This window comes from Desmonostoc vinosum, from assembly GCF_059505385.1.
Window position 1 is genome coordinate 1 of the sequence record NZ_JCACKM010000205.1, and the last position, 50,212, is coordinate 50,212.

The window sequence follows — 50,212 nt, forward strand, 5'->3', positions numbered from 1 at the left end:
GGGACTGGGGATTGGGGACTGGGGACTGGGGATTGGGGATTGGGGATTGGGGATTGGGGATTGGGGACTGGGGATTGGGGATTGGGGACTGGGGATTGGGGACTGGGGATTGGGGAATTGTCATTTGTCATTTGTAATTGATTATTCTCCGCGTCCCCGCGTCCCCACGTCCCCGCCTCTCCCTCATCTCCCTCATCTCCCTCATCCCCCTCATCCCCCGATTAGTGAGCGAAGTCGAACCACATCCCCCAACCCCCAACCCAACGCGACGTGCTAACAATAGGAATTAGATGCCCTCAACTCTACGAGCTATGACAACAAATTACAATCTGCCTGATGGGCCTAAGATGCCATATTATCTACGGCTGATTAAGTTTATTGCTCAGCCAGTGAAATATGTAGAAGATTTTGCCAAAGTTTACGGTGATACTTTCACGATTTGGGGACGCGGTGACACGCATATGGTGTATTTTAGTCGGCCCCAAGCGCTTGAGCAGATTTTTACTGCTGATTCTAGCCACTTTGAGTCTGGTAGAGGAAATACAGGTCTAAAATTTTTGCTGGGCGATCGCTCTTTTATGTTAGCGGATGGTGAGCGTCATCAGCGTCAACGTCAACTTTTAGCTCCTCCTTTTCATGGCGAAAGGATGCGGGCTTATGGTGAGGATATCCGAGAAATTGCTAGACAGGTGAGTAGTGAATGGGCTATTGGTAAGCCTTTTAATATCCGGGCGTCGATGCAAGAGATTACTTTGCGTGTTATCTTACGGGTTGTGTTTGGTTTAGATGAAGGGCCGCTGTTTGAAGAATTGAGGCGATCGCTAACTTCTCTACTAGACTTTATCAGCTCACCCATAATGTCCAGCGCTTTCTTCTTACGGTTCATGCAACGCAGCTTGGGTGAATGGAGTCCTTGGGCTAGGCTTTTGCGACAACGCCAAGTAGTGGAGAAATTAATTTATACTTTAATTCGAGAACGTCGGGCTGAATCTTACCAAAATCGTCAAGATATCCTCAGTTTGATGATGGCTGCTCGTTATGATGATGGGCAACCAATGTCAGATGCAGAATTACACGATGAATTAATGACACTGCTCGTTGCAGGACATGAAACTACTGCTTCAGCATTGACATGGGCTTTTTATTGGATTGATTATTTACCTGAAGTGCGTGAGCAGTTACTACAAGAACTTGCTACCCTTGATGTCAATCCAGATTTGAGTAGCATTGCTAAATTGCCCTACTTAACAGCAGTTTGTCAAGAAACTTTGCGGATTTATCCAATTGCCATGACTGCTTTCGTGCGAGTTGTCAAAACTCCTATTGAAATTGGGGGTTATCAATTACCAGAAGGAACGTTAATTATTCCCAGTATTTATTTAGCCCACCATCGAGAAGAAGTTTACCCACAGCCCAAACAATTCAAACCAGAACGCTTTTTAGCAAGACAATTTTCCCCATACGAATATTTGCCTTTTGGTGGCGGTAGTCGTCGCTGTATTGGCATGGCATTTGCTCAATATGAAATGAAAGTTGTTTTGGCGACTATTCTGGCAGATTTTCAAATATCGTTAACTAACAAGCGTCCTGTGCGTCCTGTACGTCGGGGTTTAACTCTAGCCACACCAACAGGGATGCGGATGATTGCAACGCCTCAAGTAAAGCGTGCTAATACGCCTGTGCTAGTCTAAGCAATACTAGTAGACTGTTTCAGCTAAAATAATGCGTTTGTAGTAAGGACTTTAGTCCTTTAATAGGAAAGCACTAAAGTCCTTACTACGAACCCTACAAAATTAATAAGACAGACCACTATAGTAAGCTGGAATCCTAATTTAGGTATTGAAGGAAACAGCATTATGTTTCAACCTTTAGTAGAACCGATAAAATTTGAAGAATTCATCGAATGGAAACCAGAAAATGGTCGATATGAATTACACAAAGGAGTCATAATAAAAACGCAGCCAACAGGAGAACATGAGTTAGTCAGAGCATTTTTGATTAGAGAACTGAATTTTGAGATTCGCAGATTGAAGAGAGCTTATGCGATTCTTGGTCAAGCATTAGTCAAATCAGTTGATCAGAAATCTGGGTATATTCCAGATGTATTGGTGTTGAATCTCCCTAACTTGGTTAACGAACCATTTTGGAAAAAATCATCAACAGTTACTCAAGCAGAATCAATTCCATTAGTAGTGGAAGTTATCAGCACGAATTGGCGGGATGATTATTTCCTGAAATTTGGTGAGTATGAGGAAGTTGGCATTTTAGAATATTGGATTGTTGATTATGCTGCTTTTGGTGGGAGGCGGTTTATTGGAAATCCTAAACAGCCTACAATATCAGTCTATGTTTTAGTTGAAGGTGAGTATCAAATTACTCAGTTTCGGGGAAATGACCGCATTCAATCAGCTACTTTTCCAGAACTAAACTTGACTGTTGAACAAATTTCTCAGGCTGCTTTAGGAGAGTATTAAATAATTCGTAATTCGTAATTCGTAATTAAGTTTTGTAATGGGGATTTCACTCCAACATAAAACTTGCCGATTAGAGAATCGGGGGACTTAAATCTACGGAACTTGTTAATTATTCTTGTTTTTGAGCTAGCTGTTGATAATGTTCGCGATCGCGGTATTTAATTATTCTCATTGGTTGATTACCAACAATTGCTAAAGCTTCAATATTAGCAGTTACAACCGTACCTGCTGCCACAATTGCCCCGTCTCCAATAGTTACTCCTGGGACAATTAAAACATTGCCACCAATCCAAACATTGCGACCAATATTCACAGGTTTATGAATGTAAACGTTATGTTCGTAGGGCAAATCGTTACTTTGATAGTCATGGTTTGCAGAGAGGACGACAACATTAAATCCAATTGTAGTATTGTCACCAATTGTGATACCACCACGACCATCTAATAAAACATCTGTTCCAATATAAACTTTATTGCCAAGAGATATATTTTGTGGATGTTCAATTTTAATATCTCTTTTAAACCGAACACCTGAACCGCAAAACTTTAATTTCTCTTTAATTTCTAAATGCTTGTATCGTCTAATTTTCGATTCTAAATATTCTATCCAAAATACTAAGCGAGGTATAATCTTTTGCTCTAAGAATTGCTCTAATTTATGATTAATTTTAAGTTTTATTTGTTTCATAACAAGCTTTCACCCTATGAGAAAGAAAAATATAAGTAACAAGGCATCTAATCTTATCCATTAGGGTTCCCAAATTAGATCAATTTTTCATCAGCATTAGTAACACCTACTTTTTACTTTTCTTACCACGCTGCCAAGTTTGGCTGTTGGGTTGTTTGTTAAATTCTCCTTTGGGGAAAAGTCGCTGTTCTATCTCTTCATAACTACCCTCAAAATCACAATGACCATAAAGACGACATTGCTGACAATAAATATTTTTGGTGTAGCGTTCTAAATTCTCGCGATTGAAAAAATAAGGTTTATGGCTGAAGGTACTAGCAACCCACTGCCATGACATATTATTACTAGCTGGGTCGCCATCTAGAAGATGTTCAAGAAACCATTTAGCTCCAGCTTGCCAACGAATGCGTCGCCAATGAATAATGTATGCTGCTAACCACATGCGTGCATGGTTATGTAGATAGCCAGTTTCTCGCAAGTCACGGCTGAAACTGTCGATGCAAACTCTGCCTGTAGTTCCTTGGCGGATATCTGCTGACAATTCGGGTGCATATTCACTCCCGCTGTAACCAGTTTTGTATTCTTCTTGGTCTTTCCAGATATCATTCCCTAGCTTCAAATACAACCGCTGCCAATAATCGCGCCAGCTTAACTCATTAATTAGTTTTGTTGCTTCGTCTTGATGTTGTACACGGTCAAGCACAAATTCTCGGATTTCTCGCAAGCTTAAAACGCCATAACGGATGTAAGGCGAAAGTCGCGTCACAGCACCTGTGAAAAAGTTACGTGATTGTGCATAGCGCACTGGGTCAATTTGTTGCAGTGCTTTGTGTGCAGCTTTGCGTCCTCCGACAGTTTCGCTAATGTGGTCATCTCGTTTCACCGCATTTGGAAATTGTTCGCGGAGGTAAGTGATTAACTCATCACGGTTAGTAAATTCGCGTCGCATATCTTTAGTCATCAAAATCCTCAGTTAAATTAGCTACACATTCTCAACTTACTTTTTGATCGCTTTAACTAAATCTTGGATCGCTTATTCATTTCACTGTTGATAAATGCCATCCGCCTATATGTATCTCTTTCCCTTCACCAATGTTGACGTTGTATTTGCCTAGTTGCGATACAATTTGGCGATCGCCTGCCAGAAGTAGCTGACGTAAAAATTTTATATCCTCATCAGTTTGCTGTCCAATTTCAACTCGATGCAGAGTTTCTTGGATCTGCTGCGTATGTGTCATTGAATACCTGTAACCAATAGAATTGTAATTAAAGTAAAGCAGCTATATCATTTTACTGTTGTAGCACTTTTGCCCAGTCAGAATAAGTAAATTTTGGATTTTACGCGCACATAGCTACTTTACAGTTTCCAGTCAAAATACAACATGACTAAAATTTATCTCGATGTTTGTTGTCTGAATCAAACTTTAGACAATTTAGAACAATTTCGGATGCGTATGGAGGCTGAAGCAGTAACAGAAATTATTCAAAATTGCGAAGATGGCAAGTGGATATTGATGAATAGCGATATTATTGAATTTGAGGTTAGTCTACATTCAGACTCATTTAAACAACAACAGGTCAAATTGATACTAAATTTAGCCAATATTTATATTCAATCAACTGAAAATATTGATTTGAGAGCAGAAGAGTTAATGAAGTTGAGTTTTAAATTTCACGATGCGTTACATTTGGCTTTTGCAGAAGCTGGAGATGCTGATGTATTTTTAACGACTGACGACCGACTGCTTCGGAAAGCAAAAAAGTTTCCAAGTATTTTGAACATAGAAGTCGAAAACCCTACCATTTGGTTAATGAATGTTTTGCAAACAGAGGAAGAAAACAATGAAACTGAAGGAAATTAGGCAACAAGGATATCAAGCTCTTATTGATGCGTTAGGAGTAGCAGGAACGCTAAGGTTTTTACAGCAGTTAGAAGTAGGTTATGGTGACTATACTAAAGAACGTCATCAATGGCTCAATCAACTCACAATAGATGACTTCCGTAATTATGTTAAACAGAAAAAAGTTGAATAACAAGCACTCATCTTGATGAAATCGAATTGGCAATTAAGCGTAATGAGGTAGCCTAGTCGATAGCACGATTTTACGCAGACGAGCAATTTCCGTTTCCAGTTGTGGAATTATTACGTAGTTTGGGACATGATGTTTTGACAGATCAAGAAGCAGGAAAGGTGGAACAAAGTATTTTAAACATCGAAACCATACTTTTCTTTTAGCAAGTTTTTTATATTTTCATTAGGTTCCTCTCCATAGTTAGAAGCGATAACCCTTCCATAATCTTCTAAATCAATACTTTCAGTTGATTTTAGTGCTTCCATAAAAGCTGGTTCGACATCATCTCTTATGAGAACAAAGTAATATGCCCATCTTCCTGTGCTATCTTTAGCTTTGAGCTTATGAATTAAGTGACCTCTACTTGAAATTACTTGATCTACATAATAAGTAGAGTCATTTTTACTAGAGGTACTTTTCTTATCTGGTTGCGCTTTTGGCGAATCCCATTGGATTGATTTTGACAAGGCATTAGCTACAGCATTCTGAACCTGCTCTTTTTCATGATTCTTTATGGACTCTAAAACTTTTCGTCCCTCTGAACTTGCAATCCCGGCTAATGTATAAGCGTATGCACTAATCTCTGTCTGCTCGCCCATACCGAGACTAATCTGGTTTTTTAGTGTATCTATATCGCTCATACTGATAAGTGCTAGAAAGCAACGCATAGCAAAATTATATTGATCAGCGTCATCCCTTGGACGGTTTACTCCCAACATGAGTGCGGAGGTAACTTGATGTCCACCTGTTAATGCTAAATATACTAGTGCCTCATCGCGTGCTTCCTTATACAATGTATCATCTTGGAAAATTTGTAAAAGTGGTTCTATCATTTCAGGAACGAAACACCCTAATCGACCCAGAGCGATAGCTACGTTACGTTTAGCCTGTGTTGGCAAAGGTGAAGAGATTAGATCTTGCAGAACATCAATATCTAGCGGACGATCAATAGTTTCTACTACAGGTAACTGTTTGTGAGACTTGGCTCCATCTGCCACAAGTGCCCATTCATCAAGCCAGTCTGCTTGGGCAAATACAGTTTTTTCAGGGGCGCAGATACTCAGAACAAGAGCAGCCCTGCTTCGGGCAAAAGCATCCCGCTTCTTGTTCATGGCTATTTGCTGTAAGCGTTTGAGTTCGGCTTCAGTCAAAGTGTAAGTTGTGGAATAACTGCCAGTCATTGCGTTAGTCAACCATGCGAGCGCCCATGTAGCTGCGGTTGATACTGCGTAGTTATTCATCTCTTCTTCCGCAGCCGTGAACAATGCACTAACCGTTTCACGCAGAAATGAGTCAGATAAACAATTTATTTTTGCGTCAGCTTTATTAGTCTGTAAACGAAAGAAGGCTTCGATCAAATGAATTGCTGCGTCAACACGTTCTTCAACAGAAATACTAGCAGTTAGCTTTTCAACGAGAGGGTTTAATATCTGAACAGCGTTTTCTGAAGTAATATTAGTCTCCTCTGTTGTTAAACTTAGGAGAAGACCAATTCTATTTCGATGGGAATTACTAGCTTGAACGTAATTTTGCAGCAATCGATTTCGACATAGCTGTCCAAAACGAGATTGCATTACTGCACAAAATGCCTCATCCATCGGTGTTTTTGGCTTAGAACCAGTGGCATCAAGGTCATTTAAGTTATTTATAGCTGTATCGATAATTTGGTAAACTGTCTCATCTTTTAAATCAGGTTCTTCTGCCAAGTATTGCAGAGCAGAAATAGCTAGAGTACGGGCTTCCTTTGCTGACGTTTTATCAGATGGCAGTTGCATGAGAATAGCATCATCAGCACTTCTATCGCTTGTCGTTACATTACATTTTTCTAAATTTTCAGCAACTTTTGCATACTTCCCACCTAAGCATCTTAATATATTAGCCGTAACCGTTGCAAAATATTGTATTTCTTCAACAATTTCACTATCCCTAACTTGTGGCGGATTCTTTAAAACAGCAGCAAAGTCCTCTAGCGATAAACCTGCTTTTTTCGCTATATAGTTTGATACCTTATCTACTATATTCAAAACATACTGGGAAGGAACAGAATCAACTAATAACTCCCGTACTCCCTCTAGAAATTCGTACTGAACATAATCAGGATTGATATCTGTATTAATTTCAGATAATGGTTTTAATAATCCACCTAAAAATACCTCAGCCACATGAACTTGTTGAGATTTGTCTAACAGTGTTTCCCGAATCAATCGCACAATTGGCAAACTAATCACAGGTGCAGAAGCTAATAATCCTGCCAATTTTCGTGCCATTGGTGAAGCTGTCACCCGAAAAGCCTGTACACGCTGTTCTGCACTCAAATCACTATGAGTAAGATTAAATAAACTACTTTCCTTATCAACAGGAGTTGCATTTAACTTAAACACATATCCCAGTGTCCAAATATTGCCCTTACCCGACAACATTTGCGCCCAAGTAGCGACCTTATCTTGTTCTAAGGTAAATACAGGAACTTTAACCCCCGTTTCCTCATCAAGTTCATCCCAGAATGACACTTCCTTGGCAATTAATTTCTGGTTACACACTCCCGGAGTCAACCCCTGCAACCGTACTTCTGAGGCTCTACCTAAAGCAGTTCTTTTCCACAGCCACTTAGGAAGCATTTGGACAATTGCCATTGACCCTTGTTTTGCCCAGAGTTCTAATACAGGTGTAACCCCTCCATTGCGCCAGAGAGATGATACACAATCACTGACTACCAACACCAAACGCCGACCATTAGGGTCAATTAATTCCTTGGGACTACGGAGAGTTTGATTTTTAGCTGCTGTACCAATACCCCGACGAATCTGCACTTGTTCATTTCCATCTGTAATTAGTCCCCAAACCCTCACATCTCGGAAAATTCCATAGTTTTTCAGCAGTCGTTCTAATTCCCTAATGGTATGTCTCCAAATTTGCATGGAGATGGCTTCATCAACCACTAACTCTAAATCTAACCAAGGTTCTACTATGGGTCTAAGTACAGGTATCCAAAGCCCTTCATCCGCAATTCTTTGAATGGTAGCGGCTTCATCTAAGACTAATTCCCTCCCAGAAGGAACACGACGCATTAAGGGCTTTAACGCTCGTGCTAAGGTTAAAGGCTCACGCAAAGAAGGAGCATCAGGGACTTTAAAGGATAAATCTGAGGATGATGATTTGGAATTTGCTTGCTCATTTCGAGGATAAATACCTGCTTTTTGTTCTTCTAGTGACTGATTTGGTGTTTCTTTTAACTTGGAAATTTCTGGCTTGGGTTCTGGCAATATTTCCTGATTTGGCTGACCTCCCTCTTTGTTAATTTCCTTCTCGTCTTCTGTTGGCAGGAGTAAGACTAATTCAGCTTGAAATTCCTGCATTTGTAGTGCTAGCCAAATCGTATCAGCAATTTCTTTGGCTGACATTTCTACTTCTTTACTCAATGCAGTAATTAACTGGTCAATCATCTGTCCTCCGCACTGGTTAAGTATTTCAGCAATACTTCAATCAGGTCTTTTTCTTCTGCTGGTTGCGGTTTAAACTCACGAGTGACTATATAAATGGCATTCAGCAGTTGATCTGTTGCTATATCCCCACTTTCTCGCAATGTTCTGAATTTTTCAATTAATTGATTTATTTTTACCTCATCTTTCGTTATCACATCACTGCCTAAATGTGCCTTTACAATTTCCTTCAAAGCGGTTGCATCAGGTTCATAAGGCATATTTAACCTTAAACAACGCCTCAGAAATGCTGGTGGAAAATCTCGCTCACCGTTGTTGGTTAACAGAATAAAAGGGAAATTTTGACAGCGCACTCGACCTGCTTTAATGGGAACATCTATCCCATCATAGGTGCGAACTTCTACCTGATTCGCTTCTTTAGAAATCCGCGCTAATTCTGGAATTTCAAATTCTCCTTCTTCAAACAAATTGAGTAAATCATTAGGTAAATTAATATCACTTTTGTCTATTTCATCAATCAGCAACACACGAGGACGACGGGAAGGAAGAAGGGCTGTACCTAGTGGGCCAAGTTGAATGTAACGACCAATATCTTTACTTTTATCACCCATCTGTACATCTTGCAGACGGGCGATCGCATCATAACGATATAATCCTTCCTGTAAGGTGGAACGAGCAGTAATATACCAAGGTAACACCGCCCCTAATTTTAGTTCATAAGCCACAGCATAAGCTAAAGAAGTTTTACCTGTTCCCGGTTTTCCTGTTACTAACAAAGGTCGTCTTAAATACAAAGCTGCATTGACCATATTAATAACAGTATTTTTATCATTACTTTTATCGGTGTGGATGCGGAAACTTTTACCCCTTTGCTTATTCCTTGTATCCTCCTCTAAAACCTCAGAAAATTTTTGCCATCGTTGCTCAATTTCATTTACTAATTCATCATCTACACCCAGAAATTTACGCCAACTAGGGGGCGGAGGAAGTTGATTAATATTATCGTGTGGTTCACTATTACCTTGAAAGATTTTCCAATCTGTCATTTTTTTAATTTAAACTCCCTGTTATTGTCCCGGTGTTGTTAATTGCAGCATGACATTAGGTGTAAGACGATGAGGATTTTCCCAAAGTAGGGCTAAATGAAAACCTAAATGCTCTTCCGTCTGAGCATCAGCTTCTTTTCTAGCTTGTCTAACTGATTCACACAAATCACATAATGGTTTAAAGCTTAAAATTTTATCTATTTCCCTCACCTGATCGCAATTATGAATATCACGTCTTGTCCAAATTGCAATCGGTGTTGTTGCGGTTAAGATGGCATTAAATAAATCCTTGGTTTTGGCTTTGGGAGGAGCGCAAGTTACCTTCAGTCCTATTTTGTCTTGTAAACTATTTCTTAATAATTTCCAATTAAAATTCTCCATTTCTTCTAGATGTGCAAATGATTCTTGAACCACTTCATTGTGTAAAACATCTTTAACTCTGTCCCAATACTTATACCAATCAGATAAATAAGAATCTAAATAATTAAGATTCAAACGTTCTAGCGATCGCAGTCGAATTGGATACTTAATCCCCAAAGTTATCTCCTCTATTATCGGGTCAGAAATTTTCCAGCGATCTACCTCTGTACCAATTAAATCACTGGGTAAAAATACCTCAATAATTAGCTGATATTGTTTACCTCTAAGATGTCTGAGGCTTGTCTTCAGAAATTTGTTCAGTTGTTTTTCTATGTCATCAAATTTACATAATGTTTCTAGTTGTTGTTCGTCTCTATCAAGTAATGATATAAATTTAGATATGTCGTTTCCTGGTACTGAGTCATCAATAATTAACCAAGCATTCAGTAAAAATTGCTGATTATCATCACAGCGCTCAATGGTAGCGATTAAATAGGATTCATGCTGTCCTTCTTTGTTAGAAAAAAAATCTGTTGAGTATTTATCTTTATTTTCCTCTGGATGCTTTTTTGATGCTATTTCTTCAGCAACGATACTCAGTTTATTACGAATTGCTTGAGGAACTTTTTCATCTTGACTTAACCGATTAAAAAATTCAAATAATCTTCTGAATCCCTCAAGTTCCTGTAATATTTGTGTAATATTATTTGCCTCTAAATTCCACACACCAGCATCGGGAGGCAAAGCATCTTGATATGCTTGTTGAATACTTTCTTGAGGAATACTAGAAAAATCTAAATCTTTAAAGGATTCTTGAGAACGATTGCCAAAATTACTGTCTTTAGCCAGTAGTTGAATAAGTGTACAATTATCGCCTATATGTATATCTTTCCCTTCGCCAATATTGACGTTATCCTTACCCACTTGGGATGTAGTACCTGTTGCAGCAGTCTGTTGGCTAGAACTTGAAACCTTATTACCTTGCGACTCATCTTTCACAACTTTACGTTTAAATAAATACCCATCATGCACGCGCATGAAGATAACAGGGGTAGCAAAATCGCGCTTGCCATGCTGCGTATCGAGTGCAATTGTACGGCGTGCATTTTGCGCGGCAATATCTACCGGGTTATCTTGGGCTAATCTCTTGTAGAATTCGTAAGCAAATTGACTTGCCGTTAAATTAGATACTTCGTACTGCATCGCCACGACTACAGGTATATTCTGCTGCACAATTTTCGAGGCTACACTTACAAAAGCTTGTGATGCAGAAGACATTCCACTTTCACAAGCTTGCAACAATACAATACCTGGGCGATGTCGATTTAGTAACTCAGCAAAACCTCCAGCATCTATCCATGATGCTGTGTTAAATACTTTTTTTACTAAAGCAATTTGTCCAACTTCTTCACCATCCTCATCTTGCAAACGACCATGACCGATAAAGTGGAAAATATGGGGCTGTTTTTCTAACAAAGCATCAATAGCGTTAGGAGTGGCTGGATTGACAATTGGCAATAACTCAATACGTTCAGATTGCTCCTGAGCTAAGTCTTCCAGTACTGATTTTACTGTTTCATACTCAACTGTACCTAAATCCTTTGGGGCTGCGATCGCCAATGCAATCCTTAACTTTTCTCCCTGTTCTAGCTGAATTGGTGGAGCTGGATGCCATTGGGCGCGTCGGCGAGAAAAGACCAAGTTTGGATGTGTACTTATCCAAATTTCACCCAAGTTTGCACTCCCAGGTAAGCACATGAATTCCCAAGGCAGTGCGGCGATTTCTGCCATCCTTTGCTCATCAATGTCTAGTTCGACTCGCAACAGTTGGCTTTCTTGCTGTACAACCTGGAAATGAAAATTTACAAAGTCTTGACGCAACGTATCGTCAAATAAAGTATTAAATAGCACTTCTCCAACCAGACGCGCTTGCTTGGAGTTTTTGATTTCGCCATTTCGTGCTGTATTAATCAGGGAGTTAATTTCTTCTAAGTTATCTTTGTAACGAAAGACACCAGAAGGTTCTCCCAAAAGCTTGTGTTGAGCGTCCCACTTTTCTACCTGCACGCGCTCAACATTAGCTACACGGATGCGATAAGTATAATAACTTTTATTCATATCAGAACTAGCTTCTGCCTTTGCCGTAGCAATACATACATTTTAATGATGTGAATTAGGTTTATTTCGGAAGTGTTAAAGTCCAGAATTCGGCATCACCACGGGCGAATTGGCTTGCAGCACCATCCCCTTGTCCCAATAATCTCTGAAAACGCTCCGACAAGGCAGCAGCTACATCTTCTAAAGTAGAAGTTAACCAGTTCATCTTCGGTTCAGCCCATACCGTACCCCGCACAGTTATCGAATCATTCCCCTTGGGCACTTTAAAGACAATTGCAAATTTTGCTGTCCCAATTCGTTGTAAATTGTCATCATTAATACGCCAGTAACACAGAGAGTTACCTTCGCCGTTAGTGATAATTTCTGAATAACCAAGTTGATAACTGTAAGCTGGGACGGCTAGAAAAGCCTTGAAATTATCCTTAGTTGACAAGCTTGCTTTCAGATTATCAGGAATCGATGGTAACAATTGAGCCAACTGGGAGCTATCGATTCCTAAACTCCATTCCAAGTCACCACCCAAGCCCACATCCATCCCTACACCAAAACTCATTACTGAGCGCCATTTATCGGATGGGAATAGGCTTTGAATAATTGGCTCTTTGCTTCCTTTCGGCCCAAAATCTAGCTCGCAGGTTAACCGCCGAAACTGAGCGCCTCGCTCAGGTCGTAAATCTACGGTATGAGTCATGTAATAAAAGTCTAACTGGTCGCGCATCTGCTGCTTGTAAATGTCAATCAGTTCTATGCCGCTATTTTTAAATGTCTCCTCTGTGAGGCGAATTAACTTATCTTGAGGATTGCCAAAACTGACTTTTGTTTTAAACAGACTGTCAACAGCTTCCGCCCCAATACTTAGTTTTGTACCACCAGCGAGAGTTCCCTCCCATTTCTGAACCTCTTGTAGTAAGTCAGATAATAAGGCATCCGTCTGTTCTGGGTTTGAAGGGGTTAGCTCATCGTTCATCTGCACCGTCTCCTTTGTTAAAACTTCCGTTTTGAATAAATAGGCATTTGGACATATCAACAGAATCTACAAAAGTAGATTCTGCGGTTCCTAAATATTTTTTGGTTCATAAGTATTATTTTTACAATACAAGAGTATTTTGCTAGCAAGCGAAAGTTAATAGAAAGATATTTCTAATATCTTTCAGAATATGAAGTAAAATCCATTCACATCAGCTTTTAAAAAAACTTCGGATTGGCGATCAAGAGGTGAACGATGAGACCATGAAGGCAGTGACTCGCGCTCTTCCTGCCCTGCCCTCAACCAATTAGTTGCTGATTGAAGACAAGACGAAAGCTTTTGTTTACGGATCAGCTCTGAGCTTTTTGCTGTAAGTATGCAACTAACTGTTCTCCTGCGGTGTCAATATGTCGTTTGAGTAACCTAATAGCAGTTTTGGTATCTCGCTTTTGACAGGCATCCAAAATTTGATAGTGTTCTTTTTGCGATCGCTCTTGATAATCCATCTGCGTCATTTGCACCCTAACATAACGGTCTATATTAACGTGCAAATTTTTAATCATCGTCAGCAGTCGTGGACGGTCGGCGCTTGTGTAGAGTGTGGCATGAAATTCCCAGTTGAGGTTGGCCAACTGACCTGCATCGGTTGCTTGGTCTGTTGCTTCCAGAATTACTGCCGCTTTTTCTAAGTTTGATTGGCTGAAGTTGAGAATTGCCAACTCCATCGCTTTTACTTCCAAAGCGCTGCGAATCTCACAGATTTCTTGCGCCTCTTTAGCTGTCAGCACCGATACCATCGCACCGCGATTGAGATGCAGTGTAACTAATCCTTCTGCTTCTAGCTGCTTGAGTGCCTCGCGTACAGGAATGCGACTGACTCCAAACTGCGTAGCGATTTCATCCTGTCTTAGGGATTGTCCCTCCTGGAATATACCCCGCAGAATCGCCTCCCGCAAAGCATCGGCAATTAAATCTGGGGTACTGCGTTGTTGTTGCAGTACGTTAGCTGCTAAATCATTTAAATTCATATTTTATATTGTATACAATTTTGTGGATATTGTATACAATATCCAAAGTAATCTAGTTAAACAATCCCATTCATACAACGTGAGATAGTTATGAGCATCGCATCTCAACCAGACCGAGTTATTATCTTCGACACCACCCTACGTGATGGCGAACAGTCACCAGGCGCAACTCTCAATGTACAAGAGAAACTAGCGATCGCTCATCAACTTTCTCTACTTGGGGTTGATGTGATTGAAGCTGGATTTGCCGTTGCTAGTCCTGGAGATTTTCAAGCTGTTCAAAGCATTGCAGAGCAAGTTGGGATTCTGGGCGGGCCGATTATTTGCAGTTTAGCAAGAGCTGTTCGCCAAGACATTCAAGTTGCCGCCGAAGCCTTGAAACCTGCGGCTCGTCCGAGAATCCATACAATGATTTCTACCTCTGATATTCACCTCCAGTATCAGTTGAAAAAATCCCGTAGAGAAGTCCTGGCGATCGCTCAAGAAATGGTTGCCTATGCTAAATCCTTTGTAGATGATGTTGAATTCTCACCGATGGATGCTAGTCGCACTGATCGGGAGTTTCTCTATCAAGTACTCGAAGGTGCGATCAGAGCCGGTGCAACCACCATCAATATTCCCGACACTGTTGGTTATTGCACACCCAAAGAAATGGGAAATTTAATTCAGGGAATTCAGCAACATGTTCCGAATATTCATCAAGTCATCCTTTCAATTCACACCCAAAACGATTTGGGTTTGGCAACAGCTAACGCCCTCGCAGCCATAGAAAACGGGGTGCGTCAGGTGGAGTGTACGATTAATGGCATTGGTGAACGAGCCGGGAATGCAGCCTTAGAAGAGATTGTCATGGCTTTGCAGGTGCGTCAACCCTATTTCAATCCTTACTTTGGTCGTGCGGTTGATTCTGATGCACCTCTAACCAACATCAAAACTCCAGAGATTTACAAAACTTCATCCTTAGTTTCTCAACTCACAGGGATACTGATTCAACCCAACAAAGCCATTGTCGGGGCAAACGCTTTCGCCCATGAATCGGGAATCCATCAAGACGGTATTATTAAGCACCGTCAAACCTACGAAATCATGGAAGCGGCGGCGATCGGTTTGCCAGAAAATCGGATTGTTTTAGGTAAGCACTCTGGGCGTAACGCTTTCCGTACCAGGCTTAAAGAACTGGGGTTTGAGTTGAATGAAACAGACTTGAATAAAGCCTTTAACCGATTCAAGGAAGTCGCCGATAAGAAAAAAGAAATATCCGACTGGGATTTAGAGGCGATCGTCCGGGATGAAACACAAATTCAAGTAGAAAGCGGCTTTCAACTAGAACATGTACAGGTAATTTGTGGTGACTGCACTTGTCCAACTGCAACCATCACAATTGTCACACCTGATGGCAGAATTCTTACGGATGCAACTGTGGGTACAGGGCCAGTGGATGCAGTGTATCAAGCAATCAATCGTCTAGTGCAGATTCCCAATCAACTGATAGAGTTTTCTGTACAATCTGTGACTGGCGGCATTGATGCGCTGGGAACCGTGACAATTCGCTTAGGACATCAAGAACACACATTTTCCGGTCAAGCATCCGACACTGATATTGTAGTAGCCGCAGCTTATGCCCATATCAACGCCCTCAATCGTCTCTATCGTTACTTGCAAACCCATCAGTTAGATTCGGTTCTTGTGTCTGGGTAGTGGGGACTGGGGACTGCACTTCGACTTCGCTCAGTACAAGTTCCCAATCCCTGCTATAATATCCTCACCATTTTTAAATAATTCGTAATTCGTAATTCGTAATTAACAGAAAATTGCAGCCTAGCAGGGTAAGTGGGAGTCTCCTGGGAGGTTTGGATGAAATCAGAACTGCCAATAATCGCCAGCGATCGCCTGTTATTAAGAGTAGCGATCCAAGAAGATATACCCCAAATTCTCAAATACTTCACTGATAACAAAGCATATCTGACTCCGTTTTATCCTACTTGGTCTGATGGTTTTTTCACTGAAGAGTATTGGCAGTATCAACTGGAAAACAATTTTCTTGAATTTATTCACGATCAATCCTTAAAATTATTTATTTTTACCAAAAGAAAACCAATTGAAATTATCGGAGTTGTCAACTTTAACAACATTGTCCGAGGCGCGGCTCATTTTTGTTATTTAGGATATAGCCTTGCCGAAGCGAAACAAGGTAAAGGTTATATGACAGAAGCCCTAAATGTAGCAACTGAGTATTTATTTCAAGAATTAAATATGCATCGCATCATGGCAAATTATATGCCTCATAACCGACGCAGCGGTAATGTACTTAAAAGGCTCGGTTTTGTCGTCGATGGATATGCTAGAGACTATTTATTGATTAATGGAAAATGGGAAGATCATGTTTTGACAAGCCTGATCAATCCCAACTGGCAAGCCCCACAGGATTAAGGAACGCGATCGCTTTTATTGAAACTGAGTATTCTTTCCTTCACAAAAAGACATGATTAGGTAAAATTAGGTAAAGCAATCTTTGCGTTTGTTAAACAAAGGCATCAGCAAACTCATGCAGCTGAAATTTAGTGAATCTCGACTTCCCTTCGCTCCTCTACTATTAATCGCTCCCTTTTTCTTATGGGGTACAGCGATGGTAGCTATGAAAGGAGTGATACCCCATACCACGCCACTATTCATGGCGGGAGTACGTCTTATACCGGCTGGGGTATTGATTCTGATTGCAGCAGTATTCATGGGCAAACCCCAGCCAAGAGGCTGGGGTGCATGGTTGTGGATTGTCTTATTTGCCCTAGTTGATGGGACACTATTTCAAGGCTTTTTGGCAGAGGGGTTAGTGAGAACTAGCGCCGGATTGGGATCTGTAATGATTGATTCTCAACCTTTGGCTGTGGCTTTGCTATCGTTGTGGCTATTTCAGGAACGCATTGGTCTTTGGGGATGGCTGGGGTTAGGATTGGGAGTCACAGGCATTAGTCTAATTGGTTTACCGGATGAGTGGATTTTTCATATTCTTGACTCAGGCGCGAATATTACCCTTGGTAATTGGCAACAGCTATTTAGTAGTGGTGAATGGTTGATGTTGCTAGCAGCCTTGTCGATGGCTGTAGGAACTGTATTGATTCGATTTGTCTGTCGGTATGCTGATCCGATAACAGCTACTGGATGGCACATGATTATCGGTGGACTACCATTATGGGGAATTTCATCGGTTGTAGAATCTCAGCAGTGGCAGAATCTTGGAGTATATGATTGGACAGCTTTAGCTTACGCTACAGTATTTGGCAGTGCGATCGCCTACGGATTATTTTTCTATTTTGCCTCTAGTGGCAGTTTGACTAGCTTAAGTTCCCTCACCTTTCTCACACCAGTATTTGCTCTGTTATTTGGCAACCTCTTACTCTCAGAAGTTCTCAGTCATATCCAGTGGGTGGGAGTATGCCTAACTTTAGTTAGTATCTATCTAATTAATCAACGCGATCGCCTTGCTGGGCAAAATAAGATTAATATTGTGGATGAAAAAATCAACACACAGCAACCAGTCTTAGAGGCATCCACCAAGAAGCTAAACACCATGACCTTATCTGTGAGAGAATCTGAACCAGAAGTAGGGGTGAGGGATTAGAGGCTAGGTGAAGATGAGGGAGATGAGGGGGATGAGGGAGATGAGGAGCAGGGGAAGCAGGGGAGGCAGGGGGAGCAGGGAAGGAATAAATAATAACCAATTCCCCATGCTCCTAATCCCCACTGGGCTTCGCCCCGCTTCGCTAACGTGGGGGCCCCGAGTTCCCCATTTCCAATTACGAATTACGAATTACGTACAGCCCTTCGGGCATGAAAACAGCGTAGCGTTAGCGAGTTTTTTTCTGTCGAAGACGCTACGCGAACGAGCGTTATTACGAATTCCCCTTATGAGGCTATGCAATTCTTCAATTCTCATATTTACCTGCTTGTCTTGCTTGAGTTTTTATCCAAATCGTGTAACTGCAACCACACCAAACTCTACACCTACACAACTTGCACAAGCTAGGGCTGTGAGTCCTGTTAAGCGTACTGTTCTGAAACTCGGTAACAGAGGTTCGGGTGTGCGAATGCTGCAAACTCGATTAAAAAAATTGAAATACTATAGTGGTGCAGTGGATGGAAGGTACGGTCTGAGTACGCAAACTGCTGTGATTAAATTTCAAAAAGCACAGGGTTTAAAAAGAGTCGATGGTATCGCTGATTTAGCAACTGTCAGAAGTTTGCAGGCAGTTTCAGAGATAAAAAATCAGTTTGTACCTGCTCCTATTTTCACCCCTACTAGTACACCTCTGACTACACCTCAATCAAACGTCCAGCCTAAGTCAACCAGGCGGGGTTTCGTCTGGTGGTCATTACTTAGTATTGGGATTTTAGGAAGTACTGGCGCACTCATTTATCTAATGAGATGGTTGGGCCAAGTTAAAAAGGTGCAAAAAACCAAAACCGTCGATTCAGAAGCTTTCAGTGATGCTCACCAAAACTCGTTGACGCCGTTGTCGCAGCAGTCAGACACTACACCAAATTTGCGTGAAAATAAAATATCTCCAGCTAGCTTACCACCTGCGCCATCACCGAATTTACATGAAAATACAATATCTCCAGCTAGCTTACCACCTGTCTCTACACAACTACTATCACCAGAAAAAACTTCTCGTCTAACTAAACTTAATATTGTTGATGAATTGATTAAAGACTTACGCAGTTCTGACTCCATCAAGCGACGTAAAGCTATTTGGGATTTGGGTCAGCAAGGAGACTCACGAGCAATTCAACCATTGGTTGACCTGATGATTGATGCAGATTCTCAACAAGTTAGCTTGATTTTGGCAGCTTTGGCAGAGATTGGTGTCCGCACACTCAAGCCAATGAATCGGGCGTTAGCAATTTCCATGCAAGATGAGAGTCCACAAGTACGGCAAAATGCGATCCGTGACCTGACTCGTGTTTATGACATGATGGGACAAATGAGTCAGATGTTACGCCATGCATTGGAAGACCCCGATGCTGATGTGCAAGCAACAGCACGATATGCTCTAACTCAGATGAATCGATTACGTAGCTTACCGCCAAGTGAAGAAACACAAGACAAGCAATGAAGGTAAGTATAAGTACCGTCTAGATAAATTTTGGAGAAAATGTAAATAATTGTTAACTTTATTCACATAGCTTACCTTGTTTTTCGTCCCCAGTGATTATTCCTTGGTGGGGAATGGGGAATGGGGAATGGGGAATGGGGAATGGGGAATGGGGACACGGGGACACGGGGACACGGGGACGCGGGGACGCGGGGACGCGGAGAAAATTTCTCCCACATCCCCCGGTTACTGAGCGAAGTCGAAGTGCCCGGTTACTGAGCGAAGTCGAAGTGCATCCCCCCAACCGTTTGGTAGGATTAGATTCTAGGGAAATATCCGCAAACGGGGATATCCTCGTTGTAGCCACTCATAAAACCTAATTCATCCTTCAGCATTATGCATGTCTATTGCAGTAAACAACACGCAAATAATGGTAGCAATCGTTTTTGCACCCACTGTGGTGAACCATTGTCTCTTGCTGTTGGACAGGTTGTGGATAATCGCTATCAAATTGTGCGTCAACTGGGGCAAGGTGGCTTTGGACGCACTTACTTAGCAAAAGATATAAATAATTCTGATCAAATATGCGTACTGAAGGAATTTGCACCCCAAGTACAAGAACAGCAGGATTTAAAAAAAGCTAAAGAGTTGTTTGAGCGAGAAGCAAGTGTTTTAAAAAGACTACAGCATTTGCAAATTCCTCGTTTTCACGCTTCGCTGCAATCGAAAATAGGTAATAAAGATTTTTTCTTTCTAATACAAGACTATATAGAAGGTGATAATTTTTACCAATTATTGGAACAGCGTCACGAACAAGGTAAGACTTTTACCGAAGAGGAAATTATCACCCTATTCAAACAGATTTTACCCGTGTTGTCCTACATTCATTCGTTGGGTGTTGTTCACCGGGATATCTCGCCAGATAACATAATTTGGCGGCGTTCTGATAATTTGCCAGTGCTGATTGATTTTGGTGGTGTTAAGCAATTGCCAGCTTCTCAAGGTTTCTGGTTTACCAAGTTGGCAATTAATCATACTTTGTTAGGTAAAAAAGGTTACGCTCCAGAAGAACAACTGAGGCAAGGTGTAGTATATTTTAATAGCGATTTCTACTCTCTGGCTGTGACAGCATTGGTATTATTCACAGGTAGAGAACCGCAAAAATTATACGATAGCTATCAAGGGGTTTGGTATTGGGGAAAGGAAATTAATGTTAGCCCCAGACTAGAATCTGTATTAAAAAAGATGTTGGCTTATAAACCGAACGATCGCTACCAAGGAGCTGAGCAAATCCTTAAAGATTTACCACCTTTAGGTTCCACCATACCCCCCGTTTATATTACCAAACTAAAAACGATGGTAGCTGCCCCAAAACAAAAAAGTGGTAATAACTTCATCAGTAGATTCCACAGCCAAACACAAGCACTTGTTCAAAAAGTACATCTACCTACTTGGTTTCGCCCTTTCGCTGTCAGTTTTGGGGGAACAGCTTTGGTGATTTTAACTGGTGTTGGTACTTGGGCGATCGTCAATTCTGTGATTCGCAGCGTATCATCAATTTCAGTACCATCGATTTCGTTACCAAAACTCCCATCCTTACCAAAATCCACCAATAAACCAGATAGCAACGAAGGAACAGGTAATAGTCCTCGACAAATTTTAAGCCGTCGCCAACAATTAGAGATTCCTGAAGGATTTTTTACCCGTGTGATAGATAGCTTGTTTTATGCTAAAAAGCCAGAACTCCAGGGACGCAGCCTTACATCCAGCTCAGAAGATGAAGCTTTACGCAATGAATGGTATGGTATTGCTGGAGATTTTTTAAATAAAATAGAACAAGCTAATATCAGTACAGAAGCTCGTCAGAAATTAGGAACTTTTCGTCAACAAGATTACAATACTTGGCGAAAGCAAGCAAGAGCAGGACAGTTGGGGAACTATACAATTAGTCAACTCAACAAAGACACCAATGAAAAATTTGCTAGCTTGTTCCCCGATCAACAACGTGAGAAACTAAACCAGCAGACTTTCGGACAAATTTGGTACGCTTTAGCTGCTGATCAAGTCAGTAAAGCGCAGAGTAGATGAGGGAGATGTGGTTCGACTCCGCTCACCAACCAGGAGATGAGGGGGACGCGGGGACGCGGAGAATAATCAATGACTAATGACCAATAACAAATGACCAATGACTAATGACCAATAACAAATGACCAATGACCAACGACCAATAACAAATGACCAAATTATATTGCTCTAAAGGACACGAAAATTCTCCTGGTAGTCGATTTTGTTTCCAGTGTGGTGAAAACTTATTAGAGATGTCTATGAAACATGGTATCCAACCAGGGCAAACTTTAGGCGATCGCTATGCAATTATACGTCAACTTGGTCAAGGAGGATTCGGACGAACTTATCTAGCAGAAGATATTAATCGTTTCCGCGAACTTTGCGTTTTAAAGGAGTTTTCTCCTCAAGTGCAAACTCCTTATGTTGTGCAAAAAGCAGAGGAATTGTTTCAGCGGGAAGCGAGTGTATTATATAAGCTACAACATCCCCAAATTCCCCGGTTTCGCGAACTGTTACGCATCAATATAGAAGGTAAAGAATATTTATTTTTAGTACAAGATTATGTAGAAGGGCAAACTTATAATTCTTTATTAAATACTCGCCTACAGCAGGGTTTACGGTTTACAGAAGCAGAAGCACGCCAACTCTTACAGCAAATTTTACCAGTTCTTGATTATATTCACTCTCTGGGCGTAATTCATCGAGATATCTCTCCAGATAACTTAATTCTTCGCAATGTCGATCAACTACCAGTGTTAATTGACTTTGGTGGTGTTAAACAAGTAGTCGCTACTGTTGCCTCTCAGTATTATCAACCGGGTGAAGTTGCACATACTCCACCAGCAACTCTCTTAGGTAAAGTGGGATTTGCCCCTCCAGAACAGATGCAAACGGGGGTGGTGTCTCCTCATAGCGATTTGTATGCTTTGGCAGTCACTATAGTAGTTTTACTGACAGGAAAACAACCTCATGAGTTGATTGATACTCGCACTCTAACTTGGCAATGGCGGCGGGAAGTCAACTTGAGTTCGACTTTGGGGCAGGTATTAGATAAAATGCTCTCTGCGAGGCCAGGCGATCGCTATCAATCAGTCCGTCAAGTCCAAGCAGCCCTCAACCCCTCCCCCGTCAGCTATCCCGCAACTCAACACCCCCCCCAAAATCCCACATCTAACACCGTCGCCCTCTCCCCCACCCCAGTTGGTGAGCGAAGTCGTACCACACCCCCGGTTGGTGAGCGAAGTCGTACCACACCCCCGGTTGGTGAGCAAAGTCGAACCACACCCCCCTTTTGGACACCAGCCAAAACTTTCTTAATAGCACTAGTACTAACGAGTACTGCTGGATTAGCTTTGTGGGGAGTCAATAACAGCCGCCACTCAGGAGAAATCAACCCCACCCCCACAGCCACCCCTACCCCGACTAGTAGCCAGCCAACCGATCCCTTAGCGAAATATTCACCACAAGAACGGCAACGTAAAGAAAGATTAAGCGATCGCCGTCAACAGTTGGGCGTTGACTCTAACTTCTACATCAGTTTAGTCAATCAAGTTTTCTGGGAGAGAAATCCGAGTTTGCGAGGGCGTACACTCAGCGATGGTACAGAGGACGAGAGTTTGCGGGCGGAGTGGGATAAAACAGCAGCCCAATTGTTAGAGAAACTTTCAATACTGAGTGCTAAAGCGCGTAGGCAACTAGGAACTTACACAGCAGCCGAACGCGATCGCTGGAAAGTGGAAGTCAACAAGATTAACGTTGGTAGCCGTTCTTTATTTGATTTAGGTGATGCTGCTTTTTTAAGTGTATTTCCTGAGCAGCGCGGTAAAGATTTTGCAAATCAGCCTATAGGGCAAGTTTGGTATGGATTTGTCAGCGACAAACTCAGCGCCATCCTTGCTGGTAGTGCTTTCCAGAAACTTGTTTTTGATCCTGATGCGACGAATGAAACAGTTAGTGGTACTCTCAAACCAGGTGGTGGTAAAGTTTTCATTGCCGAACTCACCAAAGAGCAATCTTTAGATTTGCAGCTAGAAGCAAATTCTCAAGTTTTATTATCAGTTTATTCGCCTTCCGGCAAAGTTACATTTTTAGAAGATTCTAAGCAACGTAGTTTATCAACAAAATTACCAGAAAACGGTTTTTATGAGTTTGTTGTTGTGTCTACAGCACCAAAAACACTAGATTATCAACTCAGCATGACAGTCGAAACTCCTACCCCACCATCACCAACACCAACACCAACAGAGACTAGTACACCATCACCAACACCAACGGAAACTACTAGTACACCCACGCCAACAGCAACTCCTACGCCTACTGTTGAAACAACACCTGAGAATAATTCGTAATGACGCGACGCTCCTGTGTCGCTCTAAGCGAAGCTATGCCGCAGGCTTTACGCTGACGCTCGTACCTCGCTACCGCTAACGCTAACGCTATCGAGGACTCGCTACAGCTTCGCTAACGCTAACGTAATTCGTAATTCGTAATTAAGTTTTGTAATGCGGAAGAAGACGAGAACGATTTAAAAGCGTATTATGCTGCTAAAGCTGAAAATCTGGATAATTTTTAGGAATTAGGCATAAATTGTATGAAGTTAACTGGCGTTGCGATCGCAACTTCAAGCCAGTCAAAATAGTTATTTGTAGAAATGTCATCTAAATCAGGCAACACAGCTAAACTATTAGTGGGAGTTACTGCCTTTATCACGGCCGTAGCAGGCATTTTAACTGCCACTTTGGGGACAGGTGGAATACCTGCATTAATCGAAGCTATTAACGGTTCTTCAAAGACAAATCCGCAGCCAACAACTTCACCAAGTCCCTCTACAACAGAAATTTCTAAACCAAATCCCTCTGCAACAGAAACAGTAAAACCCAGTAATCCAGGTGATAACGATCAGCCTGGTTCTGGTATTATTCAAAGATCAGGAAATGGCGACTGTAACCCTAATGTAGCTACGGGTCAAGGAGCTACAATTACAATTATTTGTACTCCCAAGTCTAATAACTCCTTCGGAAATATACCCTCTTTTGGAAATGTACCTTCTTTAGAAAGATCTACCTCAAATGTTCAGTTGCAAACAACAGTAACAGGATTACAGCGTGGCAGTAATAAGTTTACGCTATTACTGACTAATAGTACGCCAGATCAATCTGTTGATATTTCTACTCGTAGACTTGATATTTCTGATGACTCTGACAACACTTATGAGTTAGACAGTTTAGCGATGCATGGCACAGGTCTTAGTAAAACTGTGCCTCCACAAGGCCGGATCAAGATTAATTATATTTTGTCTTCACCGATTAGCAATGAAGCTACCTCAGTAACTTTTACATTAAATAATGTTTGGGCACAACCAAGAGGAAGCAAGTTTTCGTCAAACTTACCTCAAATTCAATGGACAACTAAACTTTAGTGGGTAAAATTCAAACTTTTTACTGACTCAGCACTCAGTACTTGATAATCTTTTAATTCCACTGCGGAAAAACGTCTGACTCCGAATTGTTCCATCACTCTTTGTAATTCTGCATCTGGTCGGAGTAAGGCCAATTGTATTTGCTGAATTAAAGATATACCTAAATGCCGTGCTGCTACTATCGGTGGCATGGGGGAAGGGCCAAGGACTTCTACCACGCGTAAATGCTGTGCTAGTTCAGGAAAATCGTGTAATTCTTGTCCTAGCACTACACTATCAATTGCTGCACAATCGGCCAATCCCTCAACCACCCAGCGAATTGAACGCTGATGAAAGCCTGATTGTATTGTCTTCGCAAAAAAATCAAAAGAATATTTTTCTTGAATTAATTTGTGGCGAAGCAAGTTGTAGCCGCTATTTGAACCAAGGTCGTTGTAGCAAAATGTTTTCTGTGCTAAATCTGCAAACACTTTAATATCGCTATCTGCATTCACAATTACATCTGCAAAATAGATAGGACGATTTTGATAACGAGATGCCTGCATCACAGGCGCGACTAATGTCTGCAATTGGTCTGAAACACTCTGACAATAACGAATTAATGGTAATCCACAAATAAACGCTAGATCTATTTTGTCTTCAAACAGTAAAGAATCTTCAAGGGGATCGCATTCACCTTGATGTAGTTGAGTTTCTACTGCTAAAATTCGACTTAAATAAGCTGCGATCGCTTGATAAAATTTAAACCAATTAGGAGATAAATAAGATACAAATCGCAAACTTCTAGATGGAGTCATTCTTGTTCCAAAACAGAGTTATTATGAGAAGCTTGAGCTAACTTTCGCCCAGACCAATGAATATATAAAAAGCCTAGACTAGCAAAAGTTAGCAGCATAAATTTAAAAACTATTGTATATGCTTTAGTGTGCCACCACAGCTTTTTAAACAATGTTATCAGTTGTAGTAAATTACTCAAATAATCGTAATTTTTCCTTTGAGTTTTGTGAGTTGTTATATTCTGTGCTAATGCCATCTTAATTACCCTTTGAAACCACAATTCAATAAAACAACACTAAATCGATATTATTAATGTATATTATATACTATATCAAACAACTTCGTCAAAATGGCCAATTTGTCAGCCACATAATACCCAAAGAAAAGCGCACACCCACCAAAATAGAAGACATAAAAATCTAAGAAATTACTTGTACTGACACACCTTAATAACTACTTTTTAGCAAGTACTTCTTGAGGAGTAATTTCAGTGTATTGTTCAGGAGTCAAAAAGCCGTCTCTGACATTTACCTTTTTGGGTATGAGTTTTAAACTATACCATTTATCTGCAACTTCTTGTTGTTTGCTAATAATTTTTTCTGTGATTGCTACTAGAAAAAAATCATATTTTTCATGCATACTTTCCAAAGTAACTGCGTCGAGTTGAGTAGTTTGAGCAAGTAATTTTGCAATTTTTTTGGGATTATTATTAGCCCAATTTTGTGCTTTATTCAGTTCTTCCAAAAATATTTTGATCACTTCTGGATTTTCCTCATAGAACTTGCGGGTAGTGGAATAATAGTTGTTAGTATCTCGCAAACCATTACCGCCATCTGTTAGCACACGACCAACTTTATTTTGAACATTTCTAGTAACAAAAGGTTCCCAGATAAACCAAGCATCAACTTTACCCTGACTAAATGCCACGTTTGCGTCGGGAGGTGGGAGAGCAACTGATTCTACATCAGTAAGTTTCAGCCCTTCTCTTTCTAATGCTCTTAGTAGTAAATAATGACCAATAGATGCTTTTTGAAAAGCAACTTTTTTCCCTATTAAATCCTTAACACTTTTCACAGAAGAGTTGAACGGAACTAACAGCGATACTGCTCTCCCATCAGAGGAATTAGCTGCTAAATAAACAAGAGGCGTTCCGGCTGCTTGGGAAAAAATAGCAGGTGATTCGGCTGTAGAGGCAATATTTAGTCCACCAGCATTCAGCGCTTCTAGCTGTTGCGGCCCGGCAGCAAATTCCGGCCATTCTACTTTATAACCTAGAGGTTCTAAGCGTTTTTCGAGAATACGTTTTTGTTCCAAAACTGCTAAAGCAGTAAGTTGTTTAGAACGTACAATTCTGACTAATTTATTCCCATTATTACCAGTTGTCTTAACTGTACTAGATGTAGCGGCTTGTGGCTGAGTATTGCTTGGCGATTGACTACAACTAAACAGCGTAGTAGACAGTACTAAACCATAACCAAGAGCAAATAATGCAGAACGACGAGTAATATTTTGATGTTTCCCAAAAGCAAACTTAAAAGACCGACGCTTAAATTTAAATGCTCTCTCACTATCCATAACTCATCTCTGTGCGCCTCTGCGTGAAATAAACAAATAAGGAAATAAGGTGGGTTTTCCACCTTACATAACTGATGAGAGGTCTATGTGGCGGAAACTTTGGCTTAAGAATATTGCGTTACCGGAGGTAATTCTTCATTAAGCAACCAATTACCGATATCGCGCAACTTATAATCTACAGGGTCATGAAGAGTGAAAGTACGCAAATCTCGCCAGTACCGGTCAAAGCCGTACTTATTAGCTGTAGAACGAGTTCCCATAACTTCAAAAATACTATTGGTGATATCCAAACCAACCCTAGTAGCAAAAGCTTTCGCAGCGAAAACTGCAATTGCTACCTCTCCTCTTTCCTCAACAGTCAGGTTAACTTCTTTCTCCCATGCCTGTTGCACTTGGGTAGCAACTTTTTCAGCTAAACTAACTGCTGCTTGCAATTGTGTCCATAACTTCCCATAATGATGCAGAATGTAAGGATCTTGGGTCGCACTATCTACACCCGACGTAATCCAAGGTTTAGTCTGAGTAATAGTGTATTGTTTAGCAGTTGCTAATGCTCCTTCGGCAATTCCCAAATAAATGTAGGTTTTTGTCAGTTGGGCTATGATTCCCAGAAATGTACTAAAAGCACCATCAGGAGGATGAGAATATCCCAAAATTTCATCTTTTTTCACCAAAACATCGCGGAAGGTGAATGTATCGCTATCTGTGCGTCGTTGCCCTATATTATCCCAATCTTGGTTAGAAACAACGCCAGCTCTATCTTTAGGAATGACGAACAGTAACGGCAGTTCTACCCCATCTTGAACAGCACTAAAGACGCGCAAGTCTGCAATAGCAACGCCTGTGCCAAAACTTTTCACCCCACTAACCCGAAAATGTTCTCCGTTGGGAGTTATTTTGAGTCTGGTATCTCTGGTGTTGATGGCATTGGCCCAAAATAAATTCTTCTCGGTGGTTTCCCGATAATATCTCTGTTTTTGCTCTGGTGTTCCAGAAACATGAGCTAAAGCTGTTAAATTTAGGTGGTTGCCATACAACTGTCCAATAGAACCATCTACTTTTGAGAGTTCCTGGACAATTTTTAAAGCTTCTGTCCAAGTCGCACCAGTACCACCATATTCTTTTGGTACAACCAAAGGTAGCAAGCCAGTTTCTCGTAGGCGTTGGATTTCTAAGTCTGGAAGCCCTGCTTTGATATCTCTTTCTACTGCGGTGGCAGCTAGTTCTGTTGACAGGGAGGTAGCAATTTTAATCCAGTCTTGTGACTCTTTTTTAACTAAGAGTTGTACCATTAACCGTTGTTCTCCTTGTGGTGAATATGGATGAGGAAAGGGGAATTGGAGGATTAGAAAAACATGGTGACAGTTAGGAGCAGTGTTAACACGTACAGGTATGGTTTCCCCAATTCCCAGTATTTAATTGTTGGTGTTGCTGAATGTATAAATATTTCACGCACAGATGCAGAGGAGGGCACTTGTGTGCGGGGGTTTCCCCCGTTGAGCAAAGTGTTTGTCGCCCAGAGAGTTGTTGAGGTTTTATGCAACTTCTGAGGTGAGGGCATATTTATAGAGGCGATCGCGTTCCTGTTTACCCATGACTCGTTGTAAAATTTTCTCGACAGTCTGGGCAAATTCTGCATCTCCTCTGGGACGAGGACGTGGCAAGTTAATCTCTACATTCATGCCAATTTTACCGTTTTCAATTTTGGTGCCAAATGATTTTGTTAACTCTTCGAGCTGCAAATGCATTCCCCGCAATTGTGAACCCATACCAAAACCTCCCTTGTTGACCCTGTATTAAGCAATTATTCTTTTGTGGTAAGTTTGCTAAAAGGTCAATAACACCTCTAAATTCAGGCTATTTACCTTTATGCCCCACCAAATTTGAGTAATCCCAAAACTCCACCAGATAAGTATTTACAAGGTCATTATTGCAAACTACTGCAAGTCGGTAGGAATAAAGTAGATTGTATATAGTACTTTTGCATAGTTAATTAGAAAACGCAAGTATTTTTTGTAAAGAAATGTAAGGGATTGGGGATTGGGGATTAGTCCTAATTGTCATGAAATCTTGATATTTATTGATAATAAGAATATATACTCATGGCATTTTTTGAAGTTATAGACTTATCAATGAGCCAAATACCTAGAAGCCTTATTAGATAAAAGTTTCACAAGTTTTAGACTCGGAACTAAAAGTAGTCCCGTTGATTAATCGCTTTCCGATTAGGAAGTCAAAAGTGTAGGTAAGCAGATAGCTAAAATCTTGATATCTGATAGATAGTTAACTTAGTATAAGTAATTGTCCGTAAACAACAAAATCTTTTTAATCCTTGATTGACAAAGTTTTTAACTACTGCAAATTGGTGAAAATATCTAGAAGCAGCTTAATTTACATTAAGTAGATCGATTTAGTGACCTTGTAAATATAGGAATTATCAAAACTCTTGATTTCTCTAAAATAAGGCTTTACCTTGCAAATAAGCCATACATTAAGATAACGAAAGCAGGGGGGCTACTCCAATGATGACAACCGAATCCATACTCGCCGAAATGCAAGCTTGCAAACAAATCTGCATCGAATGCCAAACCACTTGCATTGACACCCTCAAATACTGCAAAGGTCAAGGTGGCAAATACATAGATATGGCTATGCTGTCTATGACCCGTGACTGTGCAGAAATGTGCATGATGTGTGTCAACATGATTGATGACGGTTCCGAGTTTATGGGTAATGCTTGTAGTCTGTGCGCTGAAATTTGCGATCGCACCGCTATGGCTTGTGAGCAGATGAGTAATGATGCCACGATGATGTTTTGTGCCGCTGTTTGCCGCAAGTGTGCTGAATCTTGCAAAGCGATGGGACTAAATTCTGCTTGCTATTTCCGCAGAACTAGTTTAGTTACAGAAGATACCCTGTAGTAGGGAACTGAGTCCATTCGTGTTGTTGGTCTTGAGGGGTAATTGTAAATTCCTTGGATCAACAAAGATTCGCATACATTAGACTTATTGCAAAAATACTTGAACCGTCAGAGACTCAAGTCTCTGCCTAATAGCAAAAGTCCGTTGAAACGGACTAAAAATACTGTTATTAGTCGGTTGAAACCGACTTGAGTTATCAGCCAGAAAATTTATTTTCTGGCGAGTATCCGACTTTTGCAAGAGGTCGGTCTATTGAGCATCACAGCGCTGTCCGTGACTTCTACGACAAAGACGAACTGCGCCGTATCTACTACCCAGAAGCTGAGCAGCTTTTACAAGAAGTCATATCAAGTTCGGGTAATTACTTATTATTAAAATTTCTCCCTGTCCCCGCGTCCCCGCGTCCCCGCGTCAGCCCTAACGATAAGTCTTCAGACAAACATGATATCACAGGTGCATTCAAGGTGGTAGTATTCAATCACACCCTCCGTAACGCCCAACAGTCACAGCAAAGTAATGGTGCCAAAGAGCCAGTAAAGCGCGTACACAACGACTTTACCGCCAAATCTGGTTATACGCGTTAATTCTCTCCCTGCTCCCTACTCCCTTCCCTTGCTTCTTTATTGAGGTTAAAATACAAAATTGGTAGCGTCTTTTAACTGTGTGACAGATACCTTGTTGAAGTCAATAAATTTAACTGCACGACCACGACCGAAAGAACCATCTGGGTCAATTGAGAGTATTGTACTGTTTCCCTTGGTTTCAAAACGCAAGTAACCATTTGCGATCGCAGTTTGATAGTTGAGAAAACCCAAGCCAAGATTACTAAAAAGTTTCTGCAGCACAATTACATCGGTACCTGTCTTAAAGTCAGTGATAGTATCTCCGGCATCTCGGATACTTGTGTAAACAAACGCATCTGCACTTGCCCCGCCCGTAAGAATATCTCTTCCTTGGAAACCAGTAATGATGTCATTATTGGCAGTACCTTTGATAAAATCACGACCAGGTGTGCCATTAATGACAATAACATCGACTGCGGTTTCATAAGCACCGATATCAACTCTACCACCAACGACGCGAGCAAAGCCAAGACCACGCCCATCAAAGGGGACTGGTTCTGTAATGTTGCCGTTGTTATTCAAGTCTGCTGTATCTGCTGGGATATCTGCATTCTTCCCGGCATTAATTGCGGGACTACCAACGACAAGGGCATGAGTCCTAGATGAGCCACCGTTATCTCGCAAAGCGGTATCTAGTACGTCGGTAATGGGAACATTCAGTTGTTCGCTAGCATTGAAACCTGTACTACCATTGAGAGTGCCAATTAGGTTAAAGCCATTACTGACAAAACTACCAAACACATCGTTGTTGACAGGATCAGTATCAGGATCTTTTATGTTGCCAGCAATAATGCTGTTATTTACCACAGCAGTTCCAGAGATAGTGTTGGTTCCAGAGGTAGTATCGTAGATCTCTTCATCAGGATTGGATGGATTAGTGTTGTAGATACCTTCACCGGAGTTGAAAGCGATCGTACTGTTATTTACAGTTAAGTTATTAGTGTTGTAAATACCACCGCCTCGTGCGGCTCCATTACTGCTAATGGTACTGTTATTTAATGTCAGAGTGCCGGAGTTATTGATACCACCGCCATTTTCGCCACCATTATTGTTAATAGTACTGTTGGCGATCGTTGCAGTACCAGAGTTATTGATGCCGCTGTTTGTTGTAATGTTGTTACTAATAGTACTGGTGGTTACTGAGAGAATTCCAGAGTTGAAGATGCCAGCTGAAGAAAAGCTAAAATCGTTATCGCTAATGCTACTGTTGATGATTGCTATGGTGCCAGAGTTATTGATGTAGCCTGCTCCTCCTTGTCCTAAATCGTTACCGCTGATAGTGCTGTCAGCGATTGTGAAGTTGCCTTCATTTACTATGGTGCCGAATGACGCCCTCCCCCCAGAATTGTCACTAACGGTACTATTGCTGAGTGTTGCAGTACCAACGTTAAGTATAACGTTGCTTCCACCAAAATAACCATCAGCATTATTGTTAATGAAAGTACTGTTTCTAAAAGTGATAGTACCAACATTTAGTATAATTTGGTATGAAGTATTACTATTGAAAGTACTTTCATCAATAGTTGCAACTCCAGTATTAAAGATGCCACCACCAAAGCCTGCGGTGTTTCCGCTGAAGGTGCTTTTATTCACAGTCAAAGTACCGCTATTGTAGATACCACCACCTTCAACAATTTCAAACGCTGCACTATTGTCACTAATAATACTGTTGTTCACAGTCAAGATACCGCTATTAAAGATGCCAGCACCTTGACCTTGTGATACGTTACCACTGACGATACTGTTATTCAATGTGAGAGTGCCATTGTTAAAAATGCCACTAGCGCCATCGATACTTACATAGTATCCTTTGGTGATAGTTAACCCAACAATCTCCACAGTCGTATCACTACTAATCTCAAACACGCGTGAACCACTCTCACTACCATCCAAATCTTGTGAGTAGTTCCCACTTACGGATATTAAGGAAGCATCTGTACCTTGAATATCCACGTCATCTGTAATCTGTAAACTACTACTCAGGGTAATAGTCCGAGCGATGTTGTCAGCAAATACCCCATCAAAATTGATGATGTCCCCTCCTGTGAGGGTATTGGCATCTGATATTGCTTGCCGCAGTGAACCGATACCACTGTCGTTGGTGTTAGTAACGCTAAATGTGGCCATTAATGGTGTGACTCCAATTTTTTAAGCAAATAAACCCATGAGATTGTGATCTGGCTCATATTCGATTTCTTTTCTGAGCCAAGCCAAAAACAGTCCTCTAACACAAACAACATAGTGAGTGCTACAAACTTTCAACGAAACAGTATTTAGATTAGATGGTATATTAAGTTACATAATTTATGGTAAATTTTATAACAAAAGATTGAATTGCACAATCTCCCTTTCGGCAGTTGACACATAGCAAATAAAAGCGTCTTAATAGTTTATTAACCACTCAATAACCGTAAGTAACCTTGGCTATAGTGCTGCGATCGCTTCGTCAATATGTTTAAAGCAGATATCTTTAGTGAGACTTTTTACCCAACGAAACACTACCTAAAAAGCTAGATAGAGTAAACAGCGTCCATCCCAAGCACATATGTTTTCTTGTCTGCCATTCGTAGTGCTTGGTGTCTACCACCGATTGCGTATTTGCTTCAAAAATCTCTAATCCCCAACACCCTAGCGCCCCAATTCCGAGTACACTAGTGCTGACAAAAGAAGCGATCGCAATTGTTTTGAGGATACGGTCTGACAGAGACTGTTGTATCACCAGCCGTTTCAGTGCGCGGCGATTACGGATAGTAGCTAATTCATCTATATCTACATGGTGAATTTGAGTTGTATGAGGAGTGAATTGTTTGTTGTTCACCATAGTTTTTACCTTTATAGACTCATGGCACTTATATAATTGGTCACATAGTAAACCCCTAACAAAACTAGTACCACGTTCTCTAGAGAGGGAAATGAGCTTTCTTTGGTAGTAGATCTGAGGTAATTTGTTTTCAGTGATCTAAGTACTTAATGCTTAATTATACCCTATAGTTAAAACTAGAGGATTGAAATAAGGACGTATGCTTTAAAAAATTTAAAAGACAGCTAATCATGGGAAAATTTTACAACCACTATTCCCCGACGCCACTTTCTACAACGCGGGATACCCACGCAACGCAGTGGTTCCCTACTCCCTATCTTCAAGACAAACTAAATTAATCTATAAGTACCTAATTCAGTTTTTCCAATATGAGTACAATACGTGCTGTCGTTGTTGACCCTAATGTATCAGGGCGTTTAGCATTGCGTGATGTCAAAGCACCTACCCCTGCTGCTAATGAAGCCGTGATTCAAGTAGCAGCAATTTCCCTCAACCGAGGAGAAGTCAGACGCTCTAGCATCGCCGAAGCAGGCTGGCGTCCGGGTTGGGACTTGGCGGGTGTCGTAGAGACTCCGGCGGCTGATGGTTCAGGGCCTAGTGTCGGGAAACGGGTTGTTGGGTTACTCCGTTCTGGTGCTTGGGGAGAATTGGTATCAGTCTCAACTCACTCATTAGCAGAATTACCACCGTCAGTTTCCTTTGCTCAAGCTGCCACATTACCTGTAGCAGGTTTAACCGCTTATCATGTCTTACTCAAAGGTGGTTCACTTTTAGGTCGCTCAGTATTAATCACGGGTGCATCTGGTGGTGTAGGTCACTTTGCGATTCAATTAGCGCGTCTCAGTGGTGCAAAAGTAGTGGCACACATCCGCCGTGCAGAATACGAATCTTTCGTGAAAGATGCTGGCGCTCATTCTGTAGTCATTGGCGAAGATTTATCTTCTGCAAACCAGTATGGCCCCTACCATTTGATTGTCGAGTCTGTAGGAGGAAACATCCTGGGAACAGCTCTCGGTTTATTAGCAGAAGATGGGACGGTTGTTTTATTTGGCACCTCAGCCGGAAATGAGGTGACATTCAATGCTCAAAGCTTTTATGGAACTGGTGGTACCAGTTTGTATGGTTTGATTTTGTTCCACGAGCTGAGAAAAGAATCAGCAGCAGTAGGACTACAACGGCTTTTAGGCTTAGTAGCAGCAGACCAATTACATCCTCCTATTGAAATTGAAACTGACTGGACACAAATAGCTGAAATTGCACAGAAACTATTAGATAGAAGTTATCTGGGCAAGGCAGTATTACATGTTAAATAATTCGTAATTCGTAATTCGTAATTCGTAATTCGTAATTAAATAAATAATTGTGTCCACCTACTTACAAGCTGTTAATGAGGTGGATATTTGGCATTTGTGCGTCGCACCAACCAATAGCAAATTGAAAGAGCAATAATAGCGGCAGCAAGTGCCAAGAGTTCTGTGTCGGAAATTTTTTCAAAATCAAGAATAATAATCTTGCGGGCTACAGCAATCAAAGAGGTAATGATTACCATCTCAATTTGAATAATATGATTGCTGAGATAGGAAGTAATATTTTGGGTAATTTCTAAAGCAATTAAGACATTTAAAAATAGCCCAAAGATTTTTAATATACTCGTAGAAAAGCGTCCCATTGGGGGGGAAATTAACTCTTTGCTCAAGACAATGCCCAAATCTATAATGGTGAATAAAATAACTATAACCATCACCAGCGAAAGAATTTTAGCAAAGAAATCTTCTATATCATCAAGAAAAACTAAGAAATTCTTGTTCTTACGCTTATCGATTAAATAACTCAATAAATGTCTTAAAAATCGCATTGTATTGTATCCCAAATTATGAAAGTATAGTAGTCCGCTTTGATTTTTTAACTGATTTGCGTTGACAGGGAGTAGGGAGTAGGGAGTAGGGAGTAGGAAGTAGGGGAAAAGGCTTTTTGGTACGTACTGATTTTTTTCAACAATCAAACAAGATTCCTATATATATTGTCTAAGCCTGCCTCACAAGTATTGAAGTGTCTCTGAATTACGAACTTGTACTGAGCGAACTTGTGCTGAGCGTAGTCGAAGCAGTCGAAGTATTACGAATTACGAATTACGAATTACCAAATGGGCTTGAGTTTGAATTTTGCTGAGTTCTCGCACAAGTCGCAGTGCTTGATGTTTATAGAGGGGAATGGGTAAAAGGGCTGGTAAATGGTTCATGACTTCGGTTGCTGTACTCATGCTACAGCCGACAATGCGGGTAATGGCTCTTGCGCCTTCAAATACAGCGCTTTTCGTTGCCGCAGCATCAATATGTACCTGCCAATCTCTAGGTAGTTTTTCTTGGCGATCAATTTGATGCAAACTGTTTACAGTTGCCAAAACAATTAAGCGATCGCCTACATTTAACTTGATATCATCGGAGGGCAATAGTAAGCGATTCGTTTGGGTGCAATCTTGATAGAGAATTGGCACTATTCCATAACCGTGAGCGACTTCAGCCAACAGTAAACCTTGTAGACCGTCCTCTGGTTGCACCTCGTATTCTGCCACTAGCACCGTTCGCTCATGAAGTTGCAACAAGTCAAGAATATGATCTCCAAATACCGCAGCTGCAAATGCTTCAGCGGCTAGAGAATAACTGCACAACACTTTCGCATAGGGTAAGAGGCGAGCGAGATTATTGCTAAAGTCTGGCTCAAACGTTTGAATTACGAGTGTGGCATCAGGATTAGCAGCGTGAACCATCAAGCCAATTTCTAAATTGGCCATTTCATTGTCAGTTGCGATCATCACACTTCTAGCAGTGGTCAGATTGACATCTGACAAAGCATCCCGAAATTCACCAACAATCAGCGGCATTTCTGGCAGAATGTTTGGCTCTAAGGCAGTGTTGCTCACTCCTACCAAGGGTTGTTTTAGCTCTTGTAAGTATCTAACGACTTGGCGACCGACGCGAGCTAATCCAATCAAAACTACATGGTCTTGCTGGGGAAGAGGGGGACGTTTATTAGGTAACTCGAATTTTGCTGCTAATAGGCTTTCGGTGAGCAAAGCATACAACACAGCAACTGAAGCAGTGCCTGCCAACATGTAACTCAAATTAAAGAACCGCATCCAAATAGGTGTGGTATCCGAGGAACTGAGGGCACCAAAGACAATATCGTAGGAGCCAAGCAACATCACACCAGTCACATACAAAGCCTTCAGCCAACTCTCTTGTGGATGGGCTGTTTTGAGAACGGTTGTACCAAACACAATCAGCATTAGCACCGTAATACCAACTAAGATGCCAGCTCGCTTGGTTTGCTGCCGAGTTACGAATTGTTGCAACTGGGATGGAAATTGGCGCAAATCAAAATCTGATAGTTGCTGATGTAGGTGTTGCCAGATCTGTTTAATTGTTTTCTTTGGCTTACCGACAACAGGTGTTTGAGCCAGATAATCTAAGTTCTGGGTGACTTCAATGTAGGTGACGCTATCTCCGGCACGAATTCTCGCATCTGGTTCCCACTGATGAAACTGTGTTGGTGGGGCTGTTGCACGAGGATAATAACTCAGCACTCGACGGTTACGATTGTTTAATTCTTGCACAAGGCGGCGATCGCACCAACGATGGGCCGAGTCAATTGGGCATTGCACAATCCGCAGTAACTGCTCACCTAGCGTAATCAGTCCTTGAGTTTCATTTGAGAGAGCCGCAATTGCCAAAGCGGGTGCTGGTAAATCGCTCATCTCAAATGCCGCAAAATTTCCCAACTGCTCATCTAACAGTTGATTGAGTTTCTGTTCAGCAGAGCGAACTACAAGACGGACATGAGGATTGAGTAACCGAACCGCGAAGGCAGTTTCAATATTAATTCGTTCATTATTGGTGACTATAAGTACTGCTCGATACTGTTGAATCTGCGCCTCCTGCAATACATGCGGTTGGCGACAGTCACCAATAAAAAAATTTTCTAATAAATCTGGTAAGTTTTTGACTTCCCAGCTTTGTGGCTGGCTAATATCAATGCCGCTGACTTGACCCCCAAATTTTTTGAGAGCTGCAACACAGTACTGTCCCAAACTTCCCAAACCACAAACTAGGAAGTGAGATACTCCGTTTACGAATGTTTCCACTTCAGTTCCATAATGTTAGTGATTATCAAGTATGTTTATTAGGAATGTTTTCACAACCACCGGGAATCGTCGCCCGAGTTTTGGAACCACCCCAAGCACAACAGTAGTAATGCTGTTCGGCTGACAATCCTCTGACCTCTGTTAGGTCTGCATCTTCAATCACAGCACCTGTATATGCCCCAGTTTGCAAGTTGGGGCGAGTCGTGCGGCTGCGAGGACTGGCATTTTCTAGAGTGCCGTAAAACAACCTGGCTCCGTCGAGTTTTGCTTTGCGGAGGTTTGCCTGACATAAAATAGTCCCAGATAAATTGGTTTGCGTTAAATCGCTGCCGCACAGGTTAGCTGCCAAAAAACTGGCATCGCTTAAATCTACTCCGCGCAGATCAGTGTTAGACAGGTCTGTCTCTGCTAACATCATTTTTAGATTGATGACTCGAATCCCCTCCTCTCGGTCTTCTTCAAAGCCCCCTAAGCCGTCCAATATGGCACGACCCAAATGGCGATCGCGTCGTAAGGGACTCAGCAAATTTGAGTGAGACAAAAATCGCAGAATCTTGGCCTTGCCGTGCCGATCAACACTACCCAAAAGTGCTGCTGTTCGCCCTTCAGCGATCGCTCGCTCTTGGGGCCAGTCCTCAAGCAATCCTTGTTCATCAACAACCAAATCTGAAATTCCCTGAAAGTAGGTATCGATCGTCTGCTGTTGAGTAATTAGATTTTGCTGGGTGGTCAGCTCTTTTTCAATTTTGTATTGTCTCCAAGCAACCCAGAGCGCAATCATCGCAATTAAAATCTGACCAAAGGCACCCACAATACCCTCTCCAATCGCCCCGATCGCATCCCAGTTGGCTTGTTGGTATATCCTGACAAAGGACTGGAGAACTCCGGTCAAATGCAGATAACCTAGCAACACTAGGAAAAAGCCCAACACGGCAGCCAGTTGCAGAGATAGCTCTTGACTCACCACAAAAATTAGTGTTTTCAGCAAGGAAGGCCACAACACCCATAGGGCCATGAAAAAAGTTACGATCATGCCAGCTACAATTAGCCAACGATGATCCAGGATCATCCCCAAAATTAAAATCCCGGAAGATGCCAACAAGATGAGCAAGTTTTTTGGCAGTGACTTGAGAACTCCCAAAGCTAAAGTAGCATTGGGCTGACTGGCGGGTGAGGCATCCTGCGATAACAGCCATTGTGATTGTGCAGATTCGGTCAGTCTGCGCTGATGTGCTGGATGAAGGTCAGTAATATCACTGAGTTCGGGAATAGTTTTCGATGAATTTGCTGGGGATGCATGAGTATCAGGAGGTGGGGATGGAGAGTCCCATAGATCAAAATCTGAATGTGGTTGCATAGGACTGTTAATGAAACTAACTATGCCGGATTAAAATAGAAAGCAGCTGCGAGAACAGTATAAGTCGCCAGGAGTAAAATACCCTCTAACCAGTTAGAGCGACCGTCTAAACTGATGAGATTGGCAACTGCAACCGCAATAGTCACTGCAACCACCTCAAACAACTCAAAACTCAAATCCATTGGTTGACCGATCGCAACTCCAACTAATACAAGAATAGGAGCAACGAGTAAGGCAACCAGCAAGCTAGAACCCATAGCCACAGATACAGATAAATCCATATTGTTTTTGATGGCAACCCGCACCGCCGTGACATACTCTGCAGCTCCACCTACCAGGGGTAACAGAATTACACCAGTAAATAGGGGCGTGAGTCCCAAGCCGGCTGTCGCTTCTTCCACCGCACCCACAAAAATTTCTGACTCAAAGGCAACTGCGATCGTCGAAATTACTAGGATGCCTAGCCACAACCCAAGATTGGGTTTAGCAACTGGCTCAACTACACCCATGGGGGTTTTTTCCTGTTGTTCCACAATTCCCACTTCATAGAGGTAGCTGTGGGTTTTGAGGGAAAATACCAAGGTGAGGGCGTAAACAACGATTAACACTACAGCAGTTGTAATCGAGATTTTCTCGATTTGGATAGTGCTTACTTTGTTAGAGGAGTAAGTAACAAGCGCAGGCAATACAAGCGCAGTCACTGCTAAAGTCATGGTAGAGCCATTCACCCGTGCTACTACTGGCTGAAACTCTTGCTCTTTATAGCGTAGTCCCCCTAAGAACATAGAAAGCCCCATCACCAGCAGCAAATTACTGATGATGGTGCCGCTGATGCTGGCTTTGACAATATCGATTAAGCCCCCTTTTAAGGCAACTAGAGCAATAATTAATTCTGTGGCGTTGCCAAACACAGCATTCAACAAGCCGCCGATGGAGGGGCCTGTAACGACTGCAATCTCCTCTGTTGCCGTACTTAGCCAAATGGCCAATGGGGCGATCGCGATCGCGGATGTGATGAAAACAGCCAGCGCTCCCCATTCCCAATGCTCGGCGGCAATAGAAATCGGAATGAACACCAGCAAGCCAAGAGAAACAATCGTTTTAGTTGACATTTTGTTCTTAGTTTTATACAAAGTGCTGTACCAATTCGTAATTAAGAAAATCAAATTGAATTGGTATTTTAGATACAGCTATAGTCACATAGGTTAGGATAGTGTTGATTGCTCTAAGCCACTAGGCAACCAAGTTTATCCTCAGCACTTGCTCTGGGCTGCACTTTCTACACTAATTGAGAGCTTCTTGTTTTACACCAATTACAGAACCTTGACCACCAAATTTAGTCCCTGTTTCACCTCTATCTAAGCGACCACTGGCTGCTTTTAAGGCGATGCTCGGTAGCGGTACATCACCCACTTGCAGGATGAGATTAGCATTGTCTGGTGATAGATAGAAATTGCTAAAAGCTTTAACTTCAGGACGTTCTGCGGCCGATTTCTTGACGTAGATAAACACAGGGCGAGCGAGTGGTTGGTAGCGAGAATCTGCGATCGTTTGGGGGCTGGGCTGCACGCAACCGCTACCACTATCAACAGCTACAAGTTTGAGTTTGTCTTGATTTGCTAAGTAGTAGGCATAGCCAAAGTAACCCAATCCATTGGGATTACCCGCAATTCCTTCTACCAAAGCGGTGTCAGTTTTGCTAGGAGCGTAGTCACTGCGACTTTTTCCTTCCTCACCTACAACTGCAAGGGTAAAATAGTCGTAAGTACCAGACTCAGTATCGGGCCCGTAAAGACTTAGAGGTTGATTAGGAAACTCAGAACGAACTTGATTCCAAGTCGTTACCTTGCCTTGAGCGGCTGGCTCCCACATCTTTTTCAATTCGCCTAACTTCAAGCAGCTAGCAAAATTGTTTTGGGAGTTGACTACAACTGCCAAACCGTCAAAGGCTACAGGTAGCTCAACGAACTCCACGTTATTTTGCTTACAAAGCTGCATTTCTTCAGCATTGATGGGGCGAGATGCGCCAGTAATATCGGTTTCATTGGCACAGAATTTTTTGAATCCTCCCCCTGTTCCCGACACTCCTACTGCGAATTGCACACCAGTGTTTGACTTTTGGAATGCTTCTGTCATCACCTTAGTAATCGGAAATACCGTACTAGAGCCATCAATCTTGATTGACCCTGATAATTTTTCCGAAGCACTGATTTCCTCTGCTTTATTCACAGCTTCTGGGAAGGAAACCGTTGTATCGGCATTTTGATTGTTACTGCAAGCCGCCAATCCCAAAGTTACCAATGAGATCGCAAATGCCCAACTTCGAGTTTGAGAAACCATGATCGTTTTGCCTCCTTTAAGCACTTGCACCGACTTGCTCAGATATTTTCTGCTTTTCTTCCTGCCGACGTTTGCGTTCAAGGTCGGCTTGACTATCAGGAACTAGTTTTTCTAACAGGCGAGCGACTATAGGCAAAAAGCCAATTAAAAGCACAACACCCAAGATATTAAACAGCATCTGAGCATTAGCAACTTGCCGTCCTACACCTGCACCACCAGAGATTGCTTGAGCTAGTTGCACGAGTTGAGGTGCAAAAATAATCCCTATAGAGGCACTGATCAAGTTAAATAGAAAGTGAAAAACGCCTGTTCTGAGAGCCGCGCTTCCTCGACCAATGGTAGACAGTAGTGTATCAGCACAGGTACCAACTTCTGCGCCTAACATAATTGCTATCCCCGCAGGCAGAGCAATGATGCCGGAACTTGCCAGGGTAATCACGATCGCCACTGTTGCAGAGGAAGATTGAATAATGATGGTAAAAATAGCTCCGACTACAGCACCTAAGAAAGGATTACTACCCAGAGTTTCCATCCAGTTGATGAAAGGCTCATAGGTGCGGAAGGGCTTCATCGCTTCGTCAATGGCTTCTAGCCCATAAAACATTAAGCCAAACCCCAGGATGATAATGCCGATGGTTTTCTGGCGATCTGTTCTTCCCAGAAATAACAGCAGTAACCCAGCAAACATCAACAAGGGAACATACAGTTTAATGTCGAGAGAGATGATCTGCGCCCCAACTGCGGTACCAATGTTTGACCCCAGTACTACACCCAAGGATTGCACGAAGGTCAGCACGCCAGCACTCACCATGGCAATCACCATGATGATTGTCACTGAAGAAGATTCTAGGAGTGTCGTTGCTACCGCCCCAGTTAGTACACCAGCAAAGCGATTAGTGGTACATTTGCTCAAGAAATTTTTCATGCGCTCTGTCCCCAGGTCTTCTAACCCTTCAGACAGCCGAGTTACACCGAAGATAAATAGCACTAAACCCGCTAATGCACCCATCGTCATTTTGAAGAAGTCAATGACGGCATCTTTTTTGGCGGCTTTGGTGTCGGAACCTCCAGATGCAAAGGCTGCTTGAGTAGTGTCAAATTGCATGATTGCTGATGCATTCTCTGGAGCGATACTCCTTTGGAGTGGCTTCGCCAACGCTTGGATCGCGTTCCTTTCTAAAGGCAGTGAGCTAACTATTGGTAAGCGTCCCAAAAGAGAGGGGTATAAAACTAACGTGATGACGAAGAAAGTAACACTCAAAAATTTGAGAAACTTTCTATTAAGCTTTTTCAAAAAAAACACAGTTACTCCTTGAAATTTCTACGTTTTTCTTGTGAAAATGAGTGTATCAATACCCATACACATTACTGTGCAAGTGTTATGATGATTGCGTCAGCTAAACTTAAGCATGGTATCACTCTAACTTTTACAGGCATTTCTACTACGAATGCTTATACAAAAGAGTTAAAAATTGATTAACTTCAGGTTATAATTTTTTGAAGATAAAAGGGACTGGGGATTGGGGACTGGGGACTGGGAACTAGGTAAAAGCAAAGGAAAAATTACGTTTAGTAAAAAATAAACTGATGAAAGCGATCGCTTCTTGTCTTGCATCTATCATTGGCGAAGAAAATGCAGTTTGTCTGTGGGAAAATCTCGAACCCTCTCAGCAACAACGTATCCAACAGGCGATAGCTTCTGAAAATCCTCCTAGCTGTATCGTCTATCCCCACACTCAAGAACAATTAGCCGCAGTCATCGCCGTTGCTGATAGTCATAACTGGCGCGTCCTCCCTTGCGGTGGTGGTAGTAAACTTAACTGGGGTGGTTTGGCTAAGGGTGTTGATGTGGTGGTTAGTACCGAACGCATCAACCAACTCATAGAACACGCCGTTGGTGATTTGACTGTCACAGTAGAAGCTGGGATGAAGTTCTCGCAACTCCAAGCAATTTTGGCCAAATCACAGCAATTTCTGGCTTTAGACCCCGCTAAGCCAAAGTTAGCAACGATTGGCGGTATTGTCGCTACTGCTGATACAGGTTCTCTGCGACAACGTTATGGTGGTGTACGCGACCAATTACTAGGAATTAGTTTTGTCCGTGCTGATGGCCAAATTGCGAAGGCGGGGGGACGAGTAGTTAAAAATGTGGCTGGCTATGATTTGATGAAGTTGTTTACTGGGTCTTGTGGCACATTAGGAGTAATAAGTCAAGTAACTTTTCGTGTTTACCCGATACAAGCAGCATCAACAATGGTGGTACTGACTGGTGCGGCGGAGGCTGTATCGCAAGCGGCGAATACTTTAAGAGGTTCGGCGTTAACGCCAACACAAGCGGATTTGTTATCGACTCAGTTGGTGTCTGGGTTGGGTTTGGGTAAAGGGTTGGGATTAATTACTCGCTTCCAAAGTATTGTTGAGAGTGTGAAGGAACAATCAAACCGACTTTTAGAGGTGGGGGAAAAGTTGGGTTTGGAGGGGGCAATTTATACGGGTGAGGATGAGGCTGATTTATGGCAGAGATTGCAACAAAGAATGCATTTGGAACCCACAAAGTCTGAAATTACGTGCAAGATAGGAGTGTTACCGACTGCTGCTGTGGAGATTTTAACTCAGGTGGAGGTGGGTTTGATTCATATGAGCAGTGGTTTGGGGTTGTTACATTTTACAAGTAAAGAGCGGGTTTTGGCAGTGCGCGATCGCCTGCAAAAGTATAGTGGTTTTTTGACGATTTTAGATGCACCAGCGGCGGTTAAAAAAGAGGTGGATGTTTGGGGTGATGTTGGGAATGGTTTGTATTTGATGGGCGGGATTAAGCAGCAGTTTGATGGTAAGGGTATTTTGAGTCCTGGGCGTTTTGTGGGTGGGATTTGAGAAACAACCGCCAAGATGCCAACACAGAGGGGAGAAGAGTTGATTATGCAGGTTTCGGAAAGTTTTGTTGATAAGGGTGCAACGGCTAGTTTAAAGAATTTAAAGGGGTTTGATGTTCAGCATCCACCTGATCCTAAGTTAATTGATAGTTGTGTACATTGTGGGTTTTGTCTTTCGACTTGTCCTAGTTATCGGGTGATTGGTAAGGAGATGGATTCTCCTAGAGGACGTATCTATTTAATGGATGCAATTAATGAGGGTGAAATTGCACTGAATACGGCAACGACGGAACATTTTGATTCTTGTTTGGGGTGTTTGGCTTGTGTGACGACTTGCCCTTCTGGTGTGCAGTATGACAAGTTAATTTCTGCAACTCGTCATCAGGTGGAACGAAATTATTCTCGCAGTTTGCCTGATAGATTAGTTCGTAAGTTGATATTTTCGCTGTTTCCATATCCAAAGGTTTTACGAGTATTTTTAGTGCCTTTGTTGGTTTATCAAAGGTTGGGTTTTGATAAGTTGGTTCGGGCTACGGGTTTACTTCAGAAGATATCGCCTCGTTTGGCGGCGATGGAGTCAATTTTACCTGCAATTACTCTCAAATCTTTTCAAGATAATTTACCAACTGTAATTCGCGCCCAGGGGGAAAAGCGTTATCGGGTTGGGGTGATTTTGGGATGTGTGCAACAGCTGTTTTTCTCACCAGTGAATGAGGCAACGGTGAGGGTTTTGACGGCGAATGGTTGTGAGGTTGTAATTCCGAAATCGCAAGGCTGTTGTGCAGCACTTCCTGAACATCAAGGACAAACGGTACAGGCACAGGCTTTAGCTAGGCAAATGATTGATAGTTTTGCCAAGACTGATGTTGATTTTGTGATTATTAATGCTGCTGGTTGTGGTCATACTTTGAAAGAGTATGGTCATATATTAGCAGATGACCCAGAGTATCGAGAAAAGGCTCAGGATTTTGCTGCTAAGGTAAAGGATGCTCAAGAGTTTTTAGCAACTGTGGGGTTAACTACAAAGTTGTCGCCTTTGAGTGATAATTCTTTGAATTTGGTTTATCAGGATGCTTGTCATTTATTGCATGGACAAAAGATTAGTGTGCAACCACGTCAGTTGTTACGGCAAATACCAGGGGTGAAGTTGAGGGAACCAATTGATGCGGCTTTGTGTTGTGGTAGTGCTGGGGTTTATAATATGCTGCAACCAGAGGTGGCTGAGGAATTGGGTAAGCAAAAAGTACAGAATTTGTTGAATACTGGTGCTGATTTGATTGCTTCTGCTAACCCTGGTTGTACTTTGCAAATTACTAAGCATTTAAAGTTGCAAGGTCAAGAAATTTCGGTGATGCATCCAATGGAGTTGTTGGATTATTCAATTCGGGGTGTGAAGTTAGGTTTGTAGGAATTTAGCGTTGCTGATTGAAAATAATATAGATAACAATAAACCAAAGATTCCGAAAGAGCCGCTTTGCCATCTGTATAATCACTGCAATGGGCGTGTTAGGCTGATTTCGGGTAATTGGCGATGAAACTGGATTTAGTCAGGTTTTTCCAGGCTTGCAACCCTAGCAAGACTCTGGTAATCAGCAAAGCAGAGGATAGGCAGTATTATATTGATTTCTCGAAGGTGCGGGGCGGTAAGATTATTGAGGAGCTAGGGCGAACTATTACCCGCCTTTCACCGAATGAACCAACTTGTCAATTATTTACTGGCCATATCGGGTGTGGCAAGTCTACTGAGTTACTGCGGTTAAAGGCAGAGTTGGAACAGCAGGGGTTTCATGTGGTTTATTTCGAGTCCAGCCAAGGGTTGGATATGGCTGATGTTGATGTTACAGATATTTTACTGGCGATCGCCCGCGAAGTCAGTCAAAGTTTAGAAGCAATCAAAATTAATATCAAGCCGGGATACTTTCAAAATCTGTTCACAGAAATTATTGATTTTCTGCAAACCCCAATAGACCTTTCCGCAGAGGCTGAGTTATCTGTAGGTATTGCCAAAATTACGGCTAAAACTAAGGATAGTCCTAAACTCCGCAGTCAGTTACGGCAGTATTTAGAACCACGCACCAACGGCATTTTAGAATCGATTAACAAAGAATTACTCAAACCTGCCAAAGATAAACTCAAGCAGCAAGGTAAAAAAGGACTGGTGGTAATCGTCGATAATCTCGACCGGGTAGATAATTCTTTAAAGCCATCGGGTTATTATCAACCAGAATATCTATTTGTTGAACGCGGTGAACAGTTAAATCAATTAAGTTGTCACGTTGTCTATACAATTCCCTTAGTATTGATTTTTTCCAACGCATTAGGCAGATTAACAAATCGCTTTGGCGTAGACCCCAAGGTTTTGCCTATGGTTCCTGTACAACTACAAGATGGGACTCAATTTACACAGGGAGTCACACTACTGCAACAAATGGTCATGGCTAGGGCCTTTCCCACTGTGAGTTGGGAACAAAGTCGTAATTTAATTACAGAAGTCTTTGATAGTCCTCAAACATTAGAAAGACTGTGCTTAGTTAGCGGTGGTCATTTGCGTAACTTGCTCATGTTATTATTTCGCTGTCTTCAACAAGAAGACCCTCCCATTTCGCAGGAGTGTATAAACAGAGTCATTAAACAACGCCGCAATGAACTAACTTTAGCAATTACCCCCGATGAATGGGAATTACTCAGAGAGGTAGCGCAAGAAAAAAACTTAAGAGGTCATGAAAGATACGAACTTTTGCTCCGCAGCATGTTTGTATTTGAATATCGTGACGAGGATGGTTCCTGGTTTGATATCAACCCAATTTTGGCAGAGGCTAAAGAATTTGGGTTATAACTCATCTTAGTTCGTAGGTTGGGTTGAGGAACGAAACCCAACACCAAGACCTATGTTGGGTTTCACTTCGTTCAACCCAACCTACAGCTACAGCTATTACTTTTCACACCAGATTTTAATTACAAATTACGAACTTGTACTGAGCGAAGTCGAAATATTACGAATTAGTCTTATGAGTAATAACCGCGAACCACCAGAAAACTTAGATGCTGACAGTGAGAGTTCATTAAAAACTCTAGTACGAGCGATCGCTTTTTCTCAAGGACAATTTTCGCTGATATTACTGCGTTGTAATTATATTGCTTTACGTCAACACATTGTACAACGTTTGCATCAAATATCTCCTGTGACAATTCGTGAAATTACTCTCCCTGCATCAGTCAAAACACTTTACACAAATATATCTGAACAACTCGGTGATGAACAACCACCAGCGCTAATGGTTTTTGGTTTAGAGTCAGTAAAAGATATCGATACTGTTTTGACTTCAGCTAACCAAGTTAGAGAAGAGTTTAGAAAAAAATTCCAGTTTCCAATACTGTTGTGGGTGAACGACCAAGTATTTCAAAAACTCATTCGCTTAGCCGCAGATTTGGAAAATTGGGCTACCACTATTGCCTTTCAAAATACTACCAATAATTTAATTAACTTCATGCAACAACAAATAGATACAATCTTTGCTGGTAATATCACTCCAAACCCTCAAACTTGCTGGGAATTAGAAACAGCACGTCAGGATTTGCAAAACCGTGGAGAATTATTAGACTTAGCAATTCAAGCCAGTATAGAATTTGTCATTGGTTTGCACGATTATCTATATGACAGCGTAGATACTGCTTTAGCACATTATCAACAAAGTTTAGATTATTGGCAACAAGTTAATCATTTAGAACGACAAGGCAAACTACTAGTTAATATCGCCTTAGTTCATATCCGAAAAGCTCAAAAAAATCTGCTAGATAATCTAAGCTATTGGCAAGAAGCAAAAAATTATCTTCAGCAAGCCATTGATACTTTTAAACAAGCACAACGCATAGATTTAGTCGCTCAACATATTAGTAAACTAGGTGAAGTTCTACGACAACTAAAAGCTTGGGATGAGTTGCAAAGTCTTGCCCAAGAAGCTTTAACACTACATCAAAATGGTGATAATTCTCTACAAATAGCACAAGATTACGGCTTTTTAGCAGAAGTAGCTTTAGAAAAGTTTCATTGGGATGAAGCAAATCAGCTTGCTCAACAAGCACTGCTAATATTAGCTAGCATATCCAATATACGCTCACATGAGTGTAGCTTATATCGATTGATTATAGCGAAAGCACAACAAGGATTAGGTCAAATTCCAGCAGCAATTAGCAGTTTAGCAGCAGTCAAATCAGAAAGTGATCCTCAATATAATCCACAACTATATATTTCTATTTTAGAGAGATTACGCTTACTCTACTTTGAGCAAAGTCAATATTTAGATGCTTTCAATATTAAGCAAGAGCAACTAAAAATTGAACAGCAATATGGTTTTCGTGCTTTTATTGGTGCATCATATCTCAATCCTCAGCGACAGGTAATTAATTTGGCACAGCTGCAAATCGAAAGTCCTGAAACAATTGCTCAAGAAATTGCTGCTTCTGGGCGTGGGAAGGATGTCAAGCGTTTGCGCGACAAAATTAGCAGTACTGAACATAAATTGATTGTAATTCATGGTCAGTCGGGTGTAGGGAAAAGCTCAATTTTACAGGCAGGTTTAATACCAGCACTACAACAACCTGTAGGCGAACGAGATGCTTTACCTTTATTAATACGAGTTTATACAGATTGGATAAAAGTATTAGGACAGAGTTTAGCAGAGGGTTATGAAGAAGTTAGAGGTAAGAAATTAACTGTCAATCTTGAGTCAACAGCAGCAATTATAGAACAGTTGCGGAAAAATGCTAACCGTAATTTATTAACGGTCTTAATTTTTGATCAATTTGAAGAATTTTTCGTTTATACCGACCAAGGGAAAAGACGACCCTTTTATGAGTTTCTGCGCGTTTGTTTAGACATCCCTTTTGTCAAGGTAATTCTGTCTTTACGAGAAGATTATTTACATTATTTATTAGAGTTAGACCGTTTATTTAATTTAAGCGTTATTAATAATAATATTCTTGATAAAAATATCCGCTATTATTTGGGTAATTTTTCCCCAGATGATGCTAAATCTGTTATCGAGAGTTTGACAGAGAAAACACAGTTTTACTTAGAACCTTTGCTCATTGATGAATTAGTACGGGATTTAGCAGGTGAGTTTGGGGAAGTGCGTCCTATTGAATTACAAGTAGTTGGGACGCAACTGCAAACAGAGAAAATCACAACCTTAGAGAAATATCATCAGGCTGGTACTAAGAAAAAGTTAGTTGAGCGATTTTTAGAAGCAGTTATTAATGATTGTGGTGCAGAAAATGAGCGTGTTGCTCGATTAGTCTTATTTTTACTCACAGATGAAAACGATACTCGTCCTCTCAAAACTCGTGCTGAGTTGGCAGCAGATTTAGTTGCAGAAGTGGAAAAACTTGATTTGGTGTTGGGGATTTTTGTCAAATCAGGACTGGTCTTGTTATTGCGAGAATCTCCAGCCGACAGATATCAATTAGTTCATGATTATTTAGTATCTTTTATTCGTCAACAACAAGGAAGTGAGTTGTTAGCAGAACTTGCAAAGGTACGTGAGCAACAAAAGTTAACTGAAGAGGAACTTAAACGTGTTGAGCAGAAAAATCAAATATTAGCTGATGCTCAACAAGAGGCTGATAAAAAAATTCGCCAAGGGCGGAATAGGTTGATGTTTAGTTCTGTTTTGTCTATAGGTTTATTAGTATTGGCTGGTTCGTTTACTGTAAGTAAGTTTAAAGAAGCAAACCAAGCCAGAAAAAATTTAATTCTGGTTAATAAACAAAAACAGGAGATAGAAAATCAGCTAGCAGAATTAAAGAAAACTTATGAATCAGGTGGTAAGAGTGTAAGTTTCAGCCCAGATGGCAAAACTATCGCCACCGCATCATCTGATGAAACAGCGCGGTTGTGGAACCTCAACGGGAAGCAGCTTGCGGAATTGAAAGGGCATCAAGGCGTTGTTACCAGTGTGAGTTTCAGCCCAGATGGCAAAACTATCGCCACCGCATCATCTGATGAAACAGCGC

The 50,212-nt window shown here is 41.5% G+C and carries 41 protein-coding genes; 20 read left to right on the top strand and 21 right to left on the bottom strand.

Annotation, left to right across the window (positions count from 1 at the left end; translation table 11 throughout):
- Positions 1-311 precede the first annotated feature (311 nt).
- A complete protein-coding gene (locus AC5JMF_RS24545; protein WP_495798318.1) occupies positions 312-1,691 on the top strand; it encodes a cytochrome P450 in 1,380 nt (459 codons plus the stop codon).
- 165 nt (positions 1,692-1,856) lie between these two features.
- Positions 1,857-2,474, top strand: a complete 618-nt coding sequence (locus AC5JMF_RS24550) for a Uma2 family endonuclease (protein WP_495798319.1) — start codon at positions 1,857-1,859, stop codon at positions 2,472-2,474.
- A 109-nt stretch (positions 2,475-2,583) separates the two neighbouring features.
- On the opposite strand, the gene AC5JMF_RS24555 is transcribed toward AC5JMF_RS24550, so the two are convergent.
- The 3 genes from AC5JMF_RS24555 to AC5JMF_RS24565 all read right to left on the bottom strand — a co-directional run bounded on the left by AC5JMF_RS24555 (position 2,584) and on the right by AC5JMF_RS24565 (position 4,400).
- The gene (locus tag AC5JMF_RS24555; RefSeq protein WP_495798320.1) at positions 2,584-3,162 is read right to left on the bottom strand and encodes an acyltransferase; all 579 of its coding nucleotides are present in this window, start codon (positions 3,160-3,162) and stop codon (positions 2,584-2,586) included.
- Positions 3,163-3,268: 106 nt separating this feature from the next.
- Positions 3,269-4,123, bottom strand: coding sequence for an FAD-binding domain-containing protein (locus AC5JMF_RS24560; protein WP_495798321.1), 855 nt, complete (start codon positions 4,121-4,123; stop codon positions 3,269-3,271).
- Between the two features lie 76 nt (positions 4,124-4,199).
- Complete coding sequence (locus AC5JMF_RS24565) at positions 4,200-4,400, bottom strand: hypothetical protein (RefSeq protein ID WP_495798322.1); 201 nt, start codon at positions 4,398-4,400, stop codon at positions 4,200-4,202.
- A gap of 144 nt (positions 4,401-4,544) precedes the next feature.
- On the opposite strand from AC5JMF_RS24565, the gene AC5JMF_RS24570 reads away from it, so the two are divergent.
- From AC5JMF_RS24570 to AC5JMF_RS24580, 3 genes are read left to right on the top strand one after another with little or no spacing between them, the layout of a single operon-like run.
- Positions 4,545-5,024: a type II toxin-antitoxin system VapC family toxin gene (locus AC5JMF_RS24570; RefSeq protein ID WP_495798323.1), complete on the top strand. Its 480-nt coding sequence runs from the start codon at positions 4,545-4,547 to the stop codon at positions 5,022-5,024.
- Entirely contained in the window at positions 5,005-5,196 is a 192-nt protein-coding gene (locus tag AC5JMF_RS24575) for a hypothetical protein (RefSeq protein ID WP_102184839.1), read from the top strand. The genes AC5JMF_RS24570 and AC5JMF_RS24575 overlap by 20 nt, the downstream gene beginning before the upstream one ends.
- A 59-nt stretch (positions 5,197-5,255) precedes the next feature.
- Positions 5,256-5,399, top strand: a complete 144-nt coding sequence (locus AC5JMF_RS24580) for a DUF5615 family PIN-like protein (RefSeq protein WP_495798421.1) — start codon at positions 5,256-5,258, stop codon at positions 5,397-5,399.
- Here AC5JMF_RS24580 and AC5JMF_RS24585 read toward each other — a convergent pair.
- From AC5JMF_RS24585 to AC5JMF_RS24605, 5 genes are all read right to left on the bottom strand, one after another.
- Positions 5,370-8,678 carry an SAV_2336 N-terminal domain-related protein gene (locus tag AC5JMF_RS24585; RefSeq protein WP_495798324.1) on the bottom strand — a complete coding sequence of 1,103 codons (3,309 nt, stop codon included), beginning with the start codon at positions 8,676-8,678 and terminating at the stop codon, positions 5,370-5,372. The two genes, AC5JMF_RS24580 and AC5JMF_RS24585, sit on opposite strands and share 30 nt — an antisense overlap.
- A complete protein-coding gene (locus AC5JMF_RS24590; protein WP_495798325.1) occupies positions 8,675-9,721 on the bottom strand; it encodes an AAA family ATPase in 1,047 nt (348 codons plus the stop codon). Before AC5JMF_RS24590 ends, AC5JMF_RS24585 begins: the two co-directional genes overlap by 4 nt.
- Before the next feature lie 21 nt (positions 9,722-9,742).
- A complete protein-coding gene (locus AC5JMF_RS24595) occupies positions 9,743-12,199 on the bottom strand; it encodes a VMAP-C domain-containing protein (RefSeq protein WP_495798326.1) in 2,457 nt (818 codons plus the stop codon).
- A 61-nt stretch (positions 12,200-12,260) separates the two neighbouring features.
- Positions 12,261-13,166, bottom strand: coding sequence for a hypothetical protein (locus AC5JMF_RS24600; protein ID WP_495798327.1), 906 nt, complete (start codon positions 13,164-13,166; stop codon positions 12,261-12,263).
- A gap of 350 nt (positions 13,167-13,516) precedes the next feature.
- Complete coding sequence (locus AC5JMF_RS24605) at positions 13,517-14,194, bottom strand: GntR family transcriptional regulator (protein WP_495798328.1); 678 nt, start codon at positions 14,192-14,194, stop codon at positions 13,517-13,519.
- Positions 14,195-14,284: 90 nt separating this feature from the next.
- On the opposite strand from AC5JMF_RS24605, the gene AC5JMF_RS24610 reads away from it, so the two are divergent.
- The 8 genes from AC5JMF_RS24610 (at position 14,285) to AC5JMF_RS24645 (ending at position 24,772) form a co-directional block, all read left to right on the top strand.
- Positions 14,285-15,892 carry a 2-isopropylmalate synthase gene (locus tag AC5JMF_RS24610; RefSeq protein ID WP_495798329.1) on the top strand — a complete coding sequence of 536 codons (1,608 nt, stop codon included), beginning with the start codon at positions 14,285-14,287 and terminating at the stop codon, positions 15,890-15,892.
- 156 nt (positions 15,893-16,048) lie between these two features.
- Entirely contained in the window at positions 16,049-16,624 is a 576-nt protein-coding gene (rimJ, locus tag AC5JMF_RS24615; protein ID WP_495798330.1) for a ribosomal protein S5-alanine N-acetyltransferase, read from the top strand.
- 115 nt (positions 16,625-16,739) lie between these two features.
- A complete protein-coding gene (locus AC5JMF_RS24620) occupies positions 16,740-17,813 on the top strand; it encodes a DMT family transporter (RefSeq protein ID WP_495798331.1) in 1,074 nt (357 codons plus the stop codon).
- Between the two features lie 286 nt (positions 17,814-18,099).
- Positions 18,100-19,308 carry a peptidoglycan-binding protein gene (locus AC5JMF_RS24625; RefSeq protein WP_495798332.1) on the top strand — a complete coding sequence of 403 codons (1,209 nt, stop codon included), beginning with the start codon at positions 18,100-18,102 and terminating at the stop codon, positions 19,306-19,308.
- A 134-nt stretch (positions 19,309-19,442) separates the two neighbouring features.
- Complete coding sequence (locus AC5JMF_RS24630; protein WP_495798333.1) at positions 19,443-19,667, top strand: hypothetical protein; 225 nt, start codon at positions 19,443-19,445, stop codon at positions 19,665-19,667.
- 16 nt (positions 19,668-19,683) lie between these two features.
- Positions 19,684-21,375 (top strand): protein kinase domain-containing protein, encoded by a 1,692-nt coding sequence (locus AC5JMF_RS24635; protein WP_495798334.1) that lies wholly within the window; start codon positions 19,684-19,686, stop codon positions 21,373-21,375.
- 146 nt (positions 21,376-21,521) lie between these two features.
- Positions 21,522-23,702 (top strand): protein kinase domain-containing protein, encoded by a 2,181-nt coding sequence (locus tag AC5JMF_RS24640; protein ID WP_495798335.1) that lies wholly within the window; start codon positions 21,522-21,524, stop codon positions 23,700-23,702.
- 302 nt (positions 23,703-24,004) lie between these two features.
- Positions 24,005-24,772, top strand: coding sequence for a hypothetical protein (locus tag AC5JMF_RS24645; RefSeq protein ID WP_495798336.1), 768 nt, complete (start codon positions 24,005-24,007; stop codon positions 24,770-24,772).
- On the opposite strand, the gene AC5JMF_RS24650 is transcribed toward AC5JMF_RS24645, so the two are convergent.
- The 5 genes from AC5JMF_RS24650 to AC5JMF_RS24670 all read right to left on the bottom strand — a co-directional run bounded on the left by AC5JMF_RS24650 (position 24,769) and on the right by AC5JMF_RS24670 (position 28,893).
- The gene (locus tag AC5JMF_RS24650; protein WP_495798337.1) at positions 24,769-25,569 is read right to left on the bottom strand and encodes a PhnD/SsuA/transferrin family substrate-binding protein; all 801 of its coding nucleotides are present in this window, start codon (positions 25,567-25,569) and stop codon (positions 24,769-24,771) included. The two genes, AC5JMF_RS24645 and AC5JMF_RS24650, sit on opposite strands and share 4 nt — an antisense overlap.
- Positions 25,566-25,805, bottom strand: a complete 240-nt coding sequence (locus tag AC5JMF_RS24655; protein ID WP_495798338.1) for a hypothetical protein — start codon at positions 25,803-25,805, stop codon at positions 25,566-25,568. The genes AC5JMF_RS24650 and AC5JMF_RS24655 overlap by 4 nt, the downstream gene beginning before the upstream one ends.
- A gap of 197 nt (positions 25,806-26,002) precedes the next feature.
- The gene (locus AC5JMF_RS24660; RefSeq protein ID WP_495798339.1) at positions 26,003-27,124 is read right to left on the bottom strand and encodes an aliphatic sulfonate ABC transporter substrate-binding protein; all 1,122 of its coding nucleotides are present in this window, start codon (positions 27,122-27,124) and stop codon (positions 26,003-26,005) included.
- A 104-nt stretch (positions 27,125-27,228) separates the two neighbouring features.
- Entirely contained in the window at positions 27,229-28,416 is a 1,188-nt protein-coding gene (locus AC5JMF_RS24665; RefSeq protein WP_495798340.1) for an acyl-CoA dehydrogenase family protein, read from the bottom strand.
- A gap of 243 nt (positions 28,417-28,659) precedes the next feature.
- Positions 28,660-28,893 carry a hypothetical protein gene (locus AC5JMF_RS24670; RefSeq protein ID WP_495798341.1) on the bottom strand — a complete coding sequence of 78 codons (234 nt, stop codon included), beginning with the start codon at positions 28,891-28,893 and terminating at the stop codon, positions 28,660-28,662.
- Between the two features lie 753 nt (positions 28,894-29,646).
- Here AC5JMF_RS24670 and AC5JMF_RS24675 point away from each other — a divergent pair.
- Together AC5JMF_RS24675 and AC5JMF_RS24680 are read left to right on the top strand one after the other, a co-directional pair.
- Entirely contained in the window at positions 29,647-30,045 is a 399-nt protein-coding gene (locus AC5JMF_RS24675; RefSeq protein ID WP_495798342.1) for a four-helix bundle copper-binding protein, read from the top strand.
- 188 nt (positions 30,046-30,233) lie between these two features.
- Positions 30,234-30,629 (top strand): hypothetical protein, encoded by a 396-nt coding sequence (locus AC5JMF_RS24680; protein ID WP_495798343.1) that lies wholly within the window; start codon positions 30,234-30,236, stop codon positions 30,627-30,629.
- A gap of 45 nt (positions 30,630-30,674) precedes the next feature.
- On the opposite strand, the gene AC5JMF_RS24685 is transcribed toward AC5JMF_RS24680, so the two are convergent.
- Positions 30,675-32,795, bottom strand: coding sequence for a beta strand repeat-containing protein (locus tag AC5JMF_RS24685; RefSeq protein ID WP_495798344.1), 2,121 nt, complete (start codon positions 32,793-32,795; stop codon positions 30,675-30,677).
- A gap of 343 nt (positions 32,796-33,138) precedes the next feature.
- On the bottom strand, positions 33,139-33,489 hold the full coding sequence (locus tag AC5JMF_RS24690; protein WP_495798345.1) for a hypothetical protein: 351 nt from the start codon (positions 33,487-33,489) through the stop codon (positions 33,139-33,141).
- A 368-nt stretch (positions 33,490-33,857) separates the two neighbouring features.
- On the opposite strand from AC5JMF_RS24690, the gene AC5JMF_RS24695 reads away from it, so the two are divergent.
- Positions 33,858-34,802, top strand: coding sequence for a zinc-binding dehydrogenase (locus AC5JMF_RS24695; protein ID WP_495798346.1), 945 nt, complete (start codon positions 33,858-33,860; stop codon positions 34,800-34,802).
- A gap of 71 nt (positions 34,803-34,873) precedes the next feature.
- On the opposite strand, the gene AC5JMF_RS24700 is transcribed toward AC5JMF_RS24695, so the two are convergent.
- The 6 genes from AC5JMF_RS24700 to AC5JMF_RS24725 all read right to left on the bottom strand — a co-directional run bounded on the left by AC5JMF_RS24700 (position 34,874) and on the right by AC5JMF_RS24725 (position 42,432).
- Positions 34,874-35,344 (bottom strand): phosphate-starvation-inducible PsiE family protein, encoded by a 471-nt coding sequence (locus AC5JMF_RS24700; protein WP_495798347.1) that lies wholly within the window; start codon positions 35,342-35,344, stop codon positions 34,874-34,876.
- 267 nt (positions 35,345-35,611) lie between these two features.
- Positions 35,612-37,630 carry an NAD-binding protein gene (locus AC5JMF_RS24705; protein ID WP_495798348.1) on the bottom strand — a complete coding sequence of 673 codons (2,019 nt, stop codon included), beginning with the start codon at positions 37,628-37,630 and terminating at the stop codon, positions 35,612-35,614.
- Positions 37,631-37,655: 25 nt separating this feature from the next.
- A complete protein-coding gene (locus AC5JMF_RS24710) occupies positions 37,656-38,987 on the bottom strand; it encodes a pentapeptide repeat-containing protein (RefSeq protein ID WP_495798349.1) in 1,332 nt (443 codons plus the stop codon).
- 20 nt (positions 38,988-39,007) lie between these two features.
- Positions 39,008-40,099, bottom strand: a complete 1,092-nt coding sequence (gene cax / locus AC5JMF_RS24715; protein WP_495798350.1) for a calcium/proton exchanger — start codon at positions 40,097-40,099, stop codon at positions 39,008-39,010.
- Positions 40,100-40,271: 172 nt separating this feature from the next.
- Positions 40,272-41,327 carry a PstS family phosphate ABC transporter substrate-binding protein gene (locus AC5JMF_RS24720; RefSeq protein ID WP_495798351.1) on the bottom strand — a complete coding sequence of 352 codons (1,056 nt, stop codon included), beginning with the start codon at positions 41,325-41,327 and terminating at the stop codon, positions 40,272-40,274.
- A gap of 16 nt (positions 41,328-41,343) precedes the next feature.
- On the bottom strand, positions 41,344-42,432 hold the full coding sequence (locus AC5JMF_RS24725; protein ID WP_495798352.1) for a Na/Pi cotransporter family protein: 1,089 nt from the start codon (positions 42,430-42,432) through the stop codon (positions 41,344-41,346).
- 482 nt (positions 42,433-42,914) lie between these two features.
- Here AC5JMF_RS24725 and AC5JMF_RS24730 point away from each other — a divergent pair, with 482 nt between their 5' ends.
- The 4 genes from AC5JMF_RS24730 to AC5JMF_RS24745 all read left to right on the top strand — a co-directional run.
- A complete protein-coding gene (locus AC5JMF_RS24730; RefSeq protein WP_495798353.1) occupies positions 42,915-44,201 on the top strand; it encodes an FAD-binding oxidoreductase in 1,287 nt (428 codons plus the stop codon).
- Between the two features lie 45 nt (positions 44,202-44,246).
- Entirely contained in the window at positions 44,247-45,608 is a 1,362-nt protein-coding gene (locus AC5JMF_RS24735; protein WP_495798354.1) for a (Fe-S)-binding protein, read from the top strand.
- Between the two features lie 123 nt (positions 45,609-45,731).
- Entirely contained in the window at positions 45,732-47,036 is a 1,305-nt protein-coding gene (locus AC5JMF_RS24740; RefSeq protein ID WP_495798355.1) for a P-loop NTPase fold protein, read from the top strand.
- 172 nt (positions 47,037-47,208) lie between these two features.
- A partial coding sequence (locus AC5JMF_RS24745) for an nSTAND1 domain-containing NTPase (RefSeq protein WP_495798356.1) occupies positions 47,209-50,212 on the top strand: 3,004 nt, incomplete at its 3' end.

What these genes read in the sequence shown, in the direction of transcription:
- AC5JMF_RS24635 (WP_495798334.1), top strand. Translation starts at nt 19,684, where the DNA reads ATGCATGTCTATTGCAGTAAACAACACGCAAATAATGGTAGCAATCGT.
- AC5JMF_RS24690 (WP_495798345.1), bottom strand. Translation starts at nt 33,489, where the DNA reads ATGGTGAACAACAAACAATTCACTCCTCATACAACTCAAATTCACCAT.
- AC5JMF_RS24620 (WP_495798331.1), top strand. Translation starts at nt 16,740, where the DNA reads ATGCAGCTGAAATTTAGTGAATCTCGACTTCCCTTCGCTCCTCTACTA.
- AC5JMF_RS24700 (WP_495798347.1), bottom strand. Translation starts at nt 35,344, where the DNA reads ATGCGATTTTTAAGACATTTATTGAGTTATTTAATCGATAAGCGTAAG.
- AC5JMF_RS24655 (WP_495798338.1), bottom strand. Translation starts at nt 25,805, where the DNA reads ATGGCATTAGCACAGAATATAACAACTCACAAAACTCAAAGGAAAAAT.
- AC5JMF_RS24560 (WP_495798321.1), bottom strand. Translation starts at nt 4,123, where the DNA reads ATGACTAAAGATATGCGACGCGAATTTACTAACCGTGATGAGTTAATC.
- AC5JMF_RS24645 (WP_495798336.1), top strand. Translation starts at nt 24,005, where the DNA reads ATGTCATCTAAATCAGGCAACACAGCTAAACTATTAGTGGGAGTTACT.
- AC5JMF_RS24695 (WP_495798346.1), top strand. Translation starts at nt 33,858, where the DNA reads ATGAGTACAATACGTGCTGTCGTTGTTGACCCTAATGTATCAGGGCGT.
- AC5JMF_RS24660 (WP_495798339.1), bottom strand. Translation starts at nt 27,124, where the DNA reads ATGGATAGTGAGAGAGCATTTAAATTTAAGCGTCGGTCTTTTAAGTTT.
- AC5JMF_RS24650 (WP_495798337.1), bottom strand. Translation starts at nt 25,569, where the DNA reads ATGACTCCATCTAGAAGTTTGCGATTTGTATCTTATTTATCTCCTAAT.
- AC5JMF_RS24595 (WP_495798326.1), bottom strand. Translation starts at nt 12,199, where the DNA reads ATGAATAAAAGTTATTATACTTATCGCATCCGTGTAGCTAATGTTGAG.
- AC5JMF_RS24640 (WP_495798335.1), top strand. Translation starts at nt 21,522, where the DNA reads ATGACCAAATTATATTGCTCTAAAGGACACGAAAATTCTCCTGGTAGT.
- AC5JMF_RS24670 (WP_495798341.1), bottom strand. Translation starts at nt 28,893, where the DNA reads ATGGGTTCACAATTGCGGGGAATGCATTTGCAGCTCGAAGAGTTAACA.
- AC5JMF_RS24710 (WP_495798349.1), bottom strand. Translation starts at nt 38,987, where the DNA reads ATGCAACCACATTCAGATTTTGATCTATGGGACTCTCCATCCCCACCT.
- AC5JMF_RS24610 (WP_495798329.1), top strand. Translation starts at nt 14,285, where the DNA reads ATGAGCATCGCATCTCAACCAGACCGAGTTATTATCTTCGACACCACC.
- AC5JMF_RS24665 (WP_495798340.1), bottom strand. Translation starts at nt 28,416, where the DNA reads ATGGTACAACTCTTAGTTAAAAAAGAGTCACAAGACTGGATTAAAATT.
- AC5JMF_RS24545 (WP_495798318.1), top strand. Translation starts at nt 312, where the DNA reads ATGACAACAAATTACAATCTGCCTGATGGGCCTAAGATGCCATATTAT.
- AC5JMF_RS24630 (WP_495798333.1), top strand. Translation starts at nt 19,443, where the DNA reads ATGGGGAATGGGGAATGGGGACACGGGGACACGGGGACACGGGGACGC.
- AC5JMF_RS24735 (WP_495798354.1), top strand. Translation starts at nt 44,247, where the DNA reads ATGCAGGTTTCGGAAAGTTTTGTTGATAAGGGTGCAACGGCTAGTTTA.
- AC5JMF_RS24685 (WP_495798344.1), bottom strand. Translation starts at nt 32,795, where the DNA reads ATGGCCACATTTAGCGTTACTAACACCAACGACAGTGGTATCGGTTCA.
- AC5JMF_RS24575 (WP_102184839.1), top strand. Translation starts at nt 5,005, where the DNA reads ATGAAACTGAAGGAAATTAGGCAACAAGGATATCAAGCTCTTATTGAT.
- AC5JMF_RS24625 (WP_495798332.1), top strand. Translation starts at nt 18,100, where the DNA reads ATGAGGCTATGCAATTCTTCAATTCTCATATTTACCTGCTTGTCTTGC.
- AC5JMF_RS24720 (WP_495798351.1), bottom strand. Translation starts at nt 41,327, where the DNA reads ATGGTTTCTCAAACTCGAAGTTGGGCATTTGCGATCTCATTGGTAACT.
- rimJ (WP_495798330.1), top strand. Translation starts at nt 16,049, where the DNA reads ATGAAATCAGAACTGCCAATAATCGCCAGCGATCGCCTGTTATTAAGA.
- AC5JMF_RS24585 (WP_495798324.1), bottom strand. Translation starts at nt 8,678, where the DNA reads ATGATTGACCAGTTAATTACTGCATTGAGTAAAGAAGTAGAAATGTCA.
- AC5JMF_RS24600 (WP_495798327.1), bottom strand. Translation starts at nt 13,166, where the DNA reads ATGAACGATGAGCTAACCCCTTCAAACCCAGAACAGACGGATGCCTTA.
- AC5JMF_RS24740 (WP_495798355.1), top strand. Translation starts at nt 45,732, where the DNA reads ATGAAACTGGATTTAGTCAGGTTTTTCCAGGCTTGCAACCCTAGCAAG.
- AC5JMF_RS24570 (WP_495798323.1), top strand. Translation starts at nt 4,545, where the DNA reads ATGACTAAAATTTATCTCGATGTTTGTTGTCTGAATCAAACTTTAGAC.
- cax (WP_495798350.1), bottom strand. Translation starts at nt 40,099, where the DNA reads ATGTCAACTAAAACGATTGTTTCTCTTGGCTTGCTGGTGTTCATTCCG.
- AC5JMF_RS24550 (WP_495798319.1), top strand. Translation starts at nt 1,857, where the DNA reads ATGTTTCAACCTTTAGTAGAACCGATAAAATTTGAAGAATTCATCGAA.
- AC5JMF_RS24590 (WP_495798325.1), bottom strand. Translation starts at nt 9,721, where the DNA reads ATGACAGATTGGAAAATCTTTCAAGGTAATAGTGAACCACACGATAAT.
- AC5JMF_RS24725 (WP_495798352.1), bottom strand. Translation starts at nt 42,432, where the DNA reads ATGCAATTTGACACTACTCAAGCAGCCTTTGCATCTGGAGGTTCCGAC.
- AC5JMF_RS24730 (WP_495798353.1), top strand. Translation starts at nt 42,915, where the DNA reads ATGAAAGCGATCGCTTCTTGTCTTGCATCTATCATTGGCGAAGAAAAT.
- AC5JMF_RS24605 (WP_495798328.1), bottom strand. Translation starts at nt 14,194, where the DNA reads ATGAATTTAAATGATTTAGCAGCTAACGTACTGCAACAACAACGCAGT.
- AC5JMF_RS24565 (WP_495798322.1), bottom strand. Translation starts at nt 4,400, where the DNA reads ATGACACATACGCAGCAGATCCAAGAAACTCTGCATCGAGTTGAAATT.
- AC5JMF_RS24675 (WP_495798342.1), top strand. Translation starts at nt 29,647, where the DNA reads ATGATGACAACCGAATCCATACTCGCCGAAATGCAAGCTTGCAAACAA.
- AC5JMF_RS24555 (WP_495798320.1), bottom strand. Translation starts at nt 3,162, where the DNA reads ATGAAACAAATAAAACTTAAAATTAATCATAAATTAGAGCAATTCTTA.